Origin of the sequence: Streptomyces aurantiacus JA 4570, assembly GCF_000414115.1 — a bacterium.
Taxonomy (GTDB): domain Bacteria; phylum Actinomycetota; class Actinomycetes; order Streptomycetales; family Streptomycetaceae; genus Streptomyces; species Streptomyces aurantiacus_A.
Genome location: NZ_AOPZ01000014.1, coordinates 1 through 57,671, shown reverse-complemented (window position 1 = coordinate 57,671; position 57,671 = coordinate 1). Strand labels below are relative to the sequence as shown.

Here is a 57,671-nt window from a genome sequence, read left to right as displayed (position 1 = left end):
TGTGCAGGACGTGGTCGAGGACGGCCGCCTGCGCCTCGGCGCCGGAGAGGGCGGCGATCCGCTCGGGCAGGGGGACGGCCTGGTCCTCCTCGGCGGGCTGCTGGGCGGTGGGCACCTGCGCGCCGGCCGTGGTGTGGGAGGAGTTCAGCCAGTAGCGCTGCCGCTGGAAGGCGTACGTGGGAAGGTCGGCCCGCGCACGCGGGCCGCCGAACAGGGCCTGCCAGTCCACGGTCCCGCCCTGGACGTGCAGTTGGGCCAGCGAGCCGACTACGGCCTCGGCTTCGCCGCGGTCGCGGCGTGAGGACGCCAGGACCAGCGCGCCGTCCACGTCCTCGACGATCTCCTGCACCGGGACGGTCAGGACGGGGTGCGGGCTCATTTCGATGAAGACCCGGAAGCCGTCGTCGGCCAGCTGGCGGACGGAGGTCTCGAAGCGGACCTGTTCGCGCAGGTTGGTGTACCAGTACTCGGCGTTCAGCCGGGCGGTGTCGATGACTTCGCCGTACAGGGTCGAGTAGAAGGGCAGCGTGGAGGTTTTCGGGCTCAGGTCGGACAGCGGCTGGATCACCTGGTCGCGGACGCGGGTCACCTGGTGGGAGTGGGAGGCGTAGTCGACCGATATGCGCCGGGCCTGGGCGCCTTCGGCTTTCATCTTCTCGACGAATTCGTCGAGTGCCTCCGGTTCTCCGGACACGACCACGGAGCGGGGGCCGTTGACGACGGCGATGCTCACGCGATCGCTCCAGGGGGCGAGGCGTTCTTGTACGACGTCGGCGGATTCCACGACCGAGGCCATCCCGCCGTGGCCGATCAGGTCCAGCAGGGCCTTGCTGCGCAGCGCGACGACCTTGGCGGCGTCGCGCAGCGACAGGGCGCCGCAGACGTGGGCGGCGGCGATCTCGCCCTGGCTGTGTCCGATCACGGCGGCCGGCTCGACGCCCCAGGAGCGCCACAGGGCGGCCATGGAGACCATCACCGAGAACAGTGCGGGCTGGACGACGTCCACCCGGTCCAGGGTGGGTGCCCCGGCGGTGCCGCGGATCACGTCGAGCAGCGGCCAGTCGACCCATTCGGCCAGGGCGGCCGCGCACTCCTGGAGGCTCTGGGCGAAGACGGGGAAGGTGTCGTAGAGCTGGCGGCCCATGCCGACCCACTGTGATCCCTGGCCGGGGAACATGAAGGCGGTGCCGCCGAGGTGCTGGGCGGCGCCGCGCACCACGGCGGCGGACTCCATGCCGCCGCTGAGTGATTCCAGGCCGGTGAGCAGTTCGTCGCGGCTGCGGCCGAGGATGACCGCGCGGTGCTCGAAGCGTGAGCGGCTCGACAGCAGCGACCAGCCGATGTCGGCGATGTCGGTGCCCGTATCGGCGGCGGCGAAGTCGCGCAGTCTGGCTGCCTGGCGTTCCACGGCCGCCGCGTTCTTGCCGGAGACCGCCCACGGGATGAGGCCGCCGGCGACGTCCGGGGCCGGGGCGGGTTCGTGTGTCTGCTCCGGCTGGGGGGCTTCTTCCAGGATGACGTGGGCGTTGGTGCCGCTGACGCCGAAGGAGGAGACTCCGGCCCGGCGCGGGCTGCCGGTGCGCTCCCATGGCCGTCCCTCCAGCAGGAGTTCGACGCCGCCGGAGGACCAGTCCACGTGCTGGGAGGGGGTGTCCACGTGCAGGGTTTTGGGCAGGTAGCCGTGCCGCATCGCCATGATCATTTTGATGATGCCGCCGACGCCCGCGGCGGCCTGGGCGTGGCCGATGTTGGACTTCAGCGAGCCCAGCCACAGCGGGCTGTCCCCGGCGCGGTCCTGGCCGTAGGTGGCAAGGAGGGCGCCTGCTTCGATGGGGTCGCCCAGCACGGTGCCGGTGCCGTGGGCCTCGACGGCGTCCACGTCGCGGGCGGTGATGCCGGCGTTGGCCAGGGCCTGCTGGATGACCTTCTCCTGGGCGCGGCCGTTGGGGGCGGTCAGGCCGTTGCTGGCGCCGTCCTGGTTGACGGCCGAGCCGCGGATGACGGCGAGGACTTCGTGGCCGTTGCGGCGGGCGTCGGACAGCCGCTCCAGGAGCAGCAGGCCGGCGCCTTCGGCCCAGCCGGTGCCGTCGGCGCCGTCGGCGAAGGACTTGCACCGGCCGTCGGCCGACAGGCCGCCCTGCCGGGAGAACTCCACGAAGATCGCGGGGGTGGACATCACCAGGGCGCCGCCGGCCAGGGCCAGGGAGCACTCTCCCGCGCGCAGTGACTGCACGGCCAGGTGCAGGGCCACCAGGGAGGAGGAGCACGCGGTGTCGACCGACATGGTGGGGCCGGTGAGCCCGAGTTCGTAGGCGACGCGGCCGGAGGCGACGCTCAGGGCGCTGCCGTGCATGAGGTAGCCCTCGAGTTCGTTGTTGCTTCCTTCCAGGAAGCGCCAGCCGTACTCGGTCGAGCTCACTCCGGTGAAGACGCCGACGTCGCTGCCGCGCACCTGGGCGGGGACGATGCCTGCCCGTTCGAATGCTTCCCAGGAGGTCTGCAGCAGCAGGCGCTGTTGCGGGTCGATCGCGAGTGCTTCGCGCGGGCTGATGCCGAAGAAGTCGGCGTCGAACTCGGCGACGTCGCTGAGGAATCCCCCGTGGCGCACGTAGGAGCTGCCGAGGGTGTCGGGGTCGGCGTTGTAGACGTCGCGCCAGCCGCGGTCGGTGGGGAATTCGTCCACGGCGTCGATGCCGTCGCGGACCATGTCCCACAGTGCCTCGGGGGTTGCCACGCCACCGGGGTAGCGGCAGGCCATGGAGACCACGGCGATGGGTTCGGCGCGGCCGGCCTTGAGGGTGTCGTTCTCCTGGCGGAGGCGGTCGCGCTCCTCCAGCAGGGTGCGGAGCGCCCGTTGGACCCGGTCCGCGCCGTCCGCTGTGCGATCCGCGGAGTTGTTCATGTCACTTACCCTTCTCATCCAGAGCCAGGTCGAGCAGTGCGTCCAGGTCCATGCCGGCCAGTTCGTCCGCTGCGGTGTCCGCCTCTTCCGCCTGGGGGCCGGTGTCGGCCTGGGCGGGGTCGGCGCAGGCCAGCACCAGTTCCAGGATTCCCGCGGTGCGCAGGCTGTCGATGGAGACGGTCCGCAGTACTTCGCGGATCCGGGTGTCCTGGTCGGGGCCGGCCTGCGGTTGCTGTTGCGGTCGGAGCCGGCCGGTGATGTGTGCGCCCAGTTCGCGTGGGGTGGGGTAGCTGAAGACGAGGGTGGAGGGCAGGCGCAGGCCGGTGGAGGAGGCCAGGCGGTTGCACAGTTCGACGGAGGTCAGGGAGTCGAATCCGATCTGGGTGAACGCCTGGTCGGGGTCGACGACCGCGCTGGAGGGATGCCCGAGGACGACGGCGACCTGTTCGCGGACCCAGTCCAGGACGGCGGTGTGTTGCTCGTCCTCGCTCAGGGTGGCCAGTCGGGCGGGCAGGCCGAGGGGGCCGCTGTCCTTGGGTGTGGTGTTCGTGCGGTGGTGGCGGGGGCGGCCGGTCTCGACGAGGTCGCGCAGCAGGGGCGGCAGTTGGTCGCCGCTGTTGTTGCGCAGCGCGGTGAGGTCGAGGCGGGCCGGGACGAGGACGGGCTTGTTGAGCGCGCACGCGGAGTCGAACAGGGCCAGTGCCTGGGGGGTGGGCATGGGGGCGACGCCCATGCGCCGCACCCGGGAGAGGTCGACTTCGTCCAGGTCTTCGGTCATGCCGCTGCTCTGGCCCCACCATCCCCAGCACAGGGACGTGCCGGGCAGGCCCGATGCCCTGCGCTGGGTGGCCAGGGCGTCCAGGAAGCCGTTGGCCGCGGCGTAGTTGGCCTGTCCCGCAGTACCGAGGGTGCCTGCGAGCGCGGAGAACAGGACGAAGGCCGACAGGTTGTGCTCGCGGGTCAGTTCGTGCAGGTTGAGCGCGCCGCCGGCCTTGGCGCGCAGTACGTGTTCGACGCTCTGCGCCGTCAGTGACTCCACGGTGCCGTCCGCCAGCGCGCCGGCCGCGTGCAGGACGGCGGTCAGGGGGCGGGCGGGCGGCATGTCGGCGAGCATTTTCGCCACGGCGTCGCGGTCGGCGACGTCGCATGCCGCGACGCGGACCAGGGCGCCCTCCTTCTCCAGGTCGGCGACCAGTTCGCGGGCGCCGTCGGCGGCCATGCCGCTGCGGCTGGCCAGGAGAAGGCTGCGTACGCCGTGTTCGGTGACGAGGTGGCGTGCCACCAGGGCGCCCACTCCCCCGGTGCCGCCGGTGACCAGCACGGTGCCGCCGCCGAAGTCGTCCCCCATATCGAAGATGATCTTTCCGATGTGGCGGCCCTGGCTCATCTCGCGGAACGCCTTGCGGGCGTCGCGGATGTTCCAGACGGTAAGGGGGTTCAGGCGCACCCGCCGGTCGGCGAACAGCTGCATGACGGCGCGGAACATGTCCTGGAAGGCGTCCGGGCCCGCCTCGTAGAGGTCGAATGCCTCGTAGTGGACTCCGGGGTGGTCGGCTGCCACCTGCTCGGGGTCGCGGATGTCGGTCTTGCCCATCTCGACGAAGCTGCCGCCCTCGGGGAGCAGCGTCAGTGAGGCGTCGACGAACTTGTGGGCGAGGGAGTTCAGGACGACGTCCACGCCGCGGCCGCCGGAGGACTCCAGGAAGGTGTCGGCGAACGTGAGGTCGCGCGAGGAGGCCAGGTGTGCGTCGTCCAGGCCCAGGGCGCGCAGGGTGGGCCACTTGGCCGGGCTCGCGGTCGCGTAGATCTCCGCGCCGGCGTGCCGGGCCAGCTGCACGGCGGCCATGCCCACGCCGCCGGCGGCGGCGTGGATGAGGACGCGCTGGCCCTTCTTGAGGTTGCCGACGCGGAAGAGGCCGTAGTAGGCGGTGAGGAAGGCGCCCGGCACGGACGCCGCCTCGGTGTAGCTCCAGTCGTCGGGGATGGGCATGAGCAGGCGGTGGTCGGCCACGGCCACGCGGCCGAAGGCGCCGGTGAAGATGCCCATCACGCGGTCGCCCGGTGCCAGCGTGGTGACGTCGTCGGCGACTTGAAGGACGGTTCCGGCGCCCTCGCTGCCGATGCCGTCGTCGATGGCTGTCCGGTCCACCAGGCCCAGGGCCATGGTGACATCGCGGAAGTTGAGGCCCGCGGCGTGCACGGAGATGCGCACCTGGCCGCTGGTGAGGGGCTCTTGCACCTCGGGGCAGGGCACCCAGGTCAGGTTCTCCAGGGTGCCCTTGCTGGGGATGCCCAGGCGGTGCGCGCCGGTTGCGGGCGGCTCGATCTGGTTGGCGGGCGCGGCCTGCGCCATGCGGGGGGCCAGGAAGGTGCCCTCGCGCAGGGCCAGTTGGTCCTCGCCCAGGGCGAGTGCGTCGGGCAGGCGGGCCAGGGAGGTGTCCGCGTCGTCGGTGTCCAGGAGGCGGAACCGGCCGGGGTGCTCGGTCTGGGCGGAGCGGATCAGGCTCCACACGGACGCGCCGGCGGGGCTTTCGACGCTCTCCGCGCCGCTGGTGTCGAAGGCACGGCGGGTGAGCACGGCCAGGGTGGATCCGGCGAGCGCTTCCTCGGCGAGGAAGCGCTGGATCAGGCCCAGGACGCGGGTGTGCGTGCCGGCGAGCGCGGCAAGGGGATCGCCGTCGTTGCCGGCGGTGATGTCGTCGAGGCACAGCAGGAGGTGGCGGGGCGCCTCGCCGGCCAGGACGTCGTCCAGGGAAGCGTGGAACACGGCGCTGCTGTCGGCCGGTTCGCACAGCCGGCCGGCCAGGCCGTCCTTCGCGCCCAGGACACCCCACGGCTCGCGGCGGGTCTCCCGCTTGTTCTCCTTCACCGGCCGCCACTGCACTTCGTACAGCGGCTGTGTCTGCCCGCCGCGTGCCGAGCGCAGCTGCTCGGCGGTGGCCGGACGCATCGTCAGCGCCCCGATGTGAGCGATCTTTCGGCCGTGTTCGTCGGCGACCGCCACGCTCACGACGCCCTCGCCGGCCGGGGTGATCCGGATCTTCACCGTCGGGCCGCAGACGCCGCTGCGGTCGACGCCGGACCAGGAGAAGGGCATCCAGCCCTTCTCCGCGGTGACGTCGATGACGCCGCCGGCGACCATCGCGTGCAGTACGGAGTCCATCAGGGCCGGGTGCAGGGCGAAGTCGCCGCCGACCGGGGTGCCGGCGGCCGCGGGCAGGGTCGCGGCCGCGAAGAGGTCGTCGCCGCGCCGCCACACCTCGCGCAGGCCGCGGAAGGCCGGGCCGTAGTCGAAGCCCGCGTCGGCGAAGGTGTCGTACAGCGTGTCGATGGCGACCTGCTGCGCCCCGGCCGGCGGCCAGGCGGCCAGGGAACGCGCGTCGCCGCCGCCCGAGGCGGCCGGCGGGACTGTGGCCGGTGTCAGGCTGCCGGTCGCGTGCCGGGTCCAGCCGCCGCTCCGGTCGTCGCCGGCGGGGCGCGAGTACACGTCCAGGGGGCGGTGGCCCGCCTCGTCGGGCGCGCCGACGACGACGCGTACCCGCACGTCGCCGGAGTCGGGCAGGATCAGCGGGACTTCCAGGGAGAGTTCCTCGATCGCCGCGCATCCGGTGTGCTCGCCCGCCCACAGCGCCAGGTCCATGTAGGCCGTGGCGGGGACGACGACCTGGCCGAACACGGCGTGGTCGGCCAGCCAGTCGTGGGTGCGCAGCGACCACAGGCCGGTGAGGACGACCTCGTCGGTGCCGGGGTGTTCCACCACGGCGGCCAGCAGCGGGTGTTCGGGGGTCGACAGGCCGGCCGAGGCCACGTCCGTGCCCATGCCGGCCTGGAAGTCCAGCCAGTAGCGCCGGCGCTGGAAGGCGTAGGTGGGCAGGTCCACGGACCGGCGGGTTCCGATCAGGGCGGCGAAGTCCACGTCCGCGCCGCGGACGTGGAGCTGGGCCAGGGCGCCCAGGAGGGTGTGCGCCGCGTCGCGGTTGCGGCGCGACGTCGACACGACCAGCGCGTCGTCCGCGCCCACGGCGGCGAAGGCTTCCTTGGTGATGCTCGAGAGGGTCGCTCCCGGCCCCACTTCGATGAAGACCTGTCCGCCGGCCGCGCGGGCACACTGAATCGCCTCGTAAAAGCGCACGGGTTCGCGGACGTGGTCCACCCAGTGCGCCACCGACGTCAGCTCCTGGAGCGTGGCCTCGCGGCCCAGGCGGGTCGAGACGATCGGGACCCTCATCTCGCCCGCGGGCAGCTCGCCGATCGCGGCGGCGAACTGCTGCAGGACCGGTTCCATGAGCGGGGAGTGGAAGGCGTGGCCGACGTCGAGGAGTTTCGCCGACGTGCCGGCCGCGACGAGGCGGTCGCGGAGCGCGTGCACCTGCTCGCGCAGGCCCGACAGGGTCACCGACTCCGGGCCGTTGACGGCGGCGACGCCGACGCGGTCGTACGCCTCGAGCAGGGTGTTCATCTCGGCTTCCGAGGCGCGTACCGCCAGCATGGCGCCCTGCTCGGTGACCGTCTGCATGAGGCGTCCGCGCGCGGCCACGAGCCGGGTCGCGGTATCGAGGTCGAGGACGCCGGAGACGTGGGCGGCGGCGATCTCGCCGACGGAGTGACCGACCAGGTGGGCGGGCTGCGGGCCGTACTGCGTCAGCAGCCGGTAGCGGCTGACGTGCAGGGCGAACAGTGCCGGCTGGGCGATGTCGGTGCGCTCGGGGTCCCCGGGCTCCTCGGAGAGCAGCAGGGGCTTGAGTGCGAAGGGCAGATGGGCGTCGAAGCGCTCGCAGATCTCGTCCAGGCTGCGGGCGAAGACGGGGAAGGTGTCGTAGAGCTTGCGTGCCGCGCCGGCCCACGGGGTGCCCTGTCCGGGGAACATGTGGACGGTGGCGCCGGGTTCCCCGGCGACGCCGCGGATGACGGCGGCGGATTCGGTGTCCTCGCTCAGTGATGTCAGGCCGGTGAGCAGTTCGTCCTGGTCGTGGCCGAGGATGACCGCGCGGTGTTCGAGGCGGGCCCGGTCCGAGACCAGGGACCAGCCCACGTCGGCGATGTCCAGGCCCTGTTGGGTGTCGGCGAAGTCGCGCAGCTTGGCCGCCTGCGCCCGCAGGGCGTGTGGGGAGCGTGCCGAGACGATCCACGGCAGCGGGCCGCCGGTGAGGCCGGGCAGGGAGCCTTCGGCCTCGGGCGCCGGCTTTTCGGCGCTTTCCTCTTCGAGGGGGGCGGGTGCCTCTTCGAGGATGAGGTGGGCGTTGGTGCCGCTGGCGCCGAAGGCGGAGATGCCCGCGCGCCGCGGGCGGCCCGGCGTGCTGGGCCATTGCCGGGCCTCGGTCAGCAGCTCCACCGCGCCCGCCGACCAGTCCACGTGCGTGGAGGGGCGGTCCACGTGCAGCGTCTTGGGCATGATTCCGTGCCGCATCGCCATGATCATCTTGATGATGCCGCCGACGCCCGCGGCCGCCTGGGCGTGGCCGATGTTGGACTTCAGCGAGCCCAGCCACAGCGGACTGTCCCCGGCGCGGTCCTGGCCGTAGGTGGCAAGGACCGCCTGTGCCTCGATCGGATCGCCCAGGGTCGTGCCGGTGCCGTGGGCCTCCATCACGTCCACGTCGCCCGCCTGCACCCGGGCGTTGGCCAGCGCCGCCCGGATCACCCGCTGCTGGGAGGGCCCGTTCGGCGCGGTCAGCCCGTTGGACGCCCCGTCCTGGTTGATCGCCGAGCCGCGGATGACCGCCCAGATCCGGCGGCCGTTGCGCCGCGCGTCCGACAGGCGCTCGAGGACCAGCACGCCCGCGCCCTCGGAGAAGCCGGTGCCGTCGGCGGCGTCGGCGAACGCCTTGCACCGGCCGTCCGCCGCCAGGCCCCGGTTGCGTGACATCTCCCGGATCACCTGCGTCGTGCCCATGACGGTGACGCCCCCGGCCAGGGCCAGCGCGCTCTCGCCCTGCCGCAGCGACTGCACCGCCTGGTGGACGGCCACCAGCGACGACGAGCAGGCGGTGTCGGTCGAGACGGCCGGGCCCTCCAGGCCCAGCGCGTAGGACACGCGCCCGGAGGCGATGCTCAGCAGGGCGCCGGTCTGCCCGTAGCCGGCGATGGTCTCGGGGGTGAAGAAGTGGTTGCCGTAGCCGAAGTAGGCCAGGCCGGCGAAGACGCCGGTGTCGCTGCCGCGCAGGGTGTGCGGGTCGATGCCGGCGCGTTCCAGGGACTCCCACGAGGTCTCGAGAAGCAGCCGGTGCTGCGGGTCGGCGGCCAGGGCCTCGCGCGGGTTGATGCCGAAGAACTCGGCGTCGAAGTCGCCCGCGTCGTGCAGGAATCCGCCGTAGCGCGTGTAGCTGCTGTTGGGCCGGTCGGGGTCGGGGTCGAAGAGGGTCTCCAGGTTCCAGTTGCGGTCCTCGGGGAACTCCGAGATCGCGTCCTGGCCGGTGCGCACCAGGTCCCACAGGGCCTCCGGGGAGGCCACCGCGCCCGGGAAGCGGCAGGCGACGCCCACGATCGCGATGGGCTCGGCGGCGGCCTCCGTCAGCTCGTTCAGGCGCCGGCGTGTTTCGATCAGCTCGATCGATGTCCGCTTGAGGTAGTCGAGAACATCAGCGTTGTTGTCGTTTGTCATCGCTCTTCCCCTAGCCGAGCTCTTTGTCCAGCAGCGAGAGAAGCTCTCCAGCTGATGCCGAACTGATCCGGTCGGCGATACCGACCTCTGTCCCCTCACCGGCCATCGAACGCACCCGGTGCTGCAATGCGCCGAGCAGCGTGGAAATGGTGGTCTTCTCCTCGTCCGCGAGTTCGAGGAACGCGTCCTCGAGGCGGGCGCCCAGTCCCTCGATCTCCTTGGCCAGCAGGCCGGCCGCGCTCTGCGGGCCGGTGCCGGCGGCGGGGCCGGGTGCGATGGCTTCGATCAGGAACTGCGCGAGGGCGCCCGGGTTGGGGTAGTCGAAGGCGAGCGTGGCGGGCAGCTTCAGGCCGGTCACCGCCGCCAGCTTGTTGCGCAGTTCCAGCGCCGTGAGCGAGTCGATCCCCAGCTCCTTGAACGCGGTGGCCGAGCCGACCCGCCCGCTGTCGTCGTGGCCCAGGACGAGCGCGGTCTGTGCCCGCACGGCATCCAGCAGCACCGCCTGCGCGTCGGCCTGCGGCAGCGACCTGATCTGCTGCGCGATATCGGCGTCGGCGGCCTGGCGGCCGCCCGCCCCGGTGCTCTGGGTGCTCTGGGCGGGTGTGCCGAGCAGTGTGCGCAGGAGCGGGGAGGCCATCTGTCGGGCGTGTGCCGCGGCCGCCGTCAGGTTCAGGCGCGCCGGTACCAGCACCGGCTCGTTGCGGGTGAGCGCCGCGTCGAAGAGCGCGAGGCCCTCGTGCGAGGCCATCGGCTGCACGCCCTGGCGTTGCAGGCGCACGATGTCCGCCTCACCCAGGCCCGCGCCCAGCTCGCTGCGCTCGGCCCAGTAGCCCCAGCACAGCGCGCTGGCCGCGAGGCCCTCGGCGTGGCGGGCCTCGGCGAGGCCGTTGAGGAACGCGTTGGCCGCCGCGTAGTTGGCCTGCCCGGGCATGCCGAGCACGCTGGTGATCGAGGAGAACAGCACGAACGCGGACAGGTCCAGATGCCGGGTCAGTTCGTGCAGGTGCCAGGCGCCGTGTGTCTTGGGCGCGAGGACCGCGTCCAGGCGGTCCTCGGTCAGCGCCTGCACGACGCCGTCGTCCAGTGCGGCCGCGCAGTGGATCACCGCTGTCAGCGGGTGCTCCTCGGGCACCGCGGCGATCAGGGCGGCGACGGCTGCGGCGTCGGTGACGTCGCAGGCCACGATGTCGGCCTGTGCTCCTGCCGCGGTCAGTTCCTGCTGCAGTGCCGGTGCCGCCGGGGAGGCGGGTCCCCGCCTGCTGGTCAGCAGCAGGCGGCGCACGCCGTGGTGCTGAACGATGTGGCGGGCCAGCATCGCGCCCAGGCCGCTGGTGCCGCCGGTGATCAGTACCGTCCCGGACCCCAGCGCGGGGGCGTCCCCGGGGGCTTCGGGGGCGTCGCCTGCGGCGGGGGCGTGGGCCAGTTGCGGGGTGGACACCAGGCCGGCCCGGATCCTGAGCTGGTCCTGTGCGGTGGCGGCGGCCGCCGCCAGGCCCGCCCACGAGGCGGGCTGGTCGTCGCTGTCCACGAGCGTGAACCGGCCCGGGTTCTCGGTCTGCGCGGTGCGTACGAATCCCCAGACCGCGGCGGCCGCGGGGTCGGTGCGCGGTGCCTGGCCGTCGCCGGTCGCCGCCCGCGTCACGATGACCAGGCGCGAGTGGGCGAACCGGTCCTCGGAGAGCCAGCGCTGGGTCCAGCCCAGCACCTGGTGGAGGGTGCGCTCCACTGCGGCAGGGGCGTCATCACTGCCGCCGGTGCCGTCACTGCCGCCGGTGCCGTCACTGCCGCCGGTGGTGTCGGTGACGGCGAAGACGAGCGGGGGTATCGCCTGGGAGGAGGCGGCGAGTTCGTCGAGGCCGGTGAAGAGCGCCCCGCCCTGGCCCAGGGATCCGGCCAGGCCCGCATCTGAGGCTGCCAGCACCGCGTAGGAGGCCGGGGCCTGCCCGGGCGGGGTCTGCAGGGGCGCCCAGTCCACCTGGAACAGCGAGTCCTGGTGGTCGAAGCTCAGCTCGGTCAGCTTCTCCACGTCCACGGGCCGCCAGGTCAGCGACTCGACGCCGCCCAGGGGTGTTCCCTCGTGGTCCGCGAGGGCCACCGACAGCCCGCCGGGCCCGGCGGGCGCCAGCCGCACCCGCAGCACGCCGGGCCCGGCGGAGTCCAGGCGGATGCCCGTGCAGCGGTGGGGCACCACGCCCTCGGAGTCACCGGCGCCCCGTGCCGGGCCGGCGGGCAGCAGCGCGGCGTGCAGCAGCGCCGGGTGGATCCGGAAGCGGCCCTGGTCCGTGCCGTCGGGCGCGGGCAGTTCCACCTGGGCGAACAGGGTGTCCTCGCGGCGCCACAGGTGGGTGAGGGCGCGCAGGAGCGGTCCGTTGCTGAACCCGAGGGCGGACAGCCTCGCGTACTCGTCCTCGACGGGCACGCTGAGCGCGCCCGCGGGAGGCCAGGCGCTCAGGCCGTCCGGCGCGGGGGCGGGCCGGGTACCGGATCCGGCGGCGCCGGCGGAGCCGACGGCGTTGCGCGTCCACTGCGCTTCGCCCTCGCCGCGGGAGTGCACGCTGATCACGCGCTTGTTGTCGATGACGACGCGGATCTCGCGCTCGGCCGTCTTGGACAGCACCAGCGGTGTTTCCAGCGTGAGTTCGTCGACGACGTCGCTGCCCGCCTGGTGCGCCGCCCACGCCGCCAGTTCCACCAGCACCGCGGCCGGGACCACGGCGGCGCCGTGGACCACATGGTCGGCGAGCCAGGGGTGGCGGCGCAGCGACAGGCGCCCGCTGCCCGCGACCGCGCCGTGTCCGCCCTCGTCGGGCAGGTCGATCACGGCGTCGAGCAGCGGGTGGTCCGAGGTGCTCTGGGCGGTGGTCTCCTGGGGGGTGGGCAGCCAGTAGCGCCGGCGCTGGAAGGCGTAGGTGGGCAGCTCGACGTGCCGGCCGTCCGCGCCCGCGAGCGTCTGCTGCCACGACACCGCGACGCCCGCCACGAACGCCTCGGCCGCCGACTTGTACAGCCGGGCCAGGCCGCCGTTCTTGCGACGCAGCGAGCCCACCACCACGGTGGCGGCGCCGGGGGTGGCGTCCAGCATCTCCTGGATGTTGACCGTGAGCAGCGGGTGCGGGCTGACCTCGATGAACGCGCCGTGGTCGCGTTCGAGCAGGCTCTTCATGGTGGCTTCGAACTGGACCGGCTCACGCATGTTGCGGAACCAGTAGGCGGCGTCCAGCTCGGCGGCATCCAGCTGTGCGCCGGTCACCGTCGAGTAGAACGCGGTTGTCGAGGGCCGGGGGGTGATCTGGCCCAGCTCGCCCAGGAGTTTGTCGCGGAACTGGTCCATCAGCGGGGAGTGGCCGGGGACGCTGGCCGGGATCCACCGGGCGCGCACGCCCTCGGTCTCGCAGAGGTCCACGAGTTCCCTGACCGCCGAGGCATCGCCGGAGACGGTCGTGGAGTAGGGGCCGTTGACCGCGGCGATCGCGGCCCGGGAGCCGGTGCGCTCCAGCAGTTCGCGCACCCGGTCGGCGGGCGCCACGATCCCGGCCATGCCGCCGTCCTGGGCGGCGGTGGCCAGGAGCCGGGACCGCACGGCCACGATCTTGGCGCCGTCCTGCAGGGTCAGGGCGCCGGCGGCGCAGGCCGCGGCGATCTCGCCCTGGGAGTGGCCGATGACCGCGTCCGGTGTCACGCCCAGCGAGCGCCACACCTGCGCCAGCGACACCATGACCGCGAACAGCACGGGCTGGACGACGTCGATCCGCTCCAGGTCGGCCGCTCGGGGTCCCCCGCACACGGTGTCGATCAACGACCAGTCCACCCACGGCTCCAGCGCCGTCGCGCAGGCGCGCATCTGCTCGGCGAAGACCGGGCTGCTCTCCCACAGTTCGCGCCCCATCCCGGCCCACTGGCAGCCCTGGCCCGGGAAGACGAACACCGTCCTGCCCAGCGGCCGGGCGAGGCCGGTGACCACGCCGGCGGGGTTCCTGTCCCCCTGGGCGACGGCGGTCAGGCCGGCGAGCAGTTCGCCGGAGTCCGCGCCGATCACCACCTGGCGGTGGTCGAACAGCGAGCGCGTCGCCAGCAGGGCGTGTCCCACTTCGGGGGCCGGCAGGCCGGCGGCCGCCGCGCTGTCGCGCAGCCGCAGCGCCTGCTCGCGCAGCGCCTCCTTGGAGCGCGCCGAGAGCACCCACGGCACCGGACCCGAGGCAGGGGCGGGTGCGGGGGCCTGGGCGGTGGCCGACTCCGCGGCCGGGCGGGCGGGGGCCTGCGCCGGGGGTGTCTGCGCGGGGAGGCGGGGGGCCTCTTCGGGGAGCTCGGGTGCCTCTTCGAGGATGAGGTGGGCGTTGGTGCCGCTGACCCCGAAGGACGACACGCCCGCGCGCCGCGGGCGGCCCGGGGTCCGTGCCCATGGCCGGGCCTCGGTCAGCAGCTCCACCGCGCCCGCCGACCAGTCCACGTGCGTCGTCGGGCGCTGCACGTGCAGGGTCTTGGGCAGCGTTTCGTGGCGCATCGCCATGACCATTTTGAGGATGCCGCCGACGCCCGCGGCGGCCTGGGTGTGGCCGATGTTGGACTTCAGCGAGCCCAGCCACAGCGGGCTGTCGGGGGCGCGGTCCTGGCCGTAGGTGGCAAGGAGGGCCTCGGCCTCGATGGGGTCGCCGAGCCTGGTGCCGGTGCCGTGTGCTTCGACGGCGTCCACCTCGCCGAGCGAGAGCCCGGCGTCGGCCGCGGCTGCGCGGATGACGCGCTGCTGGGCCAGTTCGCTCGGCGCGGTCAGTCCGTTGGACGCCCCGTCCTGGTTGATCGCCGAGCCGCGGATGACGGCCCAGATCCGGTGCCCGTTGCGGCGCGCGTCCGACAGGCGCTCAAGGACCAGGACGCCGGCGCCCTCGCCCCAGCCGGTTCCGTCGGCCGTCTCCGAGAAGGACTTGCAGCGCCCGTCGGCCGACAGGCCGCGCTGGCGGGCGACCTCCACGAACATGCCCGGGGTGGGCATCGCCGCCACTCCGCCGGCCAGGGCCAGCGTGCACTCCCCCGAGCGCAGGGACCGCACGGCCTGGTGGACGGCGACCAGCGACGACGAGCAGGCGGTGTCGGTCGAGACCGCCGGGCCCTGCAGGCCCAGTACGTAGGCGACCCGGCCCGAGGCCACGCTGGTGTACGTTCCGGTGATCCCGAAGCCCTCGACCTCGCCGGCGGCCCCCAGGCCCATCCGCGGGCCGTAGTCCATCGCGTAGATGCCGGTGAACACCCCGGTCTGCGAGCCGCGCAGTGCGGCCGGGTCGATGCCCGCCCGTTCCAGCGCCTCCCACGTCGTCTCCAGCATCAGCCGCTGCTGGGGGTCCATCGACAGCGCCTCGCGCGGGCTGATCCCGAAGAACGCCGCGTCGAACTCGGCGAGGTCGGGCAGGAATCCGCCCGAGCGCGTGTATGTCTTGCCGTGCGCCTCGGGGTCGGGGTCGTAGAGCGCCTCCACGTCCCACCCGCGGTCCTGGGGGAAGTCGCCCATCGCGTCCACGCCCTGGGACACCACTTCCCACAGTCCTTCGGGGGACGTCACGCCACCCGGGAAGCGACATCCCGCGCCCACGACCGCGATGGGCTCGCGAGCGGACTCCTCCAGCTCGCGCACGCGCTCGCGCAGTTCCTGCGCGTCGCCGACGGCGCGTCGCAAGTAGGACCGGAGCTTGTCGACATCCTCCACCAGGGCCTCCCCCAACTTTGCTTAGAAGAACGGGTGTTGCTACACGTATCCGCGGTCGATCAGTTCGTACAAATCATCGTCACTGCGACTTTCCAGGCTTGTTCCGTCCGCCGGCGGCGGGGCGTCGGGCGCCTTCACCGCCGGCGGCGGGGTGCCGGGTGCCTTCACCGCGGGGGGCGGGGCGTCGGGCGCCTTCGGCTCCAGCAGGGAGAAGATGTGCCGGCCCAGCTCGTGCGGCGTGGGGTAGGTGAACGCGACGGTGGCCGCGAGCCGCACCCCGGCCGCCTTGGTGAGCCGGTTGCGCAGCCGCACCGCCATCGAGGAGTCGAACCCCAGGTCCTTGAAGGTCTCGTGCGACCTCGCCGCCAGGCCGGCGCCCGCCGGCTCGGCGTCATCGGTGCCCAGCAGCGCGGCCGTCTCGGCGCACACCAGGTTGCGGACCGCCAGTTCCGAGTCCAGGTCCGCCGCCGGGATGTCCGCGCCCGGCCCGCCCGCGTCCGCGGGGCCCGCCTCCGCGGCGGTGTCCTCGGGCGCGGTCAGCCAGTACCGCCGGCGCTGGAAGGGGTAGGGCGGCAGGGCGACCCGGCGCGGCCGGTGCGCGGCGAACACCGCCTCCCAGTCCACCGCCACGCCGCGCACGTGCAGTTCGGCCAGCGAGGCCAGGATCTTGCCCGCGCTCCCGTCGTGCCTGCTCAGGGTGCCCACCACCATCGGCGGGCTCGCCAGCACGTCGGCGGCCTCCTCCATCGCCACCTGGAGCACCGGATGCGGGCTGATCTCCACGAACACGCCGCCGCGCTCGCGCATCAGGTTTTCGACGACCTCGCCGAAACGCACCGTCGAGCGCAGGTTGTCGTACCAGTACGAGGCGTCGAGCCCGCGGGTGTCGAGCCGGCCCGCGGTGACCGTGGAGTGGAACTCCACCGCGGTCTCGCGCGGCGTGATGTCCGCGGCGGCCTCCAGCACCCGCTCACGGATGCGTTCGACCTGGTGGGAGTGGGAAGCGTACTCGATCTTGACCCGGCGTACCCGGACGCCCTCACCGGCCGCCAGCGCGGCGAACTCCTCAAGCGCCTGGAGGTCCCCGGAAATCACCACGGAGGCCGGGCCGTTGACCGCGCCCACCGACAGCCGCCCGGGCCAGCGCGCCAGCCGCTCCTGGACCCAGTCCAGCGGCGCGGCCACCGCGTTCAGCCCGCCCAGGCCGGCCAGCTCGGTCAGCGCCTGGCTGCGCAGCGCGACGATCCGCGCCGCGTCCTCAAGGCAGAGCGCACCCGCCGCGCACGCCGCGGCGATCTCCCCCTGGGAGTGCCCCACCACCACGTCGGGGACCACCCCCAGCGAGCGCCACACCCGCGCCAGGGACACCATCATCGCGAACAGCGCCGGCTGGACCACCGCGTCCCCGCGCTCCAGCGACGGCGCCGATTCCGCGCCGGTCACCAGGTCCACCAGCGACCAGTCCTGCCACGGCTCCAGCGCACGCGCGCACTCGTCGATCGCGGCCGCGAAGACCTCCGACTCCGCGTACAGCTGCCTGCCCATGCCCAGCCACTGCGATCCCTGGCCGGGGAAGACGAAGACGACCGGCCCCGCCGGTCCGGTGACCGCGCCGCGCACCGCCCGGTCCCCGTCGCCGCCCGCCGCCACCAGGTCCAGGCCGGCCAGGGCTTCCTCGCGGCCGGCGCCCAGCACCACCGCCCGGTGCGCGAACGACTCCCGCGTGGACACCAGCGAATGCCCCACGTCGGCGGCCGCCGGCGACGCCTCGGCGGCCACCAGGTCCCGCAGCCGCGCCGCCTGCTCCCGCAGGGCGGGCTCCGTGCGCGCCGACAGCACCCACGGCACCACCGCGGACCCGCCCGCGGCGGCAGGCCCCGCGTCCGCGTCCGTGTCCGCGGGCTGCGGGCGCTGCCCGGGGGCCTGTTCGAGGATCACGTGCGCGTTGGTGCCGCCCATCCCGATGGACGTCACCCCGGCCCGCCGCGGCCGATCCGGCGCGCCCGGCCAGGGCCGCGCCGCGCCCAGCACCTCGAAGTCCTCGTGGAAGCCGGTGATGGCGGGGTTGGGGGAGCTGAAGTTCAGATTCGGCACCAGCTGGCCGCGCTGCACGCACAGCGCGGCCTTCACGAAGCCGACGATCCCCGCGGCCGGCTCCAGGTGCCCGACGTTGGCCTTCACCGAGCCGAGCACCAGCGGGCGGCTGCGGCCGGTGGCTTGGAACACCTCGCGCAGGCCGGCCGCCTCGGCCGGGTCGCCGAGCCGGGTGCCGGTGCCGTGCGCCTCGACGTAGTCGACCTCGTCGAACGCCACACCCGCGCGCTCCAGCGCCGACAGCACCGCCGCCGCCTGCCCGGCGGGGCTGGGATCGGGCATCCGCGAGGACGCGCCGCCGCTGCCCACCCCCCAGCCGCGCACCACCGCGTAGATGTGATCACCGTCGGCGACGGCCAGGTCGAGCCGCTTGAGCAGGACGAACGCGCCGCCCTCGCCCCGGATGAAGCCGTTGGCCCGGGCGTCGAAGGGGAAGCAGCGCCCGTCGGGCGACAGGGCGCCCAGGTTCGCCAGGCCGAGTCCCGCCTCCGGATCGGCGATCAGGTGCACGCCGCCGGCGAGCGCCATGTCGACCGCGCCGGCGCGGATCCGCTCGCACGTCAGCGCCAGTGACACCAGCGAGGAGGACTGGCCGGAGTCCGCGCAAAAGCTCATGCCGCGCACGTCGAACAGGTTCGAGATCCGGTTCGCGATCAGCGCGCCGCTGGAGCCGAGCGCGGCGTAGTGGTCGTCCTGGTCGCTGCCGGAGAGCCGGCGCAGCAGCTCGTAGCCGGAGGGCGCGGCGCCGACCACCACATCGACGTCGCGGCCCGCGAGCGCGGACGCCGGCAGGCGGGCGTCCTCCACGGCCTGCCAGGCGAGCTCAAGGCCCAGGCGCTGCACGGGATCCATGGCGGCCGCCTCGCCCGGCTGGATACCGAAGAACTCCGCGTCGAAGCCGTCGATGGCCTCGAAGAACGAACCCGCGTTCACGGTGGCGGCGTCCGGGTGGAAGGGATGCCTCGGCTCGACGTCCCGCTCGCGGGGAAACGTCGCGACGGTCGACTCCCCCTCCAGCAGCAGGCGCCAGAACTCCCCCAGGTCGTGCACACCGGGAAAGCGGCACGACATCCCGATGACGGCAATATCGGCGGCTGCGCCACTCATACGAATTCCTTCCGGTTCCCACGGGATAGAGCACTTACGGGCTGCACTGCGCTCACCGCCAGGAGGCCAGCAGCTTCTGCAGCTCGTCCGGCGCCTGCATGAAGTCGTAGTGGCCGCCCTCGACCACCCGGATGTCGACCGAATCCGAGTACTGGCGCCAGCCCTCGAGCTGCTCCAGGCTCACCTCGGGGTCCTCACGCCAGTGCACTACGACCAGGGGGCAGGCCACCTTGACCGGCTCCGTGCGCCCATAGGCGCGCGCGGCGGCGAGATCGCGGAGCAGCACGGACATGCCCATGTCGATCATGTCCGGGCGGGGCTCGATCCCCCGGCCGCGCAGGAACGACTCCAGCTCGGCGCGCATCTCGGGCTCGGTCATGGTGAGCATCCGGTCGCGCGCGGCGTCGTGCGGTGCCGGCTGGCCCGACACGAAGAAGCACTCCGGCTGGGGCAGGCCCTGTTCGGCCAGGCGGACCACGGTCTCGAAGGCGGGCAGCGCGCCCGCGCAGTGGCCGAAGAACGCGAACGGCCGGTCCAGCAGCGGCGCCAGCGCCTGGGCCAGGGAGTCGGCGAGGTCCTCGTAGGTGCCGTAGTGCGGGTGGGCCAGGCGGTTCTCGCGGCCGGGGAACTGCACCGGGCAGACCTCGCCGCCGCCGATCGCGGCCGGCCAGGCGCTGAACGCCGACGCCCCGGACCCGGAGAAGGGAAAGCCGAAGATCCGGGCGGGGTGGTCGGCCGACGGCGGCCGGACGAACCACGGGGAGGCGGGTGCGGTGGAGCCGGAGGTCATGGCGTCTTTCGTTTCTGGGCGACGATGGGCAGGTGGGTCATCCCGGCGATGAAGTACGACCGCAGGTGCTGCGGTTCACCGTCGAGCTCGATCGACCCGAACCGCTGGAGCAGTTCCTCGAAGAAGATGCGCAGGGTCATCCGGGCCAGCGGCCCGCCGATGCAGAAGTGCGGCCCGAACCCGAACGCGACGTGGCGCTTGGCGCCGGCGCGCGTGATGTCGAACTCGTGCGGATCGGGGAACTGCGAGGCGTCCCGGTTGGCCGATCCGATCCACGCGACGACCGCCCCGCGGGCCGGGATCGTGCCCCCGCCGATCTGGACGTCGTCCACCGCGTAGCGCATGAAGTTGCAAGCGGCCGAGGTCCAGCGCAGCCCCTCCTCGACCAGGTTCGGCACCAGCGAGGGGTCGGCCTGGGCCTTCTCGAACTGCTCGGGCCGCTCGATGAGGGCCTGCACCGTGCCCGAGACGGTGTGCGGCGTCGTCACGTTGGCGCCGAGCAGAATGCTGTAGCCGTCGAGGGCGATCTCCTCGTCGGACAGCGGCGCGCCGCCCGGGCGCACGCTCATCAGGTGGTGCAGCAGGCTGTCGTCCTCGGCGCCGCTGGCCCGCCGCGTCCTGACCCACTCCTTGACGTAGGTGACGAGCTCGTGGTGGGCGATGGCCAGGGTCGCGGCCTCGCTGCCCGTCTTGAAGTGCGGGTCCGAGGGGGCCGTCACCATCGCGGTCAGCTGGACGAGTTCTTCCCAGTCCTTCTCCGGGATCCCCAGCAGCGGGCCCGTGACCATCGCCGGCAACAGCAGCGCCTTCTCGGCCAGGTCGAAGGTCTCCCCCTCCAGCGCCGGCTCCAGGAAGCGCTGGATCGTCCGCCGGATCGAGTCCTCCCAGGACTTCACCGCCCGCGCAGTCAGCTTGGTGCCGATCGGCCGGCGGACCTCGGTGTGCCGCGGCGGGTCGGTGGAGGTGAGCAGCACGCCCGCCGCGGGGTCGTCGATCCCGACGTGGGTGGGGGTCGTGCCGCGCTCGGAGGTGAACTCCCGGTGGTCGCCGAGTACCCGGCACACGTCCTCGTAGCGGGTCACCGACCAGAACTCCCGGCCGTCGGGCAGGACTTGGTGGTGCAGGGGCGCCTTGTCCCGCATCACGTCCCAGACCGGGTGGGGATCGCCGTAGGAGTACAGGTCCAGGTCGAACAGGTCGAGGCACTCGAGGTCGACGTCACGCGCGGGACCCGGCGTCAGCCTCACGGCTGTGCCCTCCCCTGCTCGATCAGCTCGGCGACCCGGAGGGGGGTCTGCGCCAGGTAGAAGTCGCGTACGGACAGCGCGACGCCGTAGTCCTGGGACACCCGGTCGATGATCTTGATGCCGATCAGTGAATTGCCGCCGAGCTCGAAGAAGTCGTCGTCCGCCCCGACCTCGCGGCCGTTGAGGTACTCCCCCCACAGCGCGGAGATCTCCCGCACGAGTGACTCCGGCGCACCCGCGGGCGCGGCCTGTGACTCTGACTCCATAGCCAGCCTTTCCTTTCTCCGCCGAACGGGAATTCCCGCCCACGCCATTTCCGGCCCGCCTTTGGGCCGTCACCGCAGCACGGCCGCCGGGGCATTGTGCGCTGTCCCGCCGTGATTCTCTTCCGCTCTCGCCGTGCCGGCGGCGTCCGGTGCTCACCGGCCGGGCAGGGGGAAGAGCGCGGCCGGCTCGTGCCGCGGTGTCATCGGTCCCGAGGTGGAAAGCAGCCGTGTCCCGGCCACAACCGGGGCGGGAAGCCGACCACTCCAGGCACGGGAGGGACACCTGCGTGGTCGTCGACGGCAGCATATTGCGTTGTCGGCCGAAGGCGGGGTGCCGCCTTTCGGCAGCGCGCCCAAGGGGCCATCGCGACGCCAACGTAAGTGGCCGGGAAACCCAATGCAAGAGATGGCAGGGCGGGCCTCCCGCCGGGCACCGGATGTCCCGCCGACAGGACAGTAATGCCGATACCCGCACTCGGTTCGGCGCCGCCCCCGCCGGTGCCGCTGGTGCCGCCGGTGCCGCGCGTGACGCGGTGGTGCGGTGGTGCGGGACGGCACGCGGGGCGCGGTGTTGCGGTGTGCGGCCGGGGAGCGCCGGGCAGGTGATTGCCCGGCGCATTGCTGTAATCCCCTTGCGCGGCGGGGCACTTGACAATGCCGTCGGCGACAGGCACTTGACAATGCCCCTGCGCCGCGGGCAGCCGACGCCGTCCGCCGGAATATCCGGTGCGGGCGGGGAATTCTTGCGCGGGCGCGTACAGGAAAGCAGAAGCCCGCCCAGGTACGCACCTGTTCACCGATGGGGTTTTCCGGGAATTCGGATTCGTGAGAGCGGCGATCGGCCTTTCGCCGCCCTTCGCCGTTTTCAGGGCTGCCCATGGTGCCGGAATCGCCGGGGGGGGGCGGCCGGGTCTCCGCGTGGGCAAGTGCCCCGGCCTTCCCGCTATTTGCTGCGCATTTTTGCTGGCGAAAACGGTGCGGGGAGGGCCGGATTCGGGGACGATTCGGCGAAAGCCCGCAGAGCGCCCACGGAGCTGGACGCGCGAAGCCGCCTCGGCGGGGCTCAGTTCGCCGGGGCGGCTTCGGAAGGGGCGCGGGCCGGCCGGTCTCAGCCGGCCGGGGTCACGCTCGCTTCTTGAACGTGGAGATGGCCCATACGTAGCCGACGACGGCGAGCCCCAGGCACCAGGCGACGGCCGCGAGCGCGTCGCCGCCGGAGGGGTTGCCCGCCAGCAGCCCGCGCAGCGTCTCGATGATCGGGGTGAAGGGCTGGTACTCGGCGAACTGCCGCACGCCCGCGCCCATGGTCTCGGCGGGGACGAACGCGCTGCTCAAAAACGGCAGCATGATCAGCGGCACGGTGGCCAGGCCCGCGGACTCCGCGGACTTCGCGGCCAGTCCCAGGGCGACGGTCAGCCAGCTGGCCCCGAAGGTGACCAGCAGGATCAGGCCCAGCACGCCGAGCCAGTCCAGGGCGCTCGCGGCCGGGTCGAAGCCCATCGCGAAGGCGACCGCGATGATGGCCGTGTTGGCCACCAGGCAGCGCACCGTGGTGACCACGACCTGTCCGGTCAGCACCGCGCCGCGGGAGACGTCCATGGCCTTGAAGCGGTTGATGATGCCCTTGGCCATGTCGTCGTTCACGGCGGCCGCGGTGGAGCCCAGCCCGTAGCTGACGGCCATCACGAGCATGCCCGGCGTGGCGTAGTCGACGTAGTCGTCGCCGACGCTGAAGGCGCCGCCGAACACCTTGACGAACATCAGCATGATCACGATCGGGAACAGCACCGCGTTGAACAGCACGAGCGGGTTGCGCATGGTGTGCTTGAGGTTGCGGCGCAGCATGATCGTCGAGTCGGTCAGCGCGGTGGAGACACTGCTCACTGTGCGATCGCCTCCGCGCTGGTGCGCCCGGTCAGGGCGAGGAAGACGTCGTCGAGGTCGGGTGTGTGCACGGAGAACTCCTGGGCGTTGATCGTGTGCTCGTCGAGCCGGTCCAGCAGGGCCCGCAGCGACTTCGACTCGCCGTCGCTGGGCACCCGCAGGGTCAGCTCCTGGTCGTCCCTGGTGGCCCCGGCCAGGATCCGTGCCGCCGCGTCGAGTTCGTCGAGGTCGGTGAAGCGGAGCCGGACGTGGGTGCCGGGGACCTGGCGCTTGAGTTCCTCGGCGGTGCCCTGGGCGACCAGGCGGCCCTGGTCGAGCACGACGATCCGGTCGGCGAGCTGGTCGGCCTCCTCCAGGTACTGGGTGGTGAGGAAGATGGTGGTGCCCTCGGCCACCAGTTCGCGGACGATCCCCCACATCGTGCGCCTGCTGCGCGGGTCCAGGCCCGTCGTCGGCTCGTCCAGGAAGATGATCTGCGGGCTGCCGACCAGGGTCATCGCCAGGTCCAGCTTGCGGCGCATGCCGCCGGAGTAGGTCGAGGCCAGCTTGTCGGCGGCCTCGACCAGGTCGAAGCGCTCCAGCAGCCGCGTGACCACCCGGCCGCCGGAGGGCGCGCGTTTGAGGTCCGCCATCAGCTGCAGGTTCTCCCGGCCCGACAGCAGCTCGTCGACCGCGGCGAACTGGCCGGTCACGCCGATGGCCGCGCGTACCTGCTTGGTCGCGGTGGCCACGTCGTGCCCGGCGACGCGCACCGTGCCGGCGTCGGCCTTCAGCAACGTCGCCAGGACGTTGACCGTCGTCGTCTTGCCCGCCCCGTTCGGGCCGAGCATGGAGAACACCGATCCCGCGGCGACCTCGAAGTCGATGCCGTCGAGCACGACCTTGTCGCCAAATGCCTTGCGCAGCCCTGAAACCGCTATTGCCGAACTGTTCATGACTCCACTTTCCTCACCGTGCCCGTCACCCGCCTGTCCCGCCCCTGACACGACCGCTGACACCGCGTCCCGTACGTCTGCCCCGGTCGGGCAGTACGTGCGCGGGTGACCGCCGTCGGCCGTGCTAGCGGGGCCGGGCGGACTCGGCCTCGATCACGTCCAGCACCTCACGGCCGAGATCGACCAGGTACATGTGGCCGCCGGGGAACTCCGCGTAGTTGAATTCGCCCGTGGTCGCGTCCCGCCACTGCTGGGCCTCTTCCGCGGTGACCAGGCCGTCGGTGCTGCCGCGCAGCGAGCAGATCGGCACCGAGAGCACCTCGTCGGTGCTCGGGACGTAGTTCTCGTGCATCTCGCAGTCGGCCTGCAGCATGGGGAGAATCAGTTCACGCATCTCCGGGTGGTCCAGGGCCTCGTGCCGGAAGCCCGCGAACTCCTCGACCCGGGCGAGGAACTCCTCGTCCGCCAGGCCCGTCGCCCGCCTCTCGCGCTGGGTCCAGGGCCCGGGCGAACCGCTGACGACCAGCCGCTCGACGTGCACGCCGCGGGTGCTCAGCAGGTGCGCCAGCTCGTAGGCGAGCACCGCGCCCAGGCTGTGCCCGAACAGCACGGTCCGCGGCGCCGGGCCGAGGTCGGCGACGATGTCGTCGATCGAGTTCTTGGCCGCCTCGACGACGTTGCGGTACGGCGCCTCCATGATCCGCCGCTCCCTGCCGGGCAGTTCGACGGGGACCACGCGCCAGCGCTCCCCGGCCAGTTCCCGCCACGGGTGGAAGAACGAAGGTCCCGCTCCCGCGAACGGCACGCACAGCAGCGCGGGTGTGTCCCGGTCCTTCTCGGACGTGGGTGCGCTCACCACGACCAGCCCCAATCTTTCATTCGATGCTCTCGATGCTCCGGTGAACCTGCTTTGGCGGTGCGCCGGGCGGTCATTGGGCCGCCAGCTTGCGGTTGATGACCTCCATGACCTCCGCCACCGGCGCGGGCATGTTCATGTCGTGGTGCATGGCGTACACGTCGTGCACCTCGATGTCGCCCAGGACGTGCGGGCGCCACAGGTGCGCGTACAGCTCGTCCTTGTTGGTGGCGCTGAAGAACAGCACGTCGCCGCGGTAGACCGGCGACTGGAAGTCCATGATGTGGTTGGTGTTGTTGGCCAGGACCTTCGACATCCGGTCCAGGAAGTCCTGCTGGTTGTCGGTGCCGATGTACTGGCCGAAGAACTCCTCGAGCTCCGACCGGTAGTCCGCCAGGGTCTTGCCGGCGTGGAACTCGGTGAAGCCGTGCCCGCCCGGCATGGAGTCCAGGATGGCCGTGAGGGCGACCTGGTGCCCGCGCCGGTCGAGCGACTCCGCGACGGCCTGCACGAGGGTGCCGCCGTAGGACCAGCCGACGAGGTGGAAGGGCCCCTCCGGCTGGATCTTCAGCATCTCGGTGATGTAGTCCTCGACCATCTCCTCCACGGACCCCGCCAGCTTGTCCGCGCCGTCGGAGCCGCGGGACTGCAGGGCGTAGGCCGGCCGGTCCTGCACGTGCGTCACGAAGCTGAAGTACGCCCAGCCCAGCCCGCCTCCGCCGTGGAAGAACCACAGCGGCTCCTTGCCCGTGCCGGGGTCGGTGTTCAGCGGCAGCACGACCGCGAACGGGTCGTGGCTGTCCACGGGAATGCCGCCGATGAGCGCCAGCGAGGCCAGCTCGGCCACCGTGGGGTACTTGATGATCGTCCTGAGGGGCATGTCGACGTTGAACTCGTTGCGGATGCGCAGGCTGAGCCGGGTGGCCATGAGCGAGTGCCCGCCCAGCGCGAAGAAGTCGTCGTGGATACCGACCTTCTCCTTGCCCAGCAGCTCGCTGAACATGGCGCACAGCTTCTCTTCGTGGGGATCGCGCGGCCCTTCGCTGACCGTGGTGTCGGTGTGCTCCGCGGGCAGCGCCCGCTGGTCGAGCTTCCCGTTCGGCGTCAGCGGGATCTGCGCCAGCGGGATCAGCGCGGAGGGCACCATGTACTCCGGCAGGCGCCCGCGCAGGTACTCGGCGAGCTCGGCGAGCAGCGGCCCGGTCGAGCCGTCGCCGTCGGCCGCCGCGGCGTCGGTCTCGGGCACCACGTAGCCCACGATGCGCTTGTCGTCGGGCTGGTCCTCGCGCACCACGACCACGGCCTGCGCCACAGCGGGGTGGCCGGCCAGCACGTGCTCGATCTCCCCCAGCTCGATCCGGAAGCCCCGGATCTTGACCTGGAAGTCGGTGCGCGCGACGTATTCCAGCTGGCCGCTCTTGTTCCACCGCACCACGTCTCCGGTGCGGTACATCCGCGCGCCGGCCGGGCCGAAGGGGCAGGCCACGAACCGCTCCGCGGTCATGTCGGGCCGGCCCTGGTAGCCGCGGGCCATGCCGTCCCCGGCGATGTACACCTCGCCCTGCACGCCGGGCGCGACCGGGCACAGCCGCGAGTCGAGGACGTACACCTGGGTGTTGCCGATCGGCGTGCCGATCGCCACCGCGGCTCCCGCCTTCACCGGCGCCATGGTCGACCACGTCGTGGTCTCGGTGGGGCCGTACCAGTTGCCGACCTCGGCGGCCTGGTCGGCCAGCGCCTCGGCCAGACGCTGCGGCACGGCCTCCGCGCCGGTGATGATCCGCAGGCCCTTGGCGGCCTCCGGCTCACGCGTCAGCACCATCTGCCAGAACGCGGGCGTGGCCTGCACCACGGTGACGTCGTGGCGGCGTATCAGCTCCACCACGGCCTTGGGGTCGGTGACGGTGCCCTTGCGGGCCATCACCATGGTCGCGCCGCAGACGAACGGGAGCCACAGCTCGGTGTTGGCCATGTCGAAGGACACCGTCGTGCTGAACAGCATCCGCTCCCCCGGGGCCAGCGGGAAGCGCCGCTGCACCGAGGCGATGAAGTTCGCCACCGCGCCGCGCGGGATCGCCACGCCCTTGGGGGCGCCCGTCGAACCCGACGTGTAGATGACGTACTGGGTGTTCTCCGGGCGGACGGCCACCTGGGGGGCCGATTGCGGGTACGGCGTGCAGTCCGCGCCGGCCAGCGCCTCGGCGTCCAGGACCAGCACCGGGTCCGCCTGCTTGAGGACGTAGTCGATGCGGGACTGCGGGTGGTCGGGGTCGACGGGGACGTAGGCGCCGCCGGCCTTGAGTACCGCAAGGAGCGTCACCATCAGGTTCACGGTGCGGGGCAGGCACACCGCCACCAGCGACTCGGGGCGCACGCCGCGGTCGATCAGCCAGTGCGCGAGGCGGTTCGAGCGCGCCTCCAGCTCCTGGTAGGTGAGCGTCTCCTCCACGCCGATGAGGGCGATCGCCTCCGGGGTCGCCTCCGCCTGGCGGCGCACCGCCTCCACCAGGCCGGCCTCCAGGGTCGGCTCGGCGGTGTCGTTCACCTTTGCAAGGAGCCGCTCGCGCTCCCCCGCGCGCAGCACGTCGACGTCCCCGACACTCCGGTCGGGGTCGGCGACGACCTGCTCCAGGACGCTCTCGAACCGTTCGGCGATGGCCTCGACCGTGTCCCGGTCGAACAGGTCGGTGGCGTACTGGATGTCTCCGTGCACCGTCCCCGACTCGTCCAGGCCCATGCTGAAGTACATGTCGACCATGGTCTTGGCGTTCAGGGCCTGGCGGAACTCGACCTTGAGCCCGGACAGTTCCAGGGTCGGCCGCTCGTAGTTCTGCCAGCCGGACATCACCTGGAACAGCGGCTTGTGCGCGATGGAGCGGTCGGGGTTGATCGACTCGACGAGGAGGTCGAAGGGCAGGTCCTGGTTCTCGTAGGCCGCAAGCGACTTCTCCCGCACCCGCGCGAGCAGCTCGGTGAACGACGGGGCGCCGGAGAGGTCCACCCGCAGCACCAGGTTGTTGACGAAGCAGCCGATCAGGTCGGCCATCGCCTCGTCGGTCCGCCCGGCGATCGGGGTGGCGATCGGTATGTCGTCGCCGCTGCCGAGCTTGCTCAAGAGCACCGCGAGCGCGGCCTGCAGGATCATCGACATGGACGTGCCGCGCTCGGCGGACAGCTTCTCCAGGCCGGCCGCCACCTGCGGCTTCACGGTGAAGGCGACCGCGTCGCCCTCCGTGTTCACCTCGTCGGTGCGCGGACGGTCCAGCGGCAGGGTCAGCGGCTGCGGAATCCCGGCCAGCTCCTTGCGCCAGTACTCCAGCTGCGCCGCGGCCAGGCTGCCGGGGTCGTCCACGTCGCCGAGCACCTCACGCTGCCACAGCGTGAAGTCCTTGTACTGCACCGGCAGCGGCTCCCACACCGGCGCCCGGCCCTCGCAGCGGGCGGTGTAGGCGGTGGCCAGGTCGCGTGCCAGCGGCGCGCCCGAGCTGCCGTCCGTGGCGATGTGGTGGATGACCATCACCAGGACGTGTTCCTGCGGCGAGCAGCGCAACAGGCTGGCCCGGAAGGGGATTTCGGCCGCCAGGTCGAAGCCGTGCGCGACGGCCTCGTCGACCGCGCCGTCCACGTCCTGCGGCGCCACCTCGGCCACCGGCATCCGCGCCTGCTCGAACGCCTCCGCCACCGGCAGGATCCGCTGGTGGGGCTCCCCGTCCTCGTCCGCCACGTACGTGGTGCGCAAAATCTCGTGCCGCTCGACCACATCGCGGATCGCCGCGGCGAGAGCGTCCTGGTCCAGTGACCCGCTCAGCCGGAACGCCGCCGACATGTTCCAGGTCTCTCCACCCTCCAGCTGGTGCAGAAACCAGTAACGGCGTTGTGCGAAGGACAGCGGAATCATTGCTTTACTCCTCTACGATCATCTTGCGCAAACGGGGGCGACGGGGAGCGGCCGGTTCTTCCGACCACGGTGCGAGCGCGGCCACCGTCGGCAGGTCGAAGATCTTGCGGATGGGTATCTCGATGCCCATCTCGGCGCGGACGCGGCTGATCAGCCGGGTGGCAAGCAGGGAGTGCCCGCCGAGCTCGAAGAAGCTGTCGTCGATACCGACCCGCTGCACCCCAAGGACCTCGGCGAACAGCGCGGCCAGGGCCTCCTCGCGGGCGGTGCGGGGCGCGCGGTAGGGGGCGCCGGTGAACTCCGGCTCGGGCAGCGCGCCCCGGTCCAGCTTGCCGTTGGGCATCAGCGGCAGCCGCTGAAGGAGCACGAACGCGGACGGCACCATGAACTCGGGCAGCCGCTCGGCGGCATACCGGCGGATCTCCTCGGGGGAGATCTCGCCCGCCGCCACCAGGTAGGCGATGAGCTGCTTGCTGTTGCCCGCCTGTTGGCGGGCGACGACGACGGCCTGGGCGATGTCGGGGTGGGCGGTCAGCGCGGCCTCGACCTCGCCGGGCTCGACGCGGAAACCGCGCACCTTGACCTGCGCGTCGCCGCGTCCCACGTACTCCAGTTGGCCATCGGCGTTCCAGCGGGCCAGGTCACCGGTGCGGTACATGCGCGCGCCGGACGGGCCGAAGGGGTCGGCGACGAAGCGTTCGGCGGTCAGGTCGGGCCGCTGCTGGTAGCCGCGGCCCACGTGCCCGCCGACGTAGAGCTCACCGACCGCGCCCGGTGGCACCGGTGTCAGGCCCGGGCCCAGGACGTAGGCGCGCATGTTGCCCAGCGGGGTGCCGACGGGGGCGCTGCCCGCCTGGCCGCGCCTCTGGCCGGCGACGGTGTGGGCGGTGGCGTAGAACGACTCGCTCTGCCCATAGGCGTTGACGACCCGTACCCCCGGGAAGGCGTCCTGGACCTGGTCGATGAGCGCGGCGGGCAGCGCCTCGCCGGCGAAGACGAGCGTCTCCACGCTGGTGCGCTTGGCGATGTCGGTGACGAGTTCGGCGAAGGCCGAGGGCACGGTGGAGATGACGGCGCCGCTCCAGCTCTCCCGCTCGCCCAGGACCAGGACGTCACGGACCAGTTCGACCAGGCCGCCGGTGGCCAGGGTGGTGAAGATCTCGAACACCGAGACGTCGAAGTTGACCGAGGTGCCCGCAAGCAGCCGCTTGCCCGGCTCCATGCCCACCTGGGCGGCGAGCCGCAGCACGCCGTTGACCACGCATCCGTGGGTGATGGCCACGCCCTTGGGCTTGCCCGTGGAGCCGGAGGTGTACATCACGTACGCCAACTGCTGGGCGTGCACGGGCAGTTCGAGGCCGCTGTCGTCGGCGGGCAGGTCGAGGGTGTCCAGCAGGACATCGGGGGCGTCGTGGGCGGGCAGCACCGCGAGGGTCGCGGAGTCGGTGAGGACCAGGTGCGGCCGTGCCTCGCTGAAGATGGCCGCCAGGCGGTGGCTGGGGTACTTGGGGTCGAGTGGCAGGTAGGCGCCGCCCGCCTTCAGGATCGCGAGCAGGGCGACGACCAGGTCCGCCGAGCGCGGCAGCGACAGCGCGACCACCGACTCCGGGCCCACTCCGCGTCCGGCCAGTTCGCGCGCCAGGCGGTTGGCCCGGGCGTCGAGCTCGCGGTACGTGAGCGACTGGCCGTCGGTGACCAGGGCGGCCTCGTCGGGGGTCCGCGCCGCCTGGGCCTCGACGAGCCCGTTGATGGTGACGTCGGGGGTGGCGGCGGCCGTGTCGTTGAACTCGGTGAGCAGCCGGTCGTGTTCGGCCGGCTCCAGGATGTCCAGGCGGGCGGCCTTGAGGTGGGGGGTGGCCGCCAGCTGCCGCAGGACGCGCACCAGGCGGGCCGCGATCGCCTTGACCGTGTCCCGGTCGAAGACGCCCGGCGCGTACTGGAAGGCGAGCTGCAGGTGCGGGTCGGCCGCCGCCATCAGGGCCAGCGGGTAGTTGGTGGCCGTGGAGGGGCGCAGGCCGGTGAAGGCGATCCCGTCCGCGGCGTCGGTGGCGGCGCTGAGGCCCTCCCGGTCGATGGGGTAGGACTCGAAGACGACCAGGGTGTCGAAGAGCGAGGGCAGGCCGACGGCCTGCTGGATCTCGGTGAGCCCGTAGTAGTGGTGCTCCATGAGAGCGGCCTGCCGGCCCTGCAGCCGGGTGAGGACCTCGGCGAGGGTGTCGCCGGGCGCATGCTCGACGCGTACGGGAAGGGTGTTGATGAAGTTGCCGACCATCGAGTCGACGTCGGTGACCGCGGGCGGGCGCCCGGAGACGGTGGCGCCGAACACCACGTCCTGGCGGCCGGTGAGCCGGCCGAGCAGCAGCGCCCAGGCGCCCTGGATCAGGGTGTTGACGGTGACGCCCAGCTCGGCGGCGCACCGGGCCAGTTCGCGGGCCTGATCGACGGGCAGGTCGACGTCGACCTCGCCGACGCCCTCCTCGCCGGCGGCCTCGGCGCCGGGGGCGAGCAGGGTCGCCTCCTCGACGCCGTCGAGTTCGGCCGTCCACACCCGGGCGGATTCCTGCTGGTCCTGCTGGGCGCGCCAGGACAGGAACTCGCCGTAGCTGCGGGTGGCGGGCAATGCGGCCGACTCGCCGTGGGAGGCGTAGAGCAGCAGCAGGTCGCGCATCAGCAGGGGCATGGACCAGCCGTCGAGCAGCACGTGGTGGCAGGTCATCACGAGTTCGGCGCGGCCGGGCTCCAGGACGGCGAGGGCCAGGCGGATCAGCGGCGGGGTGTCGGGGTCGAAGTGGGCGGCCCGGTCCTGGGTGAGGAAGTCCTCGAAGGTCTCGGTGCGCTCGGCCTCGCCGGCCCCGCTCAGGTCGAGGTGCTGCCAGGGCAGGGTCATGGGCTTGGCGGGTATCACCTGCACGACGTCGCCGTCGGCCCGGTTGACGTAGGCCGCGCGCAGGTTGGTGTAGCGGTCGAGCAGGGCCTGCCCGGCCCGGCGCATCCGCTCGGGGTCGACGTCGCCGGCCAGGTGGAACACCATCTGCATGTGGTAGGGGTCGAACGAGGTGTCGGCCAGCATGGTGTGGAACAACATGCCCGACTGGGCCGGGGTCGTCGGCCATATCTCGCTCAGCCTGCCGAAGCGGCTCTCCCAGGTGTCGATCTCTTCCTGGCGCACCGCGACCAGGGGGGCGTCGCTGGGGGTGAGCCCGCCGGCGTCGTCGCTCGCGGCGTGCCGGGCCAGGGCGGTCAGTGCCTGGACCCACAGCCCGGCCAGTTCGCTGACGTCCTCGCGGGAGAGCACCCCGGTGGGGAAGGCGAAGCGGGCGTTCAGCTCGTGGCCTGCGGGGGTGGCGGTGGCCGCCGCGTTGATCTCCAGGGCCGAGAGGACCGGCGTGTCCGCGTGGGGTGCGGCGATCAGGTCGTGTGCGGGGTGCGGGGCCCAGCCCAGGCCGCGCAGGTCTTCGGTCAGGTCCGCGGGTGGGCTCTGGCCGAGGTAGGTGAACCCGATCTGGGGTTCGCGCTGTCCGGCCAGGGTGGCGGCGGTGTCGGGGTTGAGGTGGCGCAGCAGGCCGTAGCCGATGCCGTGGCCGGGCACCGCCCGCAGCTGCTCCTTGACGGCCTTGAGTGCCCGTCCGGCGGCGGGGCCGGCGGCGAAGGCGTCCGCCACGTCGATGCCGGCCACGTCCAGGCGTACCGGGAACGGTGAGGTGAACGAGCCGAGGGTGCTCGACAGGTCGGCGCCGGGCGCCAGGTGCTCGTGGCGGCCGTGGTCTTCCAGGCGCACCAGCGTCGAGGAGGCGGAGACGCCGCGGGTGTGGCGCCAGCGGGCCAGGGCCAGGGCGAGGCCGGCCAGCAGTGCGTCGTCGGCGCCGCCGCGGAACAGGGCGGGCACCGTGGTCAGCAGGGTGTGGGTGAGGTCCGCGGGCAGTTGGACGCGCACCGTGTCGACGGTGGCGGCGACGTCGCGGGTGCGGTCCACCTGACGTTGCCCCAGGACGGGCTCGTCGTCGGCCAGGAGCTGCTGCCAGGCGGGCAGTTCCGCGGCGCGCTCCGGGGTGGCCGCGTCCTCGGCCAGGGCGTGGGCCCAGCGCCGCAGTGAGGTGCCCGTCGGGGCCGGGTGCGGGGTGCGGCCCTGGTGGATCTGCTGCCAGGCGGACACCAGGTCCGCGGCCAGGATCTGCCACGACACGCGGTCGACGGCCAGCTGGTGCAGCACGATCAGCAGGCGGTCGGCGCCGGTGGCGCAGGTGAGGTGCACGAACTGCGCCATGATGCCCGCGTCCGGGTCCAGCCGGTCCGCGGCCGCGTCCAGTTCGGCCTGTACGGCGGTGTCGGTGTCGGCGCAGGCGGCTTCCCGCAGCAGTGCGGTGGCGTCGAGGCTGCCGGCCGGTGCGATGGACAGGCCGGGCCTGGCCCGCTCGAGCCGGGAGCGCAGCGCGTCGTGCCGGTCCAGGACGGCCTGCACGGTGGCGGTCAGTTCGGCAGGGTCGAGGTCGGGGGGCAGGGTCAGCAGGGCGGAGCTGCACCAGCGGCCGATGCCGCCGCCGAGGGCGAGCATGTGCGCGGCCATCGGGGGCAGCGGGGCCCGGCCGACGCCGCCGCCGTCCAGTTCGGCCAGCGTCAGGCGTTGTTCTGCGGCCCGCTCGGCGACCAGTTCCGCGAGCCGGGCGACGGTGCGGTGCTCGAAGATCTCCCGCACGCTGACCGCGGTGCCGCGGGTCTTGGCGCGCGCGACGACCTGGATGGAACGGATGCTGTCGCCGCCGCTGGCGAAGAAGTCGTCGTCGATGCCGACCTTGTCCAGGCCGAGGACTTCGGCGAACAGCGCGCAGAGGGTCTCCTCGCGCTCGTCGCGCGGCGCCCGGCCGGTCGACGCCTGTGCGTAGTCCGGGGCCGGCAGGGCCGGCCGGTTCAGTTTCCCGTTCGGCGTCAGCGGGATCTGCGCCAGCGGCATCAGCGCGGAGGGCACCATGTAGTCCGGGAGGCGCCCGCGCAGGTGGTCGGTCAGCTCGGCGAGCAGTGCGGCAACCGCCTCCGCCGGGGCCCCTGTCGCGGCGTCCGCGGCGGCGGGGGTGTTCTTCTCCGGTACCACGTAGCCGACCAGGCGTTTGTCGTCGGGGTGGTCCTCGCGCACCACGACCACGGCCTGCGCCACAGCGGGGTGGTCGGCCAGCGCGTGCTCGATCTCCCCCAGCTCGATGCGAAAGCCGCGGACCTTGACCTGGAAGTCGCTCCGGCCGACGTATTCCAGGCGGCCGTCCCTGCCCCAGCGCACCAGGTCGCCGGTGCGGTACATGCGCGCGCCGGCCGGGCCGAACGGGCAGGCCACGAACCGCTGGGCACTCAGGTCGGGGCGGTTGAAGTAGCCCCGGGCCAGGCCGTCGCCGGCGATGTACAGCTCGCCCTGCACGCCGCGCGGGACCGGGCGGAGGGCGGCGTCGAGCACGTACACCTGGGTGTTGCCGATCGGTGCGCCGATGGCCACGCTCGCGCCGGGCTCGACCCGGTCCGTGGTCGACCAGATCGTTGTCTCGGTGGGGCCGTAGACGTTGAGTACTTCGCCGGCCTGGTCGGCCAGTTGTCCGGCCAGCCGGGCCGGCAGGGCCTCGCCGCCGACCAGGACCCGCAGGCCCTTGGCGGCGTGCGGCTCGTGTGTCACCAGCATCTGCCAGAACGCCGGTGTGGCCTGCACGGCGGTGACCTCGTGGCGGCGCATGAGGGCCACCACGGCGGCGGGGTCGGTGACGGTGTCCTTGTCCGCGAGGACCACGGCGGCGCCGCAGAGCAGCGGCAGGTACAGCTCGAGTGCCGCGATGTCGAAGGAGACCGTCGTGACGGCCAGCCAGCGGTCCGCGGGCGTCAGCGGGACCCGCCGGCCCATGGTGGCCAGGAAGTTGTCCAGCGCGCCGCGCGGGATGGCCACGCCCTTGGGGTTGCCCGTGGAGCCGGAGGTGTAGATGACGTAGGCGCTGTGGTGCGGGGTGAGGCGCACGTCGGGCGCCGAGGGTGCGTGCGCGGTGAGGTCGGCGCCGGCCAGGGTGGGGGCGTCCAGGACGAGTGCGGGGCGGGAGTCCCCAAGGATGTAGTCGATCCGCGAGCGCGGGTGGTCGGGGTCGATGGGGATGTAGGCCGCGCCCGCCTTCAGTACCGCGAGGAGGGCGACCAGCAGGTCGGCCGACCTGGGCAGTTGGACGGCGACCAGTGACTCGGGCCGCACACCGTGCTCGATCAGCCAGTTGGCCAGCCGGTTGGCGCGGGCGTCCAGTTGCCCGTAGGTGAGGGTGGTTTCCCCGGCGATGACGGCGGGCGCGTCCGGTGTCTGGTGGGCCTGGCGGCGCACCGTCTCCACCAGGCCCGGCTCCAGTGTCGGCTCGGCGGTGTCGTTGGCCGTGCGCAGCAGCCACGTGTGCTCGTCCTGGCCGAGGACGTCGACGTCGGTGACGGCGGTGCCCGGTTCGGCGACGGCCTGGCGCAGGATGCGCACGAAGCGCTCGGCGATGTCGACGGCCGTGGCGTGGTCGAACAGTTCCGTCGCGTACTCCAGGCGCCCGTGCGCGCGGCCGGTGGAGTCCGGGACGATGTTGAAGTACAGGTCGAACTTCGCGGTCTCGGTGCCCAGCGGGACGGGGGTGACCTGCAGTCCCGGCAGCTCGATCTGCGGCCACAGGAACTGCCAGGCCAGCATCACCTGGAACAGCGGCTGGTAGGAGGTGGACCGTTCCAGGTCCAGGAGTTCCACCAGCCGTTCGAAGGGGACGTCCTGGTTGTCGTAGGCGGCCAGGGACTTGTCCCGCACCTGCTCCAGGAGTTCACCGAAGGAGGGGTTGCCCGACAGGTCGGCGCGCAGCACCCAGGTGTTGATGAAGAAGCCGATGAGGTCGGCCAGGGCTTCGTCGGTGCGTCCTTCGATGGGGCTGCCGACGGTGACGTCCTGGCCGCCGCCGAGCTTGTGCAGCAGCACCGCGAGGGCGGCCTGGGCCACCATCGGTGCGGTGGCGCCGCGGTCGGCGGCCAGCTTCCCCAGCGCGGAGAGCAGGTCGGGTTCCAGGGCGAAGTCGACGTGGCCGCCGTGGTGGCTTGCCACGGTGGGCCGCGGCCGGTCCAGCGGCAGCTGCACCGGCTGCGGTACCCCGGCCAGTTCCTGGCGCCAGTACTCCAGTTGCTCGGCGGCGACGCTCTCGGGGTCCTCCTCGTCGCCCAGCAGCTGCTGCTGCCACAGCGTGTAGTCCTTGTACTGCACCGCGAGCGGTTCCCACTGCGGTGTGCCGCCCTGGTGGCGGGCCGTGTACGCCGCCACCAGGTCGCGCAGGAAGGGGGCCATCGACGAGCCGTCCGCGGCGATGTGGTGGAAGACGAACATCAGCACGTGTTCCTGCGGGGCGGTGCGGAAGACGGTCAGCCGCAGCGGCAGGTCGGTGTCCAGGTCGAAGCCCTCGGCGGCGCCTTCGTGCATCGCGGCGTCCACCGCGTCCGCGGCCATGTCGACCACCCGGAACTGCAGGATGGCCTCCTGCGGGGGCAGCACCCGCTGCTCCGGGGTTCCGTCGGCGTCCTCCACGATCAGGGTGCGCAGGCTCTCGTGGCGGGTGATGACATCGCTCACCGCCGCGGACAGCGCCGCGGTGTCCAGCGGCCCCTGAAGGCGCAGCACGAACGGGATGTTGTAGGTCGCGGAGGGGCCTTCCAGACGATGGAGGAACCACAGCCGGCGCTGGGCAAAGGACAACGGGATCATCGACGCTACTCCTACACGTTCATCTGTCGCAGCTGGGGGCGCTTCGACGTGGCCAGCTTCTCGATCCGCTCCGCCAGCTCGGCGACGGTCGGATTGCGGAACACGGTCGTGACTTTCACGTCGACGTTGAGCTCGCTGCGGATGCGCCCCGTCAGCCGGGTGGCCAGCAGCGAATGCCCGCCGTGGTCGAAGAAGTCGACGTCGATGCCGACCTCGTCCACGCCGAGCAGCTCGGCGAACAGCCGGCACAGGACTTCCTCGTTGTGGTTGCGCGGTCCGCGTCCGGCCGCGGCCTCGGCCTGGTCGGGTGCGGGCAGCGCGGTGCGGTCGAGTTTGCCGTTGGCCGTCAGCGGCAGCTGGTCGAGGATCACCAGGTGGCCGGGGACCATGTAGTCGGGGACCTGCTGTTCCAGGTGGGCGCGCAGCTCGCGGGTGAGCTGGGCCGGGCTGTGCCATCCGGCGGGCGCCGGGGCGGTGGGGGCCGGGGTGTCGTGGCTCTCGCGGGTGGCGTACAGCTGGCACATGCCGGTGCCCTCGAGCCCTTGCGGGGTTTCCACGACGACGTTGAATCCCTTGGCCGCCAGCATCTTCGTGACGACGGCGACCCGGTCGTCCTCGTCGTGGACCTCGGCGACGATCTGGCGGATGAGCGGCCAGTGCTCGGTCTCGATGCCCCGCAGGACGGCCAGTTCGCTCTTTTCCGCGTCGACCTTGAGCATGTCCACCACGGTGAGGTTGTTGTCCCGGATCACCTGGGAGACGGTGCGCAGTTCCACGTCGACCTGGGTGCTGGTGAGCCGGTCGGCCAGCATGTCGGTGAGCTGGTCCTCCTCGACGGCCTGGCTGCCGCGTTCGTTGGCGATCACCCGGCGCAGGGTTTCCCGCTCCGTCGTCTCGTCCGCGAAGCGCCCCGACATCAGCGACATCTCGGGGTAGTACGTGAACTCCGCGCGGCCCGGGGCGTCGGAGACGCCGCAGGTGGTCACGACCGCGTCCAGGCCCTGCAGGTGGGCGTTGATCCGGTAGAACTCGGCCAGTTCCGGCATGGGTTCGCACACGTACACCTGTACGTCGCGGGCCACCGATCCGGCCCACAGGCCGAACATGCCCACGTGTCCGCCCACATCGATGATGCGGGCGCCGTCGTCGATGCGCACGCCGCCGCGGGCGTACTCGCCGCGCTGGAAGATCTCGTCGTACAGGTAGGTCATGTTGGACTTGTTGCGCCCTGCCATCACCATGCCGTTGGGCAGCTCGTGCAGTTCGACGCCGTCCAGGCGCCCGGCGGCCTGCAGTTCGTGCAGCCGTGCCACCCCCGGTGCCGTCTGGGGGTCCACCACCACGTAGCCGGTCAGCTGCTGGCCGCCGGTGGTGTCCTCGCGGGCGATGACGGCGGTCTGCTGCACGGCCGGGTGGCCGCTCAGCGCGGTCTCGATCTCGCCCAGTTCGATGCGGAAGCCGCGGATCTTCACCTGGAAGTCGGTGCGGCCGATGTATTCGATCCGGCCGTCCTTGTTCCAGCGCACCACGTCGCCGGTGCGGTACATGCGGGTGCCCCCCTCGCCGTAGGGGCAGGCCACGAACCGCTCGGCGGTCAGGGCGCGCCGGCCGAGGTAGCCGCGGGCCAGGCCGGTGCCGGCCAGGTACAGCTCGCCGCTGACGCCGGGTGCCACCGGGCGCAGTGCCGCATCCAGCACGTACACCTGGGTGTTCCAGATCGGCACGCCGATGGGCACGGGTCCCGATTCGTGCGGGAGGCAGGCGTGGTGGGTGACGTCGACGGCGGCCTCGGTCGGCCCGTAGAGGTTGTGCAGTTCGACGCCGGGCAGGGTGGCGGCGAAGGCGTCGGCGCTCTCCCGGGGCAGGGCCTCGCCGCTGCAGAACACCCGGCGCAGGGGCTCGGCGCAGTCGGCGGCGGCCGTCTCGGTCAAGAACACCTGGAGCATCGACGGCACGAAGTGGCAGGTGGTGACGGACTGTTCGCGGATCAGCCGGGCCAGGTAGTCGGGGTCCTTGTGTCCCTCGGGCTTGGCGACGACCAGGGCGGCGCCCTCCTGCAGCGGCCAGAAGAACTCCCACACCGACACGTCGAACGACGACGGTGTCTTCTGCAGCACCCGGTCGTCGGCGGCGAGGGGGTAGGCGTGCTGCATCCAGCGCAGCCGGTTCATGATCGACCGGTGGGAGACCTGCACGCCCTTGGGGCGGCCGGTGGAGCCGGAGGTGTAGATGACGTACGCGGCGTTGTCCGGCGACAGCGTGCGCGCGGGGTTGGCGGTGGGGTAGGCGGACACGTCCGGGAGTGCTGCGTCGAGCACCAGCAGCGGCTCGGCGTTGTCGAGCATGTAGCGCACCCGGTCCTCGGGCAGGTCGGCGCCGATCGGCAGGTAGGCCGCGCCGGCCTTGACCACGGCGTGGATGGCCACGATCAGGTCCACCGAGCGGGGGATGCGCAGCGCGATGAGCTGTTCGGGGCCGGCGCCGCGTTCGATCAGCCAGTGCGCGAGCTGGTTGGCGCGCCGGTTGAAGTCCTGGTAGGTCAGCGTCTGCTGGTCGCCGATCAGGGCCGTGCGGGCGGGGTCGCGCTCCGCCTGGGCCTCGAGGGCGTCGGGCAGGGTGTCCGCGGCCACCGGATGGGCGGTGTCGTTGACCCGGTGCAGCAGCTGGTCGCGTTCCTGGGCGGCCAGCACCTCGACGGCGGCGACCGGCGCGGCCGGGTCCTCGATCAGCTGTTCCAGGACCCGTACGAGGCGGGCGGCGATCTCCTCGGCCGCGGCGCGGTCGTAGAGGTTGTTCTGGTAGTCCAGGGAGAGCCGCAGGTAGGGGTCGGAGGCGTTGAGGCTGAGCGGGTAGTGCGAGCCGGCGAAGGGCCGGATGGCGTCGACGGTGAAGCCGGCCGAGGCGTTGGCCTCGATCATGCCCTCGCGGTCGATCGGGTAGGACTGGAAGGCGATCATCGTGTCGAACAGGGCGGGCATGGCGACGTCGCGCTGGATGTCGGCCAGGCCGTAGTGGTGGTGGTCCAGCAGGGCGGTCTGGCGGTTCTGCAGCTCGGCGATGACGTCGGCCACGCTGCGGTCGGGGCGGCAGAACACCCGGATCGGCAGGGAGTTGACGAACAGGCCGACCATCTCGTCGGAGCCGAGCAGGTCCGCCGGGCGGCCGTTGACGGCGGCGCCGAACACCACGTCCTGCTGCCCGGTCAGTTTGGAGAGCAGGATGCCCCAGGCGCCCTGCAGCAGCGTGTTCAGGGTGACCCCGAGTTCCGCGGCGCGCCGGGCGAGTTCCTTGCCCTTGTCGATGGACAGCGGCACCTCGACCCGGCCGAGGGCGGATGCCGTCTCCTGGGCGGGGGCGTTGGGTGCCACCAGGGTCGGCTCGTCGAAGCCGGCGAGCTCGGCCTTCCAGCGGGCCGCCGATGCCTCGCGGTCCTGCGCGGACAGCCAGGCCAGGTAGTCGCCGTAGCTGCGCACCGGGGCGAGCTCGCCGCTCTGGGCGTACAGCCGGGTCAGGTCCCTGACCACCGACGGTGAGGACCAGCCGTCGAAGAGGGTGTGGTGGGCGGTGATGATGAGTTTCGCCTGCTGCGGCCCGCAGGTGAGCAGCGCCAGGCGCAGCAGCGGCGGCCGGGTGGGGTCGAGCTGGTCGGCCCGGTCGTCGGCGAGGGCCTGGTCCAGGGCGGCGTCCTGCTCGGCTTCGGTGCGGCCGGTCAGGTCGAGGTGGCGCCAGGGCAGGTCGACGTGCTCGGGCACGATCTGCACCGGGTTGCCGGCGGCGTCGGTGAGGAACACCGAGCGCAGGTTCGGATAGCGCTCCAGGAGTGCCTGTCCGGCCGCGCGCATGCGCTCGGGGTCCACGTGTCCGGACAGGTGCAGCACGAACTGCATGTGGTAGACGTCGAAGGAGCCGTCGGCGAACGCGGCCTGGAACTGCAGGCCGGACTGGCCCGGGGCCTGCGGCCATACCTCGCTGAGGCGGCCGTAGCGCTCTTCCCAGGTCTCGATCTCGTCCTGGCGCACCGAGACCAGCGGGGCGTCGGAGGGGGTGAGCCCGCCGATCTGGGGGCGGGCGGCGTGCGCGGCCATGCCGTGCAGCACCTTCACCCACAGCTGGGCCAGTGCGGTGGCCTGTTCGCGGGTGAGGACCCCGGTGGGGAACATGAAGGCCGCCTGCAGCCGGGGTCCTTCGGGGGTGTCGGTGGCGACCGAGTTGACCTCGAGGGCGGACAGGGCGGGCAGGTCCGGGTCGGGTGCCGGGATCAGTTCGGCGGACCAGGAGGCGGGCCCCCAGCCGTGGGCGCGCAGGTGCTCGGGCACGTCGGCGTCGGAGATCCGGCCGAGGTAGTTGAAGCCGATCTGCGGGGCCGTCAGGCCGGCGAGCTGGGCGGCGGTCTGCGCGTTCAGGTGGCGCAGCAGCCCGTATCCCATGCCCTTGTCGGGGATCGCGCGCAGCTGTTCCTTGACCAGCTTGACGGCCGTGGCGGCCGCGGGGCCGCCGGCCAGCACCTCGTCCAGGTCCACGGTCTGCACGTCGACGCGGGCCGGGTACATGCTGGTGAACCAGCCGACGGTGCGGGAGAGGTCGGCGCCGGGGACGACGTCCTCCTCGCGGCCGTGTCCCTCCAGGCGGACCAGGGTCGAGGCGCTGGTGTCGCTCCACCGGTTGACCGCCAGGGCGAGCGCGGCGAGCAGCACGTCGGTGCCGGTGCCCTTGAACGCCGCGGGGAGCGTGGTCAGTACCGCCTGGGTGACCTCGGCGGGCAGTTCCACGCGCACGGTCTCGACCGTGGACCACAGGTCTTGTGCCGGGTCGAACGCCCGGGCGCCCAGCGGGGGCGTCGGTGCCTGCAGCACGTCCTGCCAGTAGGCCAGTTCCGCTGCGCGCTGCGGGGAGTGCGCGGCGTCCTGCAGCGCGGTGGCCCAGCGGCGGGCCGAGGTGCCGACGGCGGGCAGCTTCGGTGTCTGGCCGGAGCGGACCTGCTGCCATGCCTGGGCGAGGTCGGACATGAGGATGCGCCAGGAGACGCCGTCGACCACCAGGTGGTGCAGCACCACCAGCAGCCGGCCCGCGCCGATGGCGGGGGCGAACCAGACGAAGTCGGCCATGGTGCCGGCTTCGGGGTCGAGGCGCCCGGCTGCGGCGTCCAGCTCCGCCTGGGCCGCGCGCAGCGCGTCCGGCTCGTCCCACCGGCCGTCGCAGGCAACCTTGCGGATCAGCTGCGCGGCCCGCACGGTGCCCTGCTCGCGCACGGTCAGGGAGAGTTCGTCGCCGCGCACCAGCTGGGCGCGCAGCAGGTCGTGGCGGTCCAGTACGGCGTCCAGCGTGGCGGTCAGGCCGCTGTCGTCGATGTCCGCGGGCAGTTCGAGCACCATCGACATGGCGAACCGGTCGGTGCCGCCGCCGTGTTCGAACACGTGTCGTGCCACCGGCTGCAGCGGCATCGGGCCGACGCCGCCGCTCTCGTCCTCCGCGAGGGGTGCCACCCGGTCGCGGCGGGCGGAGGCCACCTCGGCGAGGCGGGCCGCCGTGCGGCATTCGAAGATCTCCCGGGTGCTGAGTTCCAGGCCCTGGGCGCGGGCGCGGGCGACGACCTGGATGGAGCGCAGGCTGTCCCCGCCGACGGCGAAGAAGTCGTCGTCGATGCCGACTCGTTCCACGCCGAGGACGTCCGCGTAGGCCGCGGTGATGATCTTCTCGGCCTCGGTGCGCGGCTCCCGGTACGCCTCGCCCAGGAACTCCGGTTCGGGCAGTGCCGAGCGGTCCAGCTTGCCGGTCGGCCCCAGCGGGAGCCGGCCAAGGGCTACGAAGGCCGAGGGCACCATGTAGTCGGGCAGCCGGGCCGCGACGAACTTGCGCAGTTCGGCGGCCGAGGCGCCGGCCTGCACGTCCACGTCGCCGATGCCGCCGGCGCCGTCGTCACCGACGGCGCCCTCGCCGGTGTGCACCACGTAGGCGACGAGCCGGCGTCCGCCCGCGGGCACTTCCCGGCTGATGACGACGGCCTGGCTGATGCCGGGGTGGGCCGTGCACGCGGCTTCGACCTCGGCGGTCTCGATGCGGAAGCCGCGCACCTTCACCTGGCCGTCGGCCCGGCCCACGCACTCCAGCCGGCCGCGGGCGTTCCAGCGGGCCAGGTCGCCCGTGCGGTACATGCGCTCGCCCGCGGGGCCGAAGGGGTTGGCCACGTAGCGTTCGGCGGTCATGCCGGGGCGGCCGTGGTAGCCGCGGCCCAGGCAGGTCCCGACCACGTACAGCTCGCCGATCACGCCCTGGGGCACGGGGGTGAGTCCGGGGCCCAGGACGTAGGCGCGCATGTTGCCCAGCGGGGTGCCGATGGGCGCGACGTCGTTCTCCGTCCACTCCTGGGAGGCGGTGAGGGAGAAGGTGGTGGCGTAGAAGCTCTCGCTCTGCCCGTAGGAGTTGACGATCTGCACGCCGGGCAGGGCCTCGCGGACCTGCCGCACCAGCTGGGCGGGCAGCACGTCGCCGGCGAGGACGACCGTGCGGACGTCCGTGGTCTTGTCCAGGTGGCCGATGAGTTCGCCGAGCACCGAGGGGACCGCGCTGATCACGTGGCCGTCCCAGCTGTCGCGCTCGGCGAGCGCGAGGGCGTTGGCCACCACTTCGGCGGTGCCGCCGGTGGTCAGGGTGGTCAGCAGCTCGAAGACCGAGACGTCGAAGTTGACCGAGGTGCCGGCCAGCATCCGCCAGCCGGGCGGCGCGTCCAGGACGCGCACCAGTTCACGCACGCCGTTGACGACGTTGCGGTGGGTGATGGCCGCGCCCTTGGGCTTGCCCGTGGAGCCGGAGGTGTACATCACGTAGGCGAGGTTGTCCGGGCCCAGCGGCGCGGTCCGGGCGGTGTTGTCCGGCGCGTGGCGGGGGGTGTTCCAGTCCGCGCGGTCATCGAGGTTGATGCTCGCCATGTCGTGGGGCGGCAGTTCCTGCGACGTGGCGGTGTCGGTGACCACGAACCGCGGGCGGGCCTCGGCCAGCACGCTGCTCGCCCGTCCGGCGAGGTACTGCGGGTCCATCGGCAGGTAGCCGGCGCCGGACTTGAGGATGCCGAGGAGGCCGACGACCAGGTCCTGGGTGCGCGGCAGTGCCAGGACCACCAGGTCCTCCGGGCCGGCGCCGTGCTCGCGCAGCTGCCAGGCGACGCTGTTGGCCTGCTCGTCGAGCTCGCGGTAGGTCAGTGTCCGGTCCTGGTACACCAGCGCCGGGGCGTCGGGGGTCTTTGCGACCTGGTGCTCGAACAGTTCCGGGATGGTCAGCGGCTCGGCGACGGCGGCGGCGGTGGCGGTGTCGTTGAAGCGGGTGAGCAGCTGCTCGCGTTCGGCGGCGTCGAGTACGTCGATGGAACCGATGCGGCGTGCGGAGTCGGCCGCCAGGCGGCTGAGCACGCGCACGAAGCGGTCGGCGATGGCTTCGACGGTGTGCCGGTCGAACAGGTCGGTGGCGTACTCCAGGCGGCACTGCGCCCCGCCGGAGGCGTTGGGGAGCAGGTCGAAGAACAGGTCGAACTTGGCGGTGCTGGTCTCCAGCTTCTCGGCCTTGACGGCCAGGCCGGGCAGTTCCAGATCCGGCACGGGCGGCTGCCAGGAGAGCATCACCTGGAAGAACGGGTTGTAGGCGGTGGAGCGGTCCGGGTTCAGCAGCTCCACCAGCCGCTCGAAGGGCATGTCCTGGTTGTCGTAGGCGGCCAGGGACTTGTCCCGCACCCGCTCCAGCAGCTGCTGGAAGGTCGGGTTGCCGGAGAGGTCGACGCGCAGCACCCAGGTGTTGACGAAGAAGCCGACGAGGTCGCGCAGTTCCTCGTCGGTGCGGCCCGCGATCGGCGCGCCGATGGGCACGTCGTCGCCGCATCCCAGGTGGTGCAGGAGGACCGCCAGCGCGGAGTGCATGACCATCGAGGTGGTGGTGTCGGCCTGCGCGGCCAGCTTCTCCACGGAGCGCAGCAGGTCGGCGTCGAGGGCGAACTCGACGCGGTCGCCGCGCGGGCTCATCGCCTTGGGGCGCGGCCGGTCGGTGGGGATGGCCAGCGGCTGCGCCAGGTCGGCCAGGGTCTCGCGCCAGTACGCCAGTTGCCGGGCGGCCAGGCTGTCGGGGTCGGACTCGTCGCCGAGCACGTCGCGCTGCCAGAGCGTGTAGTCCGCGTACTGCACCGGCAGCGGCTCCCACGCCGGGGCGCTGCCCTGGCGGCGGGCGGCGTAGGCCAGGGTGAGGTCGCGGAACAGCGGCCCGAAGGACTCCCCGTCCACGGCGATGTGGTGCGCCACCAGGACCAGGGTGTGCTCCTGGGGTGCGCTGCGCACCAGCCGGGCGCGGATCGGCATGTCGGCGGCCAGGTCGAAGCAGGCGGTGGCCACCTCGGCGACCGCCGCCGCCCGCTCCTGCGGCGTGACCTCGACGAGGGGCAGGTCGAACGGCTGGTGAACGGAGGGCAGCACCTGCTGGTGCGGGACACCGTCGTCGTCCTCGACGATCACCGTGCGGAGGACTTCGTGCCGGTCGATGACATCGCGGAGCGCCGACTCCAGCGCGGCCACGTTCAGTTCACCGGTCAGCCGCAGGGCGAACGCACCGTTGTAGGTCGGCGACGGGCCTTCGAAACGGTCCACGAACCACAGCCGGCGCTGCGCGAACGACAACGGGATCATTGTGTCTCCAAAATCGTCAGGACTACCGGGGAGTAATCCGTCACTCAGCTCTGGTCGAGCACCGTCAAGAGGTCGGCGTTGTAGAAGTCGTCGAGGGAGCACGCGCCCGAGACGGTCGAGAAGTAGCGGTCGATCAGCTCCTGGTGGCCGACCAGCTTGCGCAGCATCTCGGTGCGCCCCTCGGGCTTGAGCTCGGCCACGTTGAGCACGCCCTGGTAGAGATTGAGGAAGGTGTTGCTCAGGTCGTTCTCGTAGCGCCTGAGGGCCGCGTTCAGGGCGGCGTCGTCGTGCAGGTTCTCCCCGATGTGATCGGTGAGCGTCTGGGCCTGGATGAAGGCGTCGGTGATGCCGCGGGCGGTGATGGAGTCCTTGTGGTGCACCGCGTCACCGAGCAGCACCCAGCCGGGCCCGTAGGCCTTGCGGAAGTAGTTCTCCTGGTGGCCGGTGCCGTACATCTGCTCCACGCGCTCGCCCTGGGACAGCCGCTCGTGCAGGTCGGGGGCGGTGGTGCGGACGGCTTCGAGGTAGGCCGACTCGGCGTCCTTGCGGACCTCGTTGTACTCGTCCTGGGGGAAGTAGGTCATGGCCAGCGTGAGGTTGTCGTTGGTGGGCACGGAGACCACCCAGCGACCGGGCCGCTCGTACAGCTCGAAGCCCGAGGGGACGCCCGACCAGTAGCTGTAGTAGACGCACGTCATCCGCGGGTGCTCGACGACCTTCTGCGCGCCGACCTTGCGGGCCACCAGCGAGCGCATGCCGTCCGCGCCGACGACCAGGCGGGCCCGGTCCGTGGCCTCGGCGCCGTCGGGCGTCGTGTACTTCACCCCGACGACCCGCTCGCCCTCGAACACCAGGTCGGTGACGGCGCAGGACTCCCGGAACTCCACGCCGGCCGCCACGGCGCCGTCGGCGAGGATCGGGTCGAGCACGAACCGCCGGGGCGCATAGGTCGTGCGGTAGCCGTCGACCGGGATGGAGAAGCCGTCGAGGCGGACGCCGGGCCCCTGGTAGCTCTCCTGGTTGATCGGCGTGCAGCCGGTGTCGCGGAGCTTGTCGAGCAGCCCCCAGCGGCCAAGGAGCGCCACGCCCGGCTGGTGCAGGTAGTGCGAGGACAGCGTGTCCTGCGGGAACTGCGCTTTCTCCAGGAGCAGGACGCGATATCCCTGCTGAGCGAACAACATGGCCGCCGGCGAACCCGCACAACGGGCACCTATGACAATGACGTCGTACATGGCGCCTCTCTAACTAGGTGGTTTTTTGATCCCAATGCGGCCGCAGCCGGAAAGTCTTCGTGATGGAAAGCGCCGCCGCCGCAGCGGAGGGAATGTTCTCGCTGCCGGGCACGCTGGTGATGCTATCCGCCGGAACTGGCGGGATGAATACACACGGCGCTCGAACGGGGTCTCTCGCGTGATTCCCCGGAAAAGCGGGCGGCCGGCTTCCTTCCGCGCGCATGACGGCGTCTCGCGCGGTGTCTCGCCGACGGGACACCACACGACACCAACCGGCCCCGAAACGCTAGGGGGTGGCCGCGCCCAGGGATTCGATGTAGGCGGAAATCGACGCCACCGTCGGGTTGAGGAACATCTGGTCCACGGGGACCTCGACGCCCAACTCGTCGATGAATGCGACCTGGATCCTGGCCATAATCACAGACTGGCCGCCCAGGGCGAAGAAATCGTCGTCGTCCGCTATGTCATCACGCTTGAGTTCGCGGCACCAAATGGCGCGCACCTCGTCGGCAATCATCACAGTCCTCTCGTTTGTCTGAAGGTCCGTCGACTATGCCGTGGCCGTGGTGGCGCTGTCGGCGTACTGGCTCCGGCAGGAATCCGCCAGGGCCGCGCGGTCCACCTTTCCGTGCGGACTCAGCGGAATCCGCGCGATGTTGATGAACCGGGCCGGGACCATGTTCCGCGGCAGGGCCGCCAGCAGGCGGGTGCGTACGTCGTCGGCGTCGAGGTCCTCGCCGGCCGGGACGAGGAAGGCGACCAGCTCACCGTCGCCGGAGTCGGCGGGGGCGACGACCACGGCGGCTTCGCGCACTCCCGCCAGCCTGCCGAGGGCGCGCTCGATGTCGGCGGGATCGATGCGCATGCCCCGCACCTTCACCTGCGCGTCCATCCGGCCGGCGACGACGAGGTCGCCTCCGGGGCCGACACAGCCGCGATCGCCCGTGCGGTACATCCGGCGCGTGTGGCCGTCGACCTCGATCGTGGTGAACTTCGCGGACTCGGGGCCGCTGCCGTTGAGGTAGCCCGCGCCGACGCTGGCCCCGGAGATGCAGACCTCGCCGTACTCGCCCGGCCCGACACCGCGCAGCTGCTCGTCCAGGAGGTGGATCTCGGTGTTGTAGGCCGGCTTGCCGACCGGGGCGATGTCGTGCTCGCCGGGCCGGTATCCGGCGAAGTCGAAGGACGTCGCGACGTCCGTGCACTCGGCGACGCCGTACTGGTGCAGGACGGTGCACGTAGTGCCCTCGCGCCGCGCCCAGTCTGTGAGCCGTTCGGCCTTCAGCGGCTCCCCGCCGATCAGCACGTAGTCCAGGCCGGCCAGCGCCTTGCCGCCCCGTGCGCTCTCCCAGTCCACCAGCAGGTACAGCGTGCTGGAGGCGCAGTGCACCACGCGGATGTCGTGCTCGCCGAGCATGCGGTAGGCCATCATGGCGTCGAAGTTGCGGCTGGCCATCAGGTGCTGGGTGGCGCCGCAGAACAGCGGTGTCATCAAAGCCCGCTGGGAGAGGTCGAAGCCGAAGGCGCTGACGACCAGGTTGTTCGACCCGCTGTGCAGGCCGTACTCGAGCATCAGCCAGTTCATCAGGTTGAACCAGCCCTCGTGCCGCACCGCGGTCAGCTTCGGCGTCCCGGTCGAGCCGGAGGTGAAGACCGCGTAGCACACGTCGTCCCCGGTGACGGCGACGCCGGGACGGCTCGCCGGCAGGTCCGCCAGCTGGCCGGACAGCTGCTGGAGGTCGATGGCCTCGACGGCCGCCGACTCCACCATCGCGGCCGTCGCCGGGGAGGCCACGATCAGGGCGAGATCGGGGATCTGCCCCAGCAGCAGCTGGAGCCTGGCCTGGGGGTAGGCCGGGTCGAGAGGGATGTAGGCGGCGCCGGCCTTCAGCGTGCCGAGGAGGGCGACGAGCATGTCGATGGAGTAGTCGAGACAGATGCCGACCTTCGCGCCCCGGCCGTGTCCGCGCGCGGCCAGGAAGTGCGCGAACTGGTTGGCGCGCGCGTCCAGTTCGGCGTACGTCACGCGCTGTCCGGCGCAGAAGACGGCGACGGCGTCGGGGGTGGCTTCGGCGTGTGCCTCGAACTGCTGGTGGACCACGGGCGTCTCGGGCAGGGCGACGCGCTTTCCCTGAAGGATCATCAACTGGCTCCGATGTGGCAGGTATCCGGTGGGGCGGGCCGCCGGCGCACCCCGGGGCGGGCGGGCGTGTGCGGCATCTGGGCGGTGCGCGGCTAGGCGGTGCGCCGCTCGGGGGCGTGCCGCTGGACGGCGTCGAGCACCTGGGTCACCCACTTGTCGACGGGCAGGCCGTGCGCGGCGGCCACTTGCGAGTAGGAGGCCAGCTGGCCGGCGGACAGTTCGAGGGTGAGGGTGGTGACGTTGCGCCGGTTCTTGTCGGCGGCCTGCGCGTCGGCCAGCTGGGCCACCTCCTGCTGCTCGCCGCCGCGCGCGGGGGTGTCGGCGGGGCCGCTCTGCTCGGCCAGGCTGGCGCGCACCGCCCTGCGCAGTTCGTTGCGCGACCACTTCTGCTGTTCGGCCTTGCGCAGCCAGTAGTCCTGCTCCGGCGGCGACAGCCGGGTCACCTCGGCGTGGTGGGCGAAGCTGAGGCTGTCGCGCCTGCGGCTGTGCTCGAAACGGCGGGCCACCCAGGCGTAGTTGCGCAGCGTCTGGTAGTCCAGGCCGGTGCGGTCGACCGCCTCGCGGTAGCGCCGCCAGCCGTAGGCGGTCTCGCCGAAGATCAGCCAGTCGGCGAGCCACCAGGCCGAGGAGTTGGTGAGCTCGCGCAGGCTGGAGCCGATCCGCTCCCAGGACCGCTCCGAGAGGTCCTGCGGCAGCACCATCCCCGACTTCTGCACCGTTGCCTGCTTGCCCACGAAGGACAGCACCACATCGCGCTGGGCGGGCTCACCGCCGGTGCGGGCCTCTTCGGCCCGGTAACTGCTCGCGGTCCTCACAGGACGCCACCCACAACCGTCATCTCCCCACCAGAGTGTCTGCCTTGGCGTGCGCCGATCGCTCGACCGTGCACCCGGGCGGCCCTCACCGTCGTTCCACTTCGGTCAACCTGCTCTTGTTCGTGCGGTGTTCAGCCCGCGGCCATGGACTCCCGCAGGCTCTTGGGGCGCAGGTCGCTCCAGTTCCGCTCGACGTACTCCAGGCATTCGGCCCGGGCCGCCTCGCCGAAGACCGTGCGCCAGCCCGCGGGCACCTCGGCGAACGCCGGCCACAGGGAGTGCTGGTCCTCGTCGTTGACCACGACGTAGAAGCGGCCGTCCGCGTCGTCGAAGGGGTTGGTACTCAACTGCCACCGTCCTTAACCGGGACTGAGAAGGGGAAATCGCCAGGCCAGGCGATGTGACAGCGCCGGGTGCGGGTCTGCCGGCCGGTGTCGTCCCGTCGACAGGACACCCGGCGTCGGCAGCGGCCGTGGACAGCGGATCGGTGTCGTCCCGTCGACGGGACACCCGGCCTGCGCAGCGGCCCCGGAGCTGAGCGCCACCGTAGGACCCGGCCGCCCGGGCCCACAAGCGCCGTCAGCGGCAGCGGGGCCGGTGACCTGCTCCTCGTCGGCCCGGACCTGTACCCCCGCCGGGATCCTGTGCCAGCATGGCCGATCACTGGCCCGCACGATCACCGGCCCGCAGGTGGGCCTGCTCGAACTCGCAGGCGCGGTCCGTCTCCTTGCGCCGAGGCGATCGAGAGCGCGCGGTCGATCGCGGGCCTGCGCGGGTGGCCCGCCAGGGCCTCAGCTCTTGCCGGCGCGAAGACGCCGGACCGCCCCGCCCCAGTCGAAAATCACCGTCGCGCAGCGGCGCGCGCGCTCGCGCGCCGCACCAAGGGCAAAGGAATTCCTGATGGAGGCAGTGGCCGGCGCCGTGCTCGCGGGCGCTTTTGCGGGTGGCCCGGCCGCGACGGCAGGGCCCGGGGGGGTGTGCGTGCGCACGAGGACAGAAAGCTCATCGACGAACCTACGACTGGTGATCACGCCGTGAAGTCAGAATCCGAGTACGAAACAGATCCAGGCGACGACACACGACGGTCGCTGTTGCGCCACATGCTGGTGGCCAGGGGCGTCGACGAGGAGGCCCAGCAGCTGCAGAAGCAGGGCGCGCTCGACCTCTGGCTGTCCTGCCAGGGCCAGGAGGCCGCGCAGGTGGGCTCGGCGCTGGCCGTGGGGGCGGAGGCGACGGTCTTTCCCGCCTACCGCGAGCACGCCGTCGCCCTGCTGCGGGGCGTGGCGCCCGAGGAGCTGCTCGCGCAGTGGGCCGGGCGCACCTTCTGCGGCTGGGACCCGCGCCGGCTGCGGTTCTTCCCCTACACGCTGGTGCTGGCCGCGCAGACGCTGCACGGCGTCGGCTACTCGATCGCGCAGCGGCTGCAGGGGCAAGAGGACTTCGTCGTGGTGTACATCGGCGACGGCGCCACCAGCGAGGGCGACATGTCGGAGGCGATGAACCTGGCCGCCGTGGAGTCGGCGTCGGTGCTGTTCGTCTGCCAGAACAACGGCTGGGCCATCTCGAAACCGGCCGAGGAGCAGATGCGCACCTCGCTGGCCGAGCGCGCCCGGGGCTTCGGCATCGAGTCCGCGCGGGTCTCCGGCCAGGACCCCGAAGCCGTCTTCTCGTCCTGTTCCCGGGCCGCCGCCCATGTCCGCCAACAGCGCGCGCCCTACCTCGTGGAGATCCCGGTGGCGCGCATCCACGGTCACTCGACCTCCGACGCCCAGGAGATCTACCGCAGCCGCGAGGACATCGCCCGGGCCAGGGCCGCGGACCCGGTGAGCGCGTATGCGGCCCGCCTGAGCGGTCTGGGCCTGGTGGACAGCGCGTGGTTCGACGCCGTCGACGCCGAAGTGCGCGAGCTGCGCGAGCGGTTGATGAAGGAGTACGCCTGATGAGCACCGTGCCGTCCGCCCGCCTGGCGGAGTCGATCAACGCGACCCTCGCCGACCTGCTCGAGCAGGATCCCCGCGTGCTGCTGCTGGGTGAGGACATCGGCCGTCTGGGGGGCGTGTTCCGGGTGACCCGGGGCCTGAGGGAGCGCTTCGGCGCGGAGCGGGTGCGCGACTCGCTGCTGGCGGAGTCCACCATCGTGGGCCAGGCCGTGGGCATGACGATGAGCGGCCTGGTGCCCATCTGCGAGATCCAGTTCGACGGGTTCACCTATCCCGCGGTCAATCAGCTGGTGACCCAGGCGGCCCGCATCGGCGACCGGTGGAACGGGCAGGTCAGCCCGGGCCTGGTGGTGCGGATCCCGACCGCCGGCGGGGTGCGGGGGGTGGAGCACCACAGCGAGTCCAACGAGGCGCTGTTCGCCCGCGTCCCGGGGATCTCGGTGGCGTGCCCCTCCACCGGTGAGGACGCCGAGCAGATCCTGCGGTACGCGGTGACGCTGGGCGCGCCGGTGGTGATCTACGAGCCGATCCGTCTGTACTGGCGGCGCAGCACGCCCGCCCGGGAGCCCGAGCCGGCGCGCTCGCCGAGCGCGGCCCGGATCGTGCGCCGCGGCACGGACGTGACGATCGCCACGTACGGGGCGGTCACCAACGAGGTGCTTCAGGCGGCGCACGCGCTGAGCCCCGAGGTCGACGTCGAGGTGGTGGACCTGCGCTGGGTGGCGCCCCTGGACATGGCCACGGTGTTGGAGTCGGTCTCGCGCACCGGGCGGCTGCTGGTCGTGCACGAGGGGTCCAAGGACGTCGGTATCGGCGCGGAGATCGCCGCGTCGGTGGCCGAGCACGGCTTCGGCGCGCTGCGCGGGCCGGTGCGCCGCCTTGCGCCCGATCGCCGCGCCTATCCCCCGGCGGACTTCGAGAAGGACTATCTGATCGGTGTGCAGGAGATCAAGGACGAGGTGCTGGTGATGACGAAGTGAGCGACTCCCCTGTGGACATGCACGTTCCCAGCTTCGGGCACGGTCTGGCCGAGGCCCTGCTCGTGGAGTGGGTCGCCGCGGTCGGCGACCGGGTCGAGCGGGGCGACGTGATCGCGGTCGTGGAGACCGACAAGGCCAGCACGGAGATCGTGGCGGAGCGCGGCGGGCAGGTCACGGCCCACTGCGCGGCGGTCGGCACGATCCTCAAGTCCGGTGAGGCGCTGTACCAGTTGGCGGCCGGCTAGCCCACCCTGCCCCCGGGCGCCCGGGGAGGCAGAGATCCAGTCACTTGAGCGGAGAAGGAACATGAGCGACATCGAAAGCCGTATCGCGGACACCATGCTGGCCAAACTGCGCGAGCGCGACGCCTCGTTGGGCCCCGACGACCTCGGCCGGCCGGTCGCCGACTTGGACCTGGACTCCCTGGACCTGGTGGAGCTGCACCAGCAGCTGGAGCAGGAACTCCAGGTCAAGGGCGATTTGCGGGAGACCGCGGGGTTCGCCTTCCTGGACGAGTTCAGCACCTATTTCGTGAAGTTGGCGAGCCGGGGATGAGCGCGGGCATAGTCGACATCGCCACCGCGAAGCCGGGCCAGATCATCGACAACGACCACTTCGCGTCGATCGGTCTGACCGACGAGTGGATCCGGCGCCGCAGCGGCATCGCCTCGCGCTCCTGGCTGCCGGAGGAGACCCCGCTGGCGGAGGTGGCGGCGGAGGCGTGCGCGCCGATCGTCACAAGGATGGAGGACCCCTCCTCGATCGGCGCCCTGGTGGTGGTCAGCACCTCGGTGCAGCAGCGCGTGCCGGGCATCGCGCAGAAGGTGGCGCAGCTCATCGGCCTGGGGCCCTCGGTGCTGGCCTTCGACATGAACGCGGCCTGCTGCGGCTTCGTCTACGGCCTGGTCACCGGGCTCTCGCTGTGCGAGGCCGGGCAGGCGCGCTCGGTCCTGGTGTGCTCGGTGGAGGCCATGTCCCGCCTGGTGGACCGCACCGACCGGCAGACGGCGCCGATCTTCGCCGACGGCTCCGCGGCCGTGCTGCTCCAGGACCGCCCGGAGTTCGCGGGCTTCTGCCAGGTCGCGGGCTGCGACGGCTCCCAGGAGGCGCTGATGCGCGAGACCGGCGCGGGCGGCATCCACCTGGACGGGATGCAGGTGTACGACCGGGCCGTGCGCCGGATGTCGGAGTCGGCGCAGTACCTCTTCGACCACGGCCCCGCGCCGACCGTCATGGTCGGCCACCAGGCCAACGGCCGCATCCTGGACCAGGTCAGCGCCTTCGCCGGCCATCTCGGCGTGCCCTTCGTGAACCGGATCGAGAACTCCGGGAACACCTCGTCGGCCACCATCCCGCTGGCGTTCGCCGAGGAGCTGGACGCCGGGAGTCTGCCCGCCCAGGGCCGGCTCGGCGCCGTGGCCTACGGCGCCGGTGAGGCGTGGGGCGGTGTCTCGGTGGACTACCGGGTGCCGGCCGTCGCCGCTTTCTGACCGCGCCGGGAACGCGGGAACGTACTCGATCACTGGAGGTTGTCATCTACTCACCAGAAGCCTGGGTCCTGCGCTCCGGTGCGGTGGCCGGCGCGCACGACGGCGGACTCGGCAGTGTGCTGCAACGCGACCGGTTCACCTTCGGGGCGCTGCAGGAGGGTGAGGCGCTGGTGGAGCCGATCCTCGGCTCCTGGGAGGCCAACGTCGACCATGCGCTGGCCCGCTCCCCCATCGATGTGTGCAGCAGCCGCGGCGAGGACGCGGTGGTCCTGGGCAATCTGGGCGTGGTGCGCGTGCTGAAGGTCAACACGGGCGGCCGCCGGGACATCCAGGTCCGCGAGGGCGATCTGTGCCTGCTGCTGCCCTTCGGCAAGCTCGACCGCTTCGGCTACGCCGAACTCGCCTACGCCTACGACTGTCCCGACACCATCGGCCTGCTGGCCAAGCGGTCGAAGATGGACGCGCGGATCCTGCTGCCCATTCCGGATTCCACCGTGTACTCGCTGCCCCAGTGGGCCACCTACGGGCGGTACTTCACCGCCTGGGACAACTGGAACAAGGCGTACGGGTGCTGGCGCACCCAGGTCGTCGACGACGACCCGGCCAACCACCTGGTGTTCGGCTGGGGCGGCGGGGTGGCCTTCGCCGAGCTGATGCTGGCCAAGCGGGCCGGGTTCCGGGTGGCGATGACGGCGGGCTCCGACGAGCGGATCGCCTTCCTGCGGGACAACGGCATCACCCCGGTGGACCGCCGCCAGTTCCCCGCGCTGTCGCTGCCCACCCGCGCGGAACGCAACGACCGTGAGCGCCACCAGCGGCGCCGGGCGTCGGTCGCGGCCTTCGAGGACCTCGTCAACGACCTCAGCGACGGCCACGGTGTCGCGATCTTCGTGGACAACATCGGCGAGCCGCTGTACGACGTCACCCTGGCCGCCCTGGCCCGCGAGGGCATCGTCACCACGTGCGGCTGGAAGGCGGGGATGCGCCTGTCGCATCTGCGCGGCGCGGAGTGCATCAGCCGGCACATCCATGTGAACACGCACGTGTGGCGCATCCAGGACTCGCCGGCCATCCGGGACTTCCAGGAGGCCGAGGGCTGGATGGCGCCCAAGGGCTCGGATGTGATCTACGACTTCGAGGCCGTGCCCGAGCTGGCCGACGACTACGCGAACGGCAGGATCGGCTCGTACTTCCCGATGTACAGCGTCAACCCCCTCTGAGCGCCCGGGGCGCTGCGAGCAGAGAGGGGCACAGGCCGGCCCCGGGGCCCCGTGGGGGTCCCGGGGCCGGCCTGTGCCCCGCCGCACCGGGGCCGGGCGGCCCAGGCGGTCTTCACCAGGTGACCGGGAGGCGCTCCAGGCCGTACACCAGACTCTTGTGACGGAACGTCAGGTCTTCGATGTCGCAGGCCAGGCGGATGCCGGGCAGGCGGGCAAGGAGCGAGGTGACGGCGATCTCGACCTCGCGGCGGGCCAGGGAGGCGCCGGCGCACAGGTGGGTGCCGAAGCCGAAGGCGACGTGCCGGTTCTCGCCGCGCTCCAGGTCGAAGCGTTCGGGGTCGGGGAAGGCGCTCGCGTCGTGGTTGGCGCCGGGCACGGCCAGGATCACCAGGTCGCCCGTGGTCATGGCGGCGCCGGAGAAGGTCATGTCCTGATCGACGACGCGCAGGACGTTGTCCTGGGAGACCGACCAGAAGCGCAGTGACTCCTCGACGAAGGCGGTGACGCGGTCGGGGTCCTCGATGAGCCGGTCGCGGACGTCGGGGTTGGTCATCAGGGTCAGGGCGCTCAGCGCGATCTGGCTGGTGGTGGTCTCGTAGCCGGAGACGAGGATGAAGCGGACCATCGGCAGCAGGTCTTCGCGGGGCAGTTCGCCGGTCAGTACGCGCTCGGTGATCAGGCGGCTGATCAGGTCGTCCTGGGGCTCGCGTTCGCGCTCGTCGATGAGCCGGTTGAGGTAGTCGTTCATCTTGTAGTAGGCGGCCCAGGACTCCTCGGGCTTGTCCAGGCTCAAGATGGTGCGGCTCTGCTCGGCGAAGGTGCGGTAGTCCTGCTGGGGCACGCCGAGGAGCTGGGCGATGACCTGGGTGGGCAGGGCCAGGGCGAACTCGGCGTACAGGTCGAGCGGGCGCGGCAGGCTCTGGAGGCGGTCCAGGAGTTCGTCGACGAGTTTTTGGATGCGCGGGCGCCATTCCTTGATGCGTTTGGCGGTGAACTCGCTCATCATCATGTGCCGTTGGCGGCCGTGCTCGGGCTCGTCCATGCGCCAGAAGGAGTTGAGGTTCTCGTTCGGGGGCAGTTCGGTGCGCGCCCGGCCCATCTTGGTGTCGTCGGAGCTGAAGCGCGGGTCGTTCATGGCCTGGCGCACATCGTCGTAGCCGGTGAGCAGCCAGGCCCAGCCGCCGTCGGGCAGGTCCACCCTGGCCGGTCCGTGCGCGCGCAGGTCGGCGTACTGGGCGGGTGGGGACATCGGGCACTGGCGGGTCATGGGGTAGGTGGGGTTCGCCATGGTCACACGTCCTTGGATGCGGTGCCGGTCGGGGGTAGCCGGTCGATGGCCGACCGTAGGGCGCGGCGTTGACGTGCTGCTGACTGGTGCCTGACGGGGCGGGTGGGGTCAGGCGGCGGCCGGGGCGGGGACGGGGGTGTGAAAGCCGCGCCGGTACCACAGCAGGGGCGGCACCGCGTGGTCGCGGATGCGGATCTGGCGGGGGGTGGCGAGCAGCAGGTCGTGGTCGCCGGCGCGGATCACGTCCGCGGTGGTGCAGCGCAGCAGGACCGTGGCGTCGGGGAGGCAGGGCAGGGCCGTGGTGTCGTCCCAGGCGCAGAAGTCGCCGGGGGCGAAGCGGTCGACGCCGCGGGTGGCGAAGCGCTGGGCGATGGGGCGGTGCTGTTCGCCCAGCAGGTTGATGACGAACTCGCCGCTTTGGGTCATGGCGTCGTGGCAGCTGGAGGTGAGGGCGATGCCGACCATCACCAGCGGCGGGTCCAGGGAGACGGAGGTGACCGAGCTGGCAGTGAATCCCCGGCGCCGGCCGGCCGCGTCCCGGGCGGTCACCACGCTGACGGGGGCGGCCAGCAGGGCCATCGCGTCCTTGAACGCCTGGGCGCCGGCCCCGGGCCGGACCTGGGCCGGCGGGGTCTGCTCCTGGACAGGGGTCATGGCGGGTGCTCCTTCGCGAGGTGGGCGGCGGGGTGCCGGACGGGGGTGCGGAAGGGGGGTGGGGCGGGGTGCTGGAGACGATGCCAAGAACCACTCAAGACCTGCTGGAGACGGTGCCGGGCGGGCGGTGGGGGGCGGGCCCGGGTCAAGTGGGGGTTGAGTGGCGGGGAGCAGGATGGCTCTCGTAGGCAATGGGCGTAGGCACTTGCCGACGGACCACGTCAGGACACGTAAGGAGTTGCTCATGGCAGACAGGGAGCCGGTCATGTCCGAGAGCGAGATTCTCGGCTGGCTCACGGAGAGGCTGGGCGCTCAGGTGTCCCTGCCCCCTTCGCGGATCAATCCCGACGTTCCCTACGTCGAGTACGGCCTTGACTCGGTGGCGGCCCTGGGCCTGTTCGGTGACATCGAGGAGGAGTTCGGTCTCGTCCTGGACCCGAGCGTTGCCCTGGAGTACTCGACGCTGGCTCTGATGGCGGGTTTCCTTGCCGCGGAGCACAAAGAGGTCGTCCACAGCTGAGAGGCCCGGCCGGGCGTGCTGGAGGGCCGGCCGGTGCGGGGCGGGGCCGGATCCCTTTTCGGGGGTCCGGCCCCGCCGCCTGTGCGGGCCGGGGCCGGGGGGTGTCAGTCGCGGTCGACGCAGACGCCGGTGGTGCGCGGGCCCAGCAGCAGGACGACGGCGACCAGGGTGGCCATGGCGCCGGCGATGACGGCGAACATCGGGCCCGGGCCGTGGGCGTCGAGGACGGGCAGCAGGGCGAAGGGCAGGGCCGCGGCGCTGAGTTTGGACAGCGAGTAGGCAAGGCCGGTGGCCTGGGCGCGGATCGCGGTGGGGTACTGCTCGGCCAGGTAGACGTGGCTGGCGGTGGAGAAGATGTTGCTCACCAGGGTGTAGGCGATGCCCAGGGCCATGATGAGCGGGGCCGAGCCCGCGTAGGCGAAGCCCAGTCCGGACAGGGCCATCGCCGCGGCCGAGACGGCGACGAGCCGTTTGCGTTCCATGCGGTCCATGACCGGCACCGAGAGCAGGGCGCCCAGGGGGTAGCCGAGGAAGGACACCGCGGTGTAGCCGATGCTGGTGACCACGTCGTATCCCTTGGCGGCCAGGATCTGCGGGGCGAGCGCGCCAAAGCCGTAGTAGCCGACCACCGACAGGGTGCAGAAGAGCCACAGCATGGTGGTGCGGCGCCGGTAGCGGGCCTGGAACACGTCGCGCAGCCGGGCCGGGGGCGCGGCGGGCGGCGC

The 57,671-nt window shown here is 72.0% G+C and carries 27 protein-coding genes and 1 pseudogene (1 of these 28 running past the window's edge); 7 read left to right on the top strand and 21 right to left on the bottom strand.

The annotated features are described in order from the left end of the window. The 18 genes and pseudogenes from STRAU_RS01710 to STRAU_RS01625 all read right to left on the bottom strand — a co-directional run. On the bottom strand, positions 1-2,902 hold the 5' portion of the coding sequence (locus tag STRAU_RS01710) for a type I polyketide synthase (protein ID WP_016638481.1). 221 nt of this gene lie to the left of the window's left edge; only the first 2,902 of its 3,123 coding nucleotides appear in the window; it begins with the start codon at positions 2,900-2,902; its stop codon lies beyond the left edge, outside the window. 1 nt (position 2,903) lies between these two features. Further along, positions 2,904-9,503, bottom strand: a complete 6,600-nt coding sequence (locus STRAU_RS01705) for a type I polyketide synthase (RefSeq protein ID WP_016638480.1) — start codon at positions 9,501-9,503, stop codon at positions 2,904-2,906. 10 nt (positions 9,504-9,513) lie between these two features. Then, positions 9,514-15,174 (bottom strand): annotated as a pseudogene (locus tag STRAU_RS01700) (type I polyketide synthase); the annotation flags it as partial. A gap of 63 nt (positions 15,175-15,237) precedes the next feature. Then, positions 15,238-18,399 carry a type I polyketide synthase gene (locus STRAU_RS01695; RefSeq protein ID WP_078620910.1) on the bottom strand — a complete coding sequence of 1,054 codons (3,162 nt, stop codon included), beginning with the start codon at positions 18,397-18,399 and terminating at the stop codon, positions 15,238-15,240. Positions 18,400-18,451: 52 nt separating this feature from the next. After that, entirely contained in the window at positions 18,452-19,189 is a 738-nt protein-coding gene (locus tag STRAU_RS01690; protein ID WP_016638477.1) for a thioesterase II family protein, read from the bottom strand. Continuing rightward, positions 19,186-20,436, bottom strand: coding sequence for a cytochrome P450 (locus STRAU_RS01685; protein ID WP_016638476.1), 1,251 nt, complete (start codon positions 20,434-20,436; stop codon positions 19,186-19,188). Before STRAU_RS01685 ends, STRAU_RS01690 begins: the two co-directional genes overlap by 4 nt. Next, on the bottom strand, positions 20,433-20,702 hold the full coding sequence (locus STRAU_RS01680) for a phosphopantetheine-binding protein (protein ID WP_052028917.1): 270 nt from the start codon (positions 20,700-20,702) through the stop codon (positions 20,433-20,435). Before STRAU_RS01680 ends, STRAU_RS01685 begins: the two co-directional genes overlap by 4 nt. Before the next feature lie 1,122 nt (positions 20,703-21,824). Beyond that, complete coding sequence (locus STRAU_RS01675; RefSeq protein ID WP_016638474.1) at positions 21,825-22,586, bottom strand: ABC transporter permease; 762 nt, start codon at positions 22,584-22,586, stop codon at positions 21,825-21,827. Continuing rightward, positions 22,583-23,521, bottom strand: a complete 939-nt coding sequence (locus tag STRAU_RS01670; RefSeq protein WP_016638473.1) for a daunorubicin resistance protein DrrA family ABC transporter ATP-binding protein — start codon at positions 23,519-23,521, stop codon at positions 22,583-22,585. The genes STRAU_RS01675 and STRAU_RS01670 overlap by 4 nt, the downstream gene beginning before the upstream one ends. Before the next feature lie 124 nt (positions 23,522-23,645). Then, a complete protein-coding gene (locus STRAU_RS01665) occupies positions 23,646-24,377 on the bottom strand; it encodes a thioesterase II family protein (RefSeq protein WP_106967774.1) in 732 nt (243 codons plus the stop codon). A gap of 73 nt (positions 24,378-24,450) precedes the next feature. Then, positions 24,451-28,275 carry a non-ribosomal peptide synthetase gene (locus tag STRAU_RS01660; protein ID WP_016638471.1) on the bottom strand — a complete coding sequence of 1,275 codons (3,825 nt, stop codon included), beginning with the start codon at positions 28,273-28,275 and terminating at the stop codon, positions 24,451-24,453. Positions 28,276-28,279: 4 nt separating this feature from the next. After that, positions 28,280-36,004 (bottom strand): non-ribosomal peptide synthetase, encoded by a 7,725-nt coding sequence (locus tag STRAU_RS01655; protein WP_016638470.1) that lies wholly within the window; start codon positions 36,002-36,004, stop codon positions 28,280-28,282. A gap of 11 nt (positions 36,005-36,015) precedes the next feature. Continuing rightward, the gene (locus tag STRAU_RS01650) at positions 36,016-44,664 is read right to left on the bottom strand and encodes a non-ribosomal peptide synthetase (RefSeq protein ID WP_016638469.1); all 8,649 of its coding nucleotides are present in this window, start codon (positions 44,662-44,664) and stop codon (positions 36,016-36,018) included. Between the two features lie 44 nt (positions 44,665-44,708). Further along, the gene (locus tag STRAU_RS01645; RefSeq protein WP_016638468.1) at positions 44,709-45,896 is read right to left on the bottom strand and encodes an NAD(P)/FAD-dependent oxidoreductase; all 1,188 of its coding nucleotides are present in this window, start codon (positions 45,894-45,896) and stop codon (positions 44,709-44,711) included. 286 nt (positions 45,897-46,182) lie between these two features. Continuing rightward, positions 46,183-46,413 carry an acyl carrier protein gene (locus STRAU_RS01640; RefSeq protein WP_037657033.1) on the bottom strand — a complete coding sequence of 77 codons (231 nt, stop codon included), beginning with the start codon at positions 46,411-46,413 and terminating at the stop codon, positions 46,183-46,185. Between the two features lie 33 nt (positions 46,414-46,446). After that, positions 46,447-48,039, bottom strand: a complete 1,593-nt coding sequence (locus STRAU_RS01635) for an amino acid adenylation domain-containing protein (protein ID WP_016638466.1) — start codon at positions 48,037-48,039, stop codon at positions 46,447-46,449. 92 nt (positions 48,040-48,131) lie between these two features. Further along, positions 48,132-48,854: an LmbU family transcriptional regulator gene (locus STRAU_RS01630; protein ID WP_016638465.1), complete on the bottom strand. Its 723-nt coding sequence runs from the start codon at positions 48,852-48,854 to the stop codon at positions 48,132-48,134. Between the two features lie 131 nt (positions 48,855-48,985). Continuing rightward, on the bottom strand, positions 48,986-49,201 hold the full coding sequence (locus STRAU_RS01625) for an MbtH family protein (RefSeq protein ID WP_016638464.1): 216 nt from the start codon (positions 49,199-49,201) through the stop codon (positions 48,986-48,988). A 753-nt stretch (positions 49,202-49,954) separates the two neighbouring features. Between STRAU_RS01625 and STRAU_RS01620 the strand changes: the two genes are divergently transcribed. The 6 genes from STRAU_RS01620 to STRAU_RS01595 all read left to right on the top strand — a co-directional run bounded on the left by STRAU_RS01620 (position 49,955) and on the right by STRAU_RS01595 (position 54,484). After that, positions 49,955-50,794, top strand: coding sequence for a thiamine pyrophosphate-dependent dehydrogenase E1 component subunit alpha (locus STRAU_RS01620; RefSeq protein WP_016638463.1), 840 nt, complete (start codon positions 49,955-49,957; stop codon positions 50,792-50,794). Beyond that, positions 50,794-51,774 carry an alpha-ketoacid dehydrogenase subunit beta gene (locus STRAU_RS01615; protein WP_016638462.1) on the top strand — a complete coding sequence of 327 codons (981 nt, stop codon included), beginning with the start codon at positions 50,794-50,796 and terminating at the stop codon, positions 51,772-51,774. The genes STRAU_RS01620 and STRAU_RS01615 overlap by 1 nt, the downstream gene beginning before the upstream one ends. Positions 51,775-51,791: 17 nt before the next feature. Next, entirely contained in the window at positions 51,792-52,019 is a 228-nt protein-coding gene (locus STRAU_RS01610) for a biotin/lipoyl-containing protein (protein WP_037657045.1), read from the top strand. Between the two features lie 61 nt (positions 52,020-52,080). Continuing rightward, on the top strand, positions 52,081-52,329 hold the full coding sequence (locus STRAU_RS01605) for a phosphopantetheine-binding protein (protein ID WP_016638460.1): 249 nt from the start codon (positions 52,081-52,083) through the stop codon (positions 52,327-52,329). Further along, complete coding sequence (locus STRAU_RS01600) at positions 52,326-53,264, top strand: ketoacyl-ACP synthase III (RefSeq protein WP_016638459.1); 939 nt, start codon at positions 52,326-52,328, stop codon at positions 53,262-53,264. The genes STRAU_RS01605 and STRAU_RS01600 overlap by 4 nt, the downstream gene beginning before the upstream one ends. An 83-nt stretch (positions 53,265-53,347) precedes the next feature. After that, a complete protein-coding gene (locus STRAU_RS01595) occupies positions 53,348-54,484 on the top strand; it encodes a zinc-binding dehydrogenase (protein WP_016638458.1) in 1,137 nt (378 codons plus the stop codon). Positions 54,485-54,596: 112 nt separating this feature from the next. Here the strand turns inward: STRAU_RS01595 and STRAU_RS01590 are convergent, their stop codons facing one another. Both STRAU_RS01590 and STRAU_RS01585 read right to left on the bottom strand, forming a co-directional pair. Then, the gene (locus STRAU_RS01590) at positions 54,597-55,772 is read right to left on the bottom strand and encodes a cytochrome P450 (RefSeq protein ID WP_037657030.1); all 1,176 of its coding nucleotides are present in this window, start codon (positions 55,770-55,772) and stop codon (positions 54,597-54,599) included. Between the two features lie 108 nt (positions 55,773-55,880). Continuing rightward, positions 55,881-56,426 (bottom strand): flavin reductase family protein, encoded by a 546-nt coding sequence (locus tag STRAU_RS01585; RefSeq protein WP_016638456.1) that lies wholly within the window; start codon positions 56,424-56,426, stop codon positions 55,881-55,883. A gap of 244 nt (positions 56,427-56,670) precedes the next feature. Between STRAU_RS01585 and STRAU_RS01580 the strand changes: the two genes are divergently transcribed. After that, the gene (locus tag STRAU_RS01580; protein ID WP_037657028.1) at positions 56,671-56,946 is read left to right on the top strand and encodes an acyl carrier protein; all 276 of its coding nucleotides are present in this window, start codon (positions 56,671-56,673) and stop codon (positions 56,944-56,946) included. Positions 56,947-57,050: 104 nt separating this feature from the next. Here STRAU_RS01580 and STRAU_RS01575 read toward each other — a convergent pair. After that, positions 57,051-57,671: MFS transporter (locus STRAU_RS01575; protein WP_037657026.1), on the bottom strand; the 621-nt coding region annotated here is incomplete at its 5' end.

Excerpts from the sequence above, each read along its gene's own strand:
- STRAU_RS01660 (WP_016638471.1), bottom strand. The coding sequence starts at position 28,275 with ATGATTCCGCTGTCCTTCGCACAACGCCGTTACTGGTTTCTGCACCAG.
- STRAU_RS01640 (WP_037657033.1), bottom strand. The coding sequence starts at position 46,413 with ATGATTGCCGACGAGGTGCGCGCCATTTGGTGCCGCGAACTCAAGCGT.
- STRAU_RS01590 (WP_037657030.1), bottom strand. The coding sequence starts at position 55,772 with ATGGCGAACCCCACCTACCCCATGACCCGCCAGTGCCCGATGTCCCCA.
- STRAU_RS01655 (WP_016638470.1), bottom strand. The coding sequence starts at position 36,004 with ATGATCCCGTTGTCCTTTGCCCAGCGCCGGCTGTGGTTCCTCCATCGT.
- STRAU_RS01635 (WP_016638466.1), bottom strand. The coding sequence starts at position 48,039 with ATGATCCTTCAGGGAAAGCGCGTCGCCCTGCCCGAGACGCCCGTGGTC.
- STRAU_RS01670 (WP_016638473.1), bottom strand. The coding sequence starts at position 23,521 with ATGAACAGTTCGGCAATAGCGGTTTCAGGGCTGCGCAAGGCATTTGGC.
- STRAU_RS01620 (WP_016638463.1), top strand. The coding sequence starts at position 49,955 with ATGCTGGTGGCCAGGGGCGTCGACGAGGAGGCCCAGCAGCTGCAGAAG.
- STRAU_RS01605 (WP_016638460.1), top strand. The coding sequence starts at position 52,081 with ATGAGCGACATCGAAAGCCGTATCGCGGACACCATGCTGGCCAAACTG.
- STRAU_RS01690 (WP_016638477.1), bottom strand. The coding sequence starts at position 19,189 with ATGACCTCCGGCTCCACCGCACCCGCCTCCCCGTGGTTCGTCCGGCCG.
- STRAU_RS01695 (WP_078620910.1), bottom strand. The coding sequence starts at position 18,399 with ATGAGTGGCGCAGCCGCCGATATTGCCGTCATCGGGATGTCGTGCCGC.
- STRAU_RS01585 (WP_016638456.1), bottom strand. The coding sequence starts at position 56,426 with ATGACCCCTGTCCAGGAGCAGACCCCGCCGGCCCAGGTCCGGCCCGGG.
- STRAU_RS01680 (WP_052028917.1), bottom strand. The coding sequence starts at position 20,702 with ATGGAGTCAGAGTCACAGGCCGCGCCCGCGGGTGCGCCGGAGTCACTC.
- STRAU_RS01600 (WP_016638459.1), top strand. The coding sequence starts at position 52,326 with ATGAGCGCGGGCATAGTCGACATCGCCACCGCGAAGCCGGGCCAGATC.
- STRAU_RS01705 (WP_016638480.1), bottom strand. The coding sequence starts at position 9,503 with ATGACAAACGACAACAACGCTGATGTTCTCGACTACCTCAAGCGGACA.
- STRAU_RS01580 (WP_037657028.1), top strand. The coding sequence starts at position 56,671 with ATGGCAGACAGGGAGCCGGTCATGTCCGAGAGCGAGATTCTCGGCTGG.
- STRAU_RS01610 (WP_037657045.1), top strand. The coding sequence starts at position 51,792 with ATGCACGTTCCCAGCTTCGGGCACGGTCTGGCCGAGGCCCTGCTCGTG.
- STRAU_RS01645 (WP_016638468.1), bottom strand. The coding sequence starts at position 45,896 with ATGTACGACGTCATTGTCATAGGTGCCCGTTGTGCGGGTTCGCCGGCG.
- STRAU_RS01615 (WP_016638462.1), top strand. The coding sequence starts at position 50,794 with ATGAGCACCGTGCCGTCCGCCCGCCTGGCGGAGTCGATCAACGCGACC.
- STRAU_RS01650 (WP_016638469.1), bottom strand. The coding sequence starts at position 44,664 with ATGATCCCGTTGTCGTTCGCGCAGCGCCGGCTGTGGTTCGTGGACCGT.